42 protein-coding genes and 3 pseudogenes (2 of these 45 running past the window's edge) are annotated in these 57,671 nt (G+C 70.6%); 28 read left to right on the top strand and 17 right to left on the bottom strand.

Annotated elements, in window-relative coordinates; all coding sequences use genetic code 11:
* The 4 genes and pseudogenes from ACWGR4_RS03865 to ACWGR4_RS03850 form a co-directional block, all read right to left on the bottom strand.
* On the bottom strand, positions 1–817 hold the 5' portion of the coding sequence (locus ACWGR4_RS03865; RefSeq protein ID WP_452128217.1) for a protein kinase domain-containing protein. 1,508 nt of this gene lie to the left of the window's left edge; 817 of the gene's 2,325 nt are visible here — the first part of the coding sequence; it begins with the start codon at positions 815–817; the stop codon falls past the left edge of the window.
* 612 nt (positions 818–1,429) lie between these two features.
* Positions 1,430–1,696: pseudogene (locus ACWGR4_RS03860) on the bottom strand (transposase); the annotation flags it as partial.
* Positions 1,697–1,771: 75 nt separating this feature from the next.
* Entirely contained in the window at positions 1,772–2,764 is a 993-nt protein-coding gene (locus ACWGR4_RS03855; protein WP_452128112.1) for a hypothetical protein, read from the bottom strand.
* On the bottom strand, positions 2,761–3,363 hold the full coding sequence (locus ACWGR4_RS03850) for an RNA polymerase sigma factor (RefSeq protein ID WP_380005985.1): 603 nt from the start codon (positions 3,361–3,363) through the stop codon (positions 2,761–2,763). Before ACWGR4_RS03850 ends, ACWGR4_RS03855 begins: the two co-directional genes overlap by 4 nt.
* Positions 3,364–3,597: 234 nt before the next feature.
* On the opposite strand from ACWGR4_RS03850, the gene ACWGR4_RS03845 reads away from it, so the two are divergent.
* Entirely contained in the window at positions 3,598–3,921 is a 324-nt protein-coding gene (locus ACWGR4_RS03845) for a hypothetical protein (RefSeq protein ID WP_452128113.1), read from the top strand.
* Between the two features lie 79 nt (positions 3,922–4,000).
* Positions 4,001–4,408 (top strand): transposase family protein, encoded by a 408-nt coding sequence (locus ACWGR4_RS03840; RefSeq protein ID WP_452128114.1) that lies wholly within the window; start codon positions 4,001–4,003, stop codon positions 4,406–4,408.
* Here ACWGR4_RS03840 and ACWGR4_RS03835 read toward each other — a convergent pair.
* Positions 4,339–5,292 carry a LysR family transcriptional regulator gene (locus ACWGR4_RS03835; RefSeq protein ID WP_452128115.1) on the bottom strand — a complete coding sequence of 318 codons (954 nt, stop codon included), beginning with the start codon at positions 5,290–5,292 and terminating at the stop codon, positions 4,339–4,341. The two genes, ACWGR4_RS03840 and ACWGR4_RS03835, sit on opposite strands and share 70 nt — an antisense overlap.
* A gap of 101 nt (positions 5,293–5,393) precedes the next feature.
* Between ACWGR4_RS03835 and ACWGR4_RS03830 the strand changes: the two genes are divergently transcribed.
* From ACWGR4_RS03830 to ACWGR4_RS03770, 13 genes and pseudogenes are all read left to right on the top strand, one after another.
* Positions 5,394–6,422: a zinc-binding dehydrogenase gene (locus tag ACWGR4_RS03830; RefSeq protein ID WP_452128116.1), complete on the top strand. Its 1,029-nt coding sequence runs from the start codon at positions 5,394–5,396 to the stop codon at positions 6,420–6,422.
* A 506-nt stretch (positions 6,423–6,928) separates the two neighbouring features.
* Positions 6,929–7,837, top strand: a complete 909-nt coding sequence (locus ACWGR4_RS03825; RefSeq protein WP_452128117.1) for a LysR family transcriptional regulator — start codon at positions 6,929–6,931, stop codon at positions 7,835–7,837.
* A gap of 271 nt (positions 7,838–8,108) precedes the next feature.
* Positions 8,109–9,176, top strand: a complete 1,068-nt coding sequence (gene speB / locus ACWGR4_RS03820) for an agmatinase (RefSeq protein ID WP_452128118.1) — start codon at positions 8,109–8,111, stop codon at positions 9,174–9,176.
* Positions 9,177–9,372: 196 nt separating this feature from the next.
* Positions 9,373–9,718 (top strand): annotated as a pseudogene (locus ACWGR4_RS03815) (MFS transporter); the annotation flags it as partial.
* An 893-nt stretch (positions 9,719–10,611) separates the two neighbouring features.
* Positions 10,612–12,015, top strand: coding sequence for a hypothetical protein (locus ACWGR4_RS03810; RefSeq protein WP_452128119.1), 1,404 nt, complete (start codon positions 10,612–10,614; stop codon positions 12,013–12,015).
* Positions 12,016–12,391: 376 nt separating this feature from the next.
* Positions 12,392–12,730, top strand: coding sequence for a hypothetical protein (locus ACWGR4_RS03805; RefSeq protein ID WP_452128120.1), 339 nt, complete (start codon positions 12,392–12,394; stop codon positions 12,728–12,730).
* A gap of 361 nt (positions 12,731–13,091) precedes the next feature.
* Positions 13,092–13,376: pseudogene (locus ACWGR4_RS03800) on the top strand (S16 family serine protease); the annotation flags it as partial.
* Between the two features lie 256 nt (positions 13,377–13,632).
* The gene (locus ACWGR4_RS03795; protein WP_380006115.1) at positions 13,633–14,124 is read left to right on the top strand and encodes an SRPBCC family protein; all 492 of its coding nucleotides are present in this window, start codon (positions 13,633–13,635) and stop codon (positions 14,122–14,124) included.
* Positions 14,121–15,752 (top strand): phytoene desaturase family protein, encoded by a 1,632-nt coding sequence (locus ACWGR4_RS03790; protein ID WP_452128218.1) that lies wholly within the window; start codon positions 14,121–14,123, stop codon positions 15,750–15,752. The genes ACWGR4_RS03795 and ACWGR4_RS03790 overlap by 4 nt, the downstream gene beginning before the upstream one ends.
* Before the next feature lie 607 nt (positions 15,753–16,359).
* Positions 16,360–17,181, top strand: a complete 822-nt coding sequence (locus ACWGR4_RS03785) for an LPXTG cell wall anchor domain-containing protein (protein ID WP_452128121.1) — start codon at positions 16,360–16,362, stop codon at positions 17,179–17,181.
* Positions 17,182–18,195: 1,014 nt separating this feature from the next.
* Complete coding sequence (locus tag ACWGR4_RS03780) at positions 18,196–18,414, top strand: hypothetical protein (RefSeq protein WP_380006005.1); 219 nt, start codon at positions 18,196–18,198, stop codon at positions 18,412–18,414.
* Between the two features lie 575 nt (positions 18,415–18,989).
* Positions 18,990–19,745 carry a ribosome-inactivating family protein gene (locus ACWGR4_RS03775; protein WP_452128122.1) on the top strand — a complete coding sequence of 252 codons (756 nt, stop codon included), beginning with the start codon at positions 18,990–18,992 and terminating at the stop codon, positions 19,743–19,745.
* A gap of 429 nt (positions 19,746–20,174) precedes the next feature.
* The gene (locus ACWGR4_RS03770; RefSeq protein ID WP_452128123.1) at positions 20,175–20,486 is read left to right on the top strand and encodes a hypothetical protein; all 312 of its coding nucleotides are present in this window, start codon (positions 20,175–20,177) and stop codon (positions 20,484–20,486) included.
* Positions 20,487–20,693: 207 nt separating this feature from the next.
* On the opposite strand, the gene ACWGR4_RS03765 is transcribed toward ACWGR4_RS03770, so the two are convergent.
* Positions 20,694–21,620: a helix-turn-helix transcriptional regulator gene (locus tag ACWGR4_RS03765; protein WP_452128124.1), complete on the bottom strand. Its 927-nt coding sequence runs from the start codon at positions 21,618–21,620 to the stop codon at positions 20,694–20,696.
* A gap of 56 nt (positions 21,621–21,676) precedes the next feature.
* On the opposite strand from ACWGR4_RS03765, the gene ACWGR4_RS03760 reads away from it, so the two are divergent.
* Both ACWGR4_RS03760 and ACWGR4_RS03755 read left to right on the top strand, forming a co-directional pair.
* Positions 21,677–22,144 carry a hypothetical protein gene (locus ACWGR4_RS03760; RefSeq protein WP_452128125.1) on the top strand — a complete coding sequence of 156 codons (468 nt, stop codon included), beginning with the start codon at positions 21,677–21,679 and terminating at the stop codon, positions 22,142–22,144.
* Positions 22,141–22,731, top strand: a complete 591-nt coding sequence (locus tag ACWGR4_RS03755; RefSeq protein ID WP_452128126.1) for an NIPSNAP family protein — start codon at positions 22,141–22,143, stop codon at positions 22,729–22,731. Before ACWGR4_RS03760 ends, ACWGR4_RS03755 begins: the two co-directional genes overlap by 4 nt.
* Positions 22,732–22,825: 94 nt before the next feature.
* Here ACWGR4_RS03755 and ACWGR4_RS03750 read toward each other — a convergent pair whose 3' ends face one another.
* Entirely contained in the window at positions 22,826–23,950 is a 1,125-nt protein-coding gene (locus tag ACWGR4_RS03750; RefSeq protein ID WP_380006017.1) for an NHL repeat-containing protein, read from the bottom strand.
* Between the two features lie 589 nt (positions 23,951–24,539).
* Entirely contained in the window at positions 24,540–25,037 is a 498-nt protein-coding gene (locus ACWGR4_RS03745) for a hypothetical protein (protein WP_452128127.1), read from the bottom strand.
* 94 nt (positions 25,038–25,131) lie between these two features.
* Here ACWGR4_RS03745 and ACWGR4_RS03740 point away from each other — a divergent pair, with 94 nt between their 5' ends.
* Positions 25,132–25,623 carry a winged helix-turn-helix transcriptional regulator gene (locus ACWGR4_RS03740; RefSeq protein WP_452128128.1) on the top strand — a complete coding sequence of 164 codons (492 nt, stop codon included), beginning with the start codon at positions 25,132–25,134 and terminating at the stop codon, positions 25,621–25,623.
* Positions 25,624–26,022: 399 nt separating this feature from the next.
* Here the strand turns inward: ACWGR4_RS03740 and ACWGR4_RS03735 are convergent, their stop codons facing one another.
* Complete coding sequence (locus ACWGR4_RS03735) at positions 26,023–27,717, bottom strand: hypothetical protein (RefSeq protein ID WP_452128129.1); 1,695 nt, start codon at positions 27,715–27,717, stop codon at positions 26,023–26,025.
* A 518-nt stretch (positions 27,718–28,235) separates the two neighbouring features.
* Between ACWGR4_RS03735 and ACWGR4_RS03730 the strand changes: the two genes are divergently transcribed.
* From ACWGR4_RS03730 to ACWGR4_RS03715, 4 genes are all read left to right on the top strand, one after another.
* Positions 28,236–28,724: a hypothetical protein gene (locus ACWGR4_RS03730; protein WP_452128130.1), complete on the top strand. Its 489-nt coding sequence runs from the start codon at positions 28,236–28,238 to the stop codon at positions 28,722–28,724.
* A gap of 256 nt (positions 28,725–28,980) precedes the next feature.
* A complete protein-coding gene (locus ACWGR4_RS03725) occupies positions 28,981–29,127 on the top strand; it encodes a hypothetical protein (RefSeq protein WP_452128131.1) in 147 nt (48 codons plus the stop codon).
* A 496-nt stretch (positions 29,128–29,623) separates the two neighbouring features.
* Positions 29,624–30,970, top strand: coding sequence for a VWA domain-containing protein (locus ACWGR4_RS03720; RefSeq protein WP_452128132.1), 1,347 nt, complete (start codon positions 29,624–29,626; stop codon positions 30,968–30,970).
* 533 nt (positions 30,971–31,503) lie between these two features.
* Positions 31,504–32,343, top strand: coding sequence for a barstar family protein (locus tag ACWGR4_RS03715; RefSeq protein ID WP_452128133.1), 840 nt, complete (start codon positions 31,504–31,506; stop codon positions 32,341–32,343).
* A gap of 519 nt (positions 32,344–32,862) precedes the next feature.
* Here the strand turns inward: ACWGR4_RS03715 and ACWGR4_RS03710 are convergent.
* From ACWGR4_RS03710 to ACWGR4_RS03685, 6 genes are all read right to left on the bottom strand, one after another.
* Positions 32,863–33,408: a hypothetical protein gene (locus ACWGR4_RS03710; RefSeq protein ID WP_452128134.1), complete on the bottom strand. Its 546-nt coding sequence runs from the start codon at positions 33,406–33,408 to the stop codon at positions 32,863–32,865.
* A gap of 580 nt (positions 33,409–33,988) precedes the next feature.
* Positions 33,989–34,393 (bottom strand): nuclear transport factor 2 family protein, encoded by a 405-nt coding sequence (locus tag ACWGR4_RS03705; protein WP_380006035.1) that lies wholly within the window; start codon positions 34,391–34,393, stop codon positions 33,989–33,991.
* An 11-nt stretch (positions 34,394–34,404) separates the two neighbouring features.
* Positions 34,405–35,154 carry a LuxR C-terminal-related transcriptional regulator gene (locus tag ACWGR4_RS03700; protein ID WP_452134178.1) on the bottom strand — a complete coding sequence of 250 codons (750 nt, stop codon included), beginning with the start codon at positions 35,152–35,154 and terminating at the stop codon, positions 34,405–34,407.
* A 101-nt stretch (positions 35,155–35,255) separates the two neighbouring features.
* The gene (locus tag ACWGR4_RS03695; protein WP_452128136.1) at positions 35,256–35,831 is read right to left on the bottom strand and encodes a hypothetical protein; all 576 of its coding nucleotides are present in this window, start codon (positions 35,829–35,831) and stop codon (positions 35,256–35,258) included.
* 271 nt (positions 35,832–36,102) lie between these two features.
* Complete coding sequence (locus ACWGR4_RS03690) at positions 36,103–36,309, bottom strand: beta-ketoacyl synthase N-terminal-like domain-containing protein (RefSeq protein ID WP_452128137.1); 207 nt, start codon at positions 36,307–36,309, stop codon at positions 36,103–36,105.
* Positions 36,310–37,259: 950 nt separating this feature from the next.
* Positions 37,260–37,964 (bottom strand): hypothetical protein, encoded by a 705-nt coding sequence (locus tag ACWGR4_RS03685; RefSeq protein WP_452134169.1) that lies wholly within the window; start codon positions 37,962–37,964, stop codon positions 37,260–37,262.
* 392 nt (positions 37,965–38,356) lie between these two features.
* Between ACWGR4_RS03685 and ACWGR4_RS03680 the strand changes: the two genes are divergently transcribed.
* Positions 38,357–39,091, top strand: coding sequence for a helix-turn-helix domain-containing protein (locus tag ACWGR4_RS03680; protein WP_452128139.1), 735 nt, complete (start codon positions 38,357–38,359; stop codon positions 39,089–39,091).
* Here ACWGR4_RS03680 and ACWGR4_RS03675 read toward each other — a convergent pair.
* Both ACWGR4_RS03675 and ACWGR4_RS03670 read right to left on the bottom strand, forming a co-directional pair.
* Positions 39,085–39,624: an N-acetyltransferase family protein gene (locus ACWGR4_RS03675; protein WP_452128140.1), complete on the bottom strand. Its 540-nt coding sequence runs from the start codon at positions 39,622–39,624 to the stop codon at positions 39,085–39,087. The genes ACWGR4_RS03680 and ACWGR4_RS03675 overlap by 7 nt on opposite strands.
* 268 nt (positions 39,625–39,892) lie before the next feature.
* Complete coding sequence (locus tag ACWGR4_RS03670) at positions 39,893–40,915, bottom strand: AraC-like ligand-binding domain-containing protein (protein WP_452128141.1); 1,023 nt, start codon at positions 40,913–40,915, stop codon at positions 39,893–39,895.
* A gap of 746 nt (positions 40,916–41,661) precedes the next feature.
* Here ACWGR4_RS03670 and ACWGR4_RS03665 point away from each other — a divergent pair.
* From ACWGR4_RS03665 to ACWGR4_RS03645, 5 genes are all read left to right on the top strand, one after another.
* Positions 41,662–44,304, top strand: coding sequence for a S8 family serine peptidase (locus ACWGR4_RS03665; RefSeq protein WP_452128142.1), 2,643 nt, complete (start codon positions 41,662–41,664; stop codon positions 44,302–44,304).
* A gap of 1 nt (position 44,305) precedes the next feature.
* A complete protein-coding gene (locus tag ACWGR4_RS03660; RefSeq protein WP_452128143.1) occupies positions 44,306–48,919 on the top strand; it encodes a DUF6603 domain-containing protein in 4,614 nt (1,537 codons plus the stop codon).
* 28 nt (positions 48,920–48,947) lie between these two features.
* Positions 48,948–50,105 carry a Kelch repeat-containing protein gene (locus ACWGR4_RS03655; protein WP_380006065.1) on the top strand — a complete coding sequence of 386 codons (1,158 nt, stop codon included), beginning with the start codon at positions 48,948–48,950 and terminating at the stop codon, positions 50,103–50,105.
* On the top strand, positions 50,102–53,386 hold the full coding sequence (locus ACWGR4_RS03650) for a hypothetical protein (protein WP_452128144.1): 3,285 nt from the start codon (positions 50,102–50,104) through the stop codon (positions 53,384–53,386). The genes ACWGR4_RS03655 and ACWGR4_RS03650 overlap by 4 nt, the downstream gene beginning before the upstream one ends.
* Before the next feature lie 1,269 nt (positions 53,387–54,655).
* Positions 54,656–57,671: the 5' portion of a hypothetical protein gene (locus tag ACWGR4_RS03645; RefSeq protein WP_452128145.1), read on the top strand. 959 nt of this gene lie beyond the right edge of the window; 3,016 of the gene's 3,975 nt are visible here — the first part of the coding sequence; it begins with the start codon at positions 54,656–54,658; its stop codon lies beyond the right edge, outside the window.

Raw genomic sequence — 57,671 nt, 5'->3', positions numbered from 1 at the left:
GGAACGCGATCACATCGTCCGGGGTCGACCGCTGGGCGGGGTCCTTCGCGAGACATCCGAGCAGGATCGGGAGAATCCAATCGGCCGCGCCTTCCAGGTCCGGTTCGCACGTGGTGACGCGGTACCCGACGACGTGAGCGAGTCCGACCCCGAACGGGCGACGGCCGGTCGCGGCGAAAGCGAGTACGGCACCGAGCGCGAACACATCGGCGGGCGGGGCCGAGCCCGCGAGGATCAACTGCTCGGGAGCCATGTAGCCGGGCGTGCCGACCAACACGCCCGTGCCGGTCAGCTTCGTCGCGTCCGCGGCGCGCGCGATGCCCAGGTCGATCACCAACGGTCCCTCGTCGGCGTCCATCAACACATTGGAAGGCTTGAGATCGCGGTGCACGAGCCCTGCGGCGTGGATGTCGCGCAGCGCACCCGCGAGGGCAACTCCGAGGCCCCGTAACGCGTAGTCTCCGAACCCACCCAATTCGTCGACCACTTCGCGCAACGAAGGGCCCTGCACGTAAGCCGTGGCCAGCCACTGCTCCTCCGCCTGCGGGTCGGCCGCCACCAACGGCACGAGGTGCGGGCTCCGCACCGCCCGCGCGGCGGCCACCTCGCGCGCGAATCGCGCGCGAAACGACGGATCCCGAGAAAGATGCGGGTGGATGACCTTGACCGCGACCGGCCTGCCCGCCGCATCATCCGCCGGACGCGCGAGATATACCCGGCCCATGCCTCCCTCACCGAGCGGTCGCTCGACGAGATACGGACCTATCCGACGTCCCACACCATCGCGCCGCCCTGTGGGCGGGCTCCCCGTACCCATCGCAGGGATGCTACAAGAGGGCTTCCGAGAAGGGTCGTTCAGGGATACGAGGCGGCGAGGAACGCCCTCGCGGTCCGGCTCGCGACGACGGCGTCGCGCCGTCGGCCACCGGCCCTCTGGAACCGACCGAGACCCCACGGCGAAATAGCGCACGTCAGAAATACCTACCTTTCACCCATACCTCGATCACGACCGGCTGCGACCAGACCGATAAGCGCCGCCGTGGTCGGCGCGGCCGGCGAAACACGCCGGCCGATCAGGGCCCTGTCAGGAACGTGTTTCGGACGGAGCCGCGAAGCCGGCCTCGACTGAGACCGCACCCACTCGGCGCCAGCTGATCAATGCCCCGCGCCGACAGCCGGACGGAGAGGTGTGCCGCTTCCAGACGAACCGAAAGTGAACGAAGCCACCTGTACGAAGTCCGTCCGGGTCGGAAGGATCGGTTCTTCTGCCCGGAACCAGCGTACGAGAAACGGCCGGAGGGTCCTTGTCGTGGCCTGCACGGTTCTTGTCCGTTCTCGCACGGCTCCGGGAGCGTGAACATTTCGATACTCCCCGGGAGGCATGCCGTACGCAGATCGAAAGGCCCGGCTGAAGTCGGATCACCGGCTGCGCGCGAACGGTCGTGGAGTCCACGCACACCGACGAGTCGATGTCGCCGGCCGCGTCCGCCCGGGCCTGCGCGGCCGTGCCGTCCGCGGCCCACCGGCGGAACCGGGTGTGCAACGTCGCCCACGACCCGTACCGCTCCGGCACGTACCGCCAAGCCGTGCCGGGAAACCTCCACACGATCCCGCTGAGCACCCTTCGGTCGTGCCGCCTGCCTACTTCGCCGCTGCGGACATCGACCCCGCCGGCGGGTTCGATCGATCGAACCATTCCTCGTGTGGCTTCTCGTCGAGGGCGTTCACGGGTACGTGGCCACCGCTCGAAATCAGGTCGGCCGGCTGTCGCTCATCGGTCGCCGGCGGTCCAGGGCAGTGCCGGGCGGCATGTGGCCGGGTCGGGTTCGGCGCGGCCCTTGTAGTTGAGAACCCGGCCGTCGGGGGTGCGGACACATTCCGCCGACCCCGGTTTCGGGATGTCGCGGTCGGAATCCCACACCAGCTTGCCCGCCGCGTCGTAGCCGCGGATCCGGGGAAATCGCCCGGCCTGGAACGTATCGGCGGCCTCGTGCGTGTACCCGACGGTCTCCGCCGCGTACCAGACGCCGCCCGACATGATCGCCGCGCGCTCGCCGGTGCCCCGGTCCATGGTGATCCGCGCCACGGGGGCGTTGTAGCGGCCTGCGGCGTAATCGGTCCAGCCGGCACCGGACTTGGTACCGCCGCTGTTGTCCACCTCAATGGTCCCCGTCAGCAGTTCGACATCCGACTGGACCCACTGAGCCACGGGCGAAGTCGAACCCGAACAGTGCAACGCATGGCGTCCGGCCGGGTCGACCGCGACGGCGTAGATGTGCCCGGGCTCGGCGGCCTGCGGGCTGCGCACCGTGAAGTACGGGCGGTATCCGCTCGCGGCGGTGGGGGCGGGTCGGGAGAGGGCACACGCGGCGACGAATCGCGCAGCCTCGGCGTCGGACACCGCGATCTCGGCGGGTACCGGCACCTGCCCGAGCGGCAGCGGGCGACCCACGACGGAGGGCGCGGGGCCCGCCGCAGAGGGCACTGCCGACGGCGAGCCGGCCGGTCCCGGGTCCCGGGTGGCCCGGTCGTCGCCGGAGATCCCGAGCAGGACGCCGGTGACCAGGCCCGCGACCGTAGCCGCGGCGGCCAGTGGCAGCAGTACCCGGCGCGGCGGTATCAGCCGATCCTGAATTCGCCGTCGGATCGTGGGCAGTTGCGGTGACCGGGAGTCGGTGAGGGGGAGGAGGGCAAGCAGTTCGGCGCGGCGGGCTGCGCTGTGCGGCAGCTCCCGCTCGGCCGGGATCGTGTTCGAGGACTTCACGATGTCTCCTCGGCGATGGCGTGGGTGTTGCGGGAGGACGGTGCGTGTTCACGCAGGTCGTCGCCGAGTCGGCGGCGCGCGCGATGCAGACGCGACTTGATGGTGCCCACGGCCACGCCCAGTGCGGTGGCGGCGGCCTGTTGGTCCAGTCCGCTCCACACACACAGTTCGATCACCTCGCGTTCGTGCGCGGGCAGGCGGGCGACGGATCCGCGCAACGCGACGAGGGCGCGTTCCTCGTCGACACGATCGGCGACGTCCTGGGCATGGTCGGGGACCGGTGACGGCGTGGGAAGGCGCTCCTTGAGCGCCTGATAGCGACGACGAGCCCGCCCGCCATTGGCGGCGGTGTTGCGGGCGATGCCCAGCAGCCACGGCAGCGCGCTGTCCCGGTCCAGGGTGACGGCGCTTCGATGACGCCATGCCTGCAGGAAGACGACAGACGTCAGATCCTCGGCCTCGACCCACGAAGCGGTACGGCGGGACAGGTAGTTGAAGATCGCACGGGAGTGTCGGTCGAAGATGACCCCGAACGCCTCGGGATCACCTGCGCACGCCCTCTCCCACAACTCGCGGTCGGATATCGCGGTGATGGTCACACCCTGTCTTGTCCGACGGGCCACCCCGGGTTCCCGAGGATCGCACAACCGTCCGTACTCGATCCACACCCGTGCTGCGAGGCATCTGGGCCGCTGGTGGGCAAGCCGCTCTTGCAACCCGCCGCTCCGCACCAAGACGGCAGGGGCGCCCCGGACCAGGAGGAGAGGCCTGGCCCCGCTCCTCGTCGAGGTGGTCTCGCCTTACCGGGTCGGCAGGGCGATCACAGGACGAGCATGAGCTTGCCGCCGGGTCGGCGGGACCGACTGAGCTCGGCCGCTTCCCGGATCCGCGTCAGAGTGATCGCCGCCAACCCGGCACTGGCCGAGCGTGATCTGATCAAGCTCGCCGACATCGCCGACGCGCTGGCGCGGGCGCTGGAGCGCCGCGGCGTCGAGCCCGGCAAGGCACGCTTCGTCATCGACGTGGTGCCGGCGATCCACCGGCGCGCCACGGCTCGCCGGCTGACCGACCCGGACGCCTCCCTCTCCCGGCTCATCACCCAGGCCGCCGACGAGCTGCGCGAGGCGGTCGCGCCGCCGGCTCCGACGGCCCGCTGAGTCGGCCCAGGACTCCCGAAGCCGGCCGCAACGGACACGAAGGTGTCCCGTCCCCGGTCGGCCGACCGGGCTGTGACGCGTGGACGGGACCCGGGTCGTCGGTGCCGCGGCGCGGATCGACGCGCACCGTGGGCGCCCGACGGCGCGCTGCCCCGGGTGTGGGTGTGGGGGCGGCAGGGTGCACGACGCCTACACGCGACGGCTTGCGGATCGGCCGCTCGGCGGCCGGTGTGTGTCCGTCCTCCCGCGTGTGCGCCGCTTCGTGTGTGACGAAATCGCTTGTGGGAAAAGGACGCTCGTCGAACAGGAACGGGTCCGCGTCGGCCCGGTTCGATCGAAGCCGCCGTGGGACGTCGCGTCCGCAGGACGAGCGGCACCCCGACCCTCGGGGCGAGGTTCGGGCATACCCGAAGGAGCTCAATCGCGCGGAACCGCCTCCGGCTCGTCCCCGGTGTGCCACGCAGGCGGCGCGACGGCGCCCGTGTGAGCGAGGCGGAGTTCGCGGACGAGCGCCCGCACGGCGGCGGACGCGGCGAGTTCGGGTGTGGTCACGTAGCCCACCGAGCGGGTGGGGCGTCCGGGGCCGAGATCGGTGATCTGCACAGTGGACGGTGCGGCGGCGAGGGAGAGAGCGGGCATGATGGCCATGCCGTGGCCGCCGGCCACCATGGTCAGGACGGCTCCGTCGTCCTCCGCCTCGATCGTGGCCCTGGGGATCCACTCCTGGATCGCCCACCACTCGCGGGTGTACGAGGAACAATTCTCGGTCCAGTCGACCAGCGGCAGCGAGCGGGGCGCGGGGTGTCCGGCCGGGTGCACCAGCGCGTAGGGCTCCTCCAGGAGCACGCCGGCGACCAACCCGGGCGGTGTCGGCGTCGCGGTCCCCAGGGTGGCGATGCCCACGTCCGCGCGTCCCGCGACCACCTCTCCGGCGGTGCCGGAGCCGACTTCGCGCACGATCCGCACCCGTGGTTCGATGCCGGGCCGGCGGGCGGCGAGGCGTTCCAGTACGGGCGGCAGCAGGTGGAGGGCGGCACTGCGGAAGGCGGCGATCTGCAGTGGGCCGTCGGCGGCCTCGTCGGTGCCCGTGCCGCGGGCCGCCGCGCGGGCGTCGACGACCAGGACGTCCAGCATCCGCAGTACGCGTCGTGCGTGCGCCGCGGCCGTCGTGCCCGCCGCGGTGGGCCGGGCACCGGTTCGACCGCGTGCGAACAGGACGGCGCCGACCTTGCGTTCGATGCCGCGCACGGCATGGGAGACGCCCGATTGTGTGGTGCCCAGCGTCGCGGCGGCCGCCGAGAAACTTCCCGAATCGGCGGCTGCGACCAGGATCCGAAGCTCCTGGGGGGAAAGCTCGGCGGGGTTGGTCATCGGGGCTCCCACCTGCGGACATGAGGGCTGCTCATGGATACGGATCGGTCATGAGGGCAACCCCCTGCCCCGCCCCGGCATTCCTGCCTACGGTGCGTGTCATGAACGCGCTCCTGCCGAACACCACGGCGGTCACCGTCCACCAGATCGCCCGCCCCGACGGCTTCCCCACGGCCGCGCACTTCCGGTTTGTCGAGGCGCCGCCTCCCGAGCCGGCGCGAGGCACGGCGTTGGTGGAGAACCTGTACTGGTCGGTGGACCCGTACCATCGCGAGATGATGGACGCCGAGTTCGCCCTCGACGCTCCGCTGGAGGGCCGTACGCTCGGCCGGGTCGTCGCCTCCCGAACTCCGGAACTGCCCGAGGGCACCGTGGTCTTCCACCGCCGAGGATGGCGTACCCATGCCGTGGTCGGTCCCGAGGAGACACACATACTTCCGGACCTGCCGGGTGTACCCCTGTCGACGCACCTGGGCCTGCTCGGCGGTACGGGGCTGACCGCGTACGTGGCCCTCACCCGTATCGCGCCGCTGCGCGGGGGCGAGGACGTGTTCGTCTCGGGCGCGGCGGGCGGTGTCGGTACCGCCGTCGGCCGTTTCGCCCGCCTGATGGGTGCCGGGCGGCTCGTGGGCAGCACGGGATCGCCGGCCAAGGCGGCGTACCTGACCGAACGGGCCGACTACGACGAGGTCTTCGACTATCGGGAGGGCCCGGTGGCCGACCTCCTCGCGCGGGCCGCCCCGAACGGCGTCGACGTGTTCGTCGACAACGTCGGCGGCGACCATCTCGCGGCAGCGGTCGGCGCCCTGCGGGAACGCGGGCGCATCGTGCGGGTCGGCACGATCAGCCAGTACAACCGGCCGGACACCCCGCCCGTGCGCTTCGACCACGCGGACTTCGTGAACAAGAGCCTGCGCATGGAGGGCTTCCTGGTGCGCGACCACACGCACGTACGGGACGAGTTGTACACGTTCGCGGCGCCCCTCCTGCGCGACGGGCGCCTGGTGTCGGACGAGACGATCGTCGTGGGTTTCGAACGCATCGTGGAGGCGTTCGTGTCCATGCTGGGCGGCGCCAACATCGGAAAGATGATCGTCGAGGCCGCGACGCGAGCACAAACGAGAACGTGACGCTCACCGGCCCGGGAAATATCCGGGAACACCCGACCCGACCATCGTCGACCGCGCCGCCCGATACACGGAACTCGACACGGCCGCATGGCGGATGCTCGCCGTCCTGCTGCCCTACGCCGGCGCGATGACGGGCCACGCCACGCGGCCCCCGCCGGGGCGCATCGAGAAGGCGAGCGTGCGCTCCGCCATCCGGTCGACACGATTTCGACCCGCGAGGGAAGTTCCGTCCGAGCTCGGTGCGGTGTACCTGGTCGTCCGTCACCGGCACGGCATGGCGGGCACCCTCGTGGTCGGTGCGAGCCGTCGTCTCCGACGATTTCTCGTCGACCTCACCGGTCTCGGTCAGTCATCACACGTACATGGAAACCGGCATGAACGACGACCGCGCTCTGAGCATCCACGGGCAGGCTGCGTACCGCGCTCGGCCACACCCCGGTAATCGCACCGCACTCGCCGATGGTCCTCGGCGCCGGCTGCTCCACCGGCATACATAGCATGTATGGATGCTCGATCTTCGCCAATTTCAGGTACTCCGGGCCATTGCCTCGAGTGGTTCGTTGGTTGGGGCCGCGCGCGAACTCCACTATGGGCAGCCGACCATCAGCTACCATCTCGGGGCGTTGGAGGCGCACTTGGGGGCCAAGCTGGTGGAGCGCAGTCCCACCGGGGCGGTCCTGACGGACCTCGGCGCGATGGTCCTGGAGCATGCCGGTGCCGTGCTCGACCGGATCGATGCGGTCGAGGCGGATGTCGAGGCCCGGATGAAACACGGTGTGTCGACGCTGCGCATCGGTGCCTTCCGCTCCGCGGCCTCGCGGTTGCTCCCCCGGGCTGTGCGGGATGCCGCGATCGGTTCGGATGTACGGCTCGAGTTGCTCGAGGCCGAGCCACTCGATCTGATCGCACACGTACGAGCCGGGTCCTTGCACTGCGCCGTGATCTACGACATCGGCGGAGGCAGGGCGGGATACGGCGCGGACATGCGGGCCGAAACCCTGTTCGACGATCCGTACCGGGTGCTGCTCCCCGCATCGCATCCTCAAGCGCGGGCAGTGGGTCCCGTCGACATCGAACTGCTCGCCGACGACGGGTGGATCGTCTCTCGCGGCTCGTACGACCCCAGCGACCAGACTCTTTTCGCGACGTGCCAGTCCCTCGGATTCCGACCCCGCACCGTGCTCAGAACCGACGACTACGGTGTGCTCCACGGCTTCGTCGCGGCCGGCACCGCCGTCGCTCTGGTACCCGAGCTCGCGTTGGAAGAGGGGTACGACGTCGTCGTCCGCCCTGCTGTGCAGATGCTCGGCTCTCGCAGTATCCGGTTCCTCGCCCCCCGTGGCACACAACCTGCTCTGGTGGGGCGGTTGCGAGAGGAACTGCACCGCGCGGCAGCAACGCGAAAGACGCCCTGACCGAACCGCATCACCCGGGCAGGTGTCGCTCAGCCTTCCATAGACCATATGGAGTGCCGTCGAAGGCTCGTCCATACCTGTAGTAGCGCAAGGCTGTGAGGATTTGAGCCGGTGCGGCGGCGTCCGCGGCGGGGAGGCAGCCCCGGCGCATGTGTACTCGCTTCCGCGAACGTCTTCGCCCGGCAACGAACCCGTTCGCCGAGTATCCGTATTGCGCTGCACCGCGACAGTTGACCCAGCGGCCGGTTCCGCGTGATGCAAAGGACTCTCGATGACCCGCTTCGGCGCGATGTACGGCCCCGACGTCACTTTCCTGGGCGTCCCGCCGTGCGACCTGGAGGAACCCTCGACGTGGGATGACGCCCAGGTGGTCATTCTCGGCGCGCCCTACGACGGCGGCACCTCGTACCGTTCGGGCGCCCGGTTCGGCCCCAAGGCCATCCGGCAGGCCTGCTACCTCGAACACGAGGGCAGCCGGCCCTCCCTCGCGCTGGGTGTGGACGGACTTCTCGACCTGCGCGTCAAGGACGCCGGCGACGTCATGATGTTCAGCGGCAACGCGCAAGAGGCACATGCCGCGTTGGAGCAGGCGGTGAACACCGTCTCGGCCGCCGGCAGGATTCCCCTCGTACTCGGCGGCGACCACTCCATCGCCCTCCCGAACGTCACCGGCGTGGCACGTGCGGTCGGCTGGGGCCGGGTCTCGGTCGTGCACTTCGACGCCCACGCCGACACCGGCGACATCTGCCACGGGTCCCTCATCGCCCACGGCCAGCCGATGCGCCGACTCCTCGAATCCGGCGCGGCCCGCAGCGACCGTTTCCTGCAGTTGGGCCTGCGAGGCTACTGGCCCGGCCCCGAGACTCTGGAGTGGATGGCCGAACAGGGCATGCGCTCGTACGAGATGACCGAGATCGTCGAACGTGGCCTGGAGACCTGCCTTGCCGAGGCGTCCCGCACGGCACTGGACGACTGCGACGGCGTCTATCTCTCAGTGGACGTCGATGTCGTCGACCCGGGAATGGCCCCCGGAACCGGGACTCCGGAGCCCGGTGGCCTGACCTCCCGCCAACTCCTGGACGCGGTGCGCCGCCTGGCCTACGAACTGCCCATCGTCGGCGCCGAGGTCGTCGAGGTCGCTCCCGGCCACGACCACGCCGACATCACCGCGATGCTCGGCAGCCGCATCGTCCTCGAAGCACTGTCCGGCATCGCCCGCCGACAGGCCGAGAAGGACGGCCACTTGGAATCGTGGGACCGTGGCCGCCCCCTCCTCGAGCAGTACGACACCGTCCACCGCGACTCGAACCGCCGGCACCGCAGGACGACGCGGGGGTGAACCGGTGTGCAAGTCCCTGCGCGGCCGGTCCTGCCTCGGTGTAGGTCCTCAACTGCAGGGCCGCGGACGCCTGGTCGAACAACGGTCGTAGTGTGGCCGAGTCCCAGCCGGGAGAGCCGGCCGCCGCCCACGCCGCACTGCCACAACCCGGGCCCGGACGTCCGCGGCGATCGGATGCGTCCGGAACGCCACGGATCCGACGTGGACGCAACCCTCCGGGCGGGCCGCCTGCGCGGGTGGAGCGCTCGCGAGACCGGCTTCCTCATACACGATGATGTGGCCGCCGTTCGTCGCGCTCGGCCTCGGTACCGGCATGGTCATGGCTGCGTCCTCGGACACGATCGTCGGCAACGCACCCGTCCAGGACGGCGGCGTGGCCGGTGTCCTTGCGGGCCACCGCCCTGCAGGTCGGCGGCGCCCTGGGCACGTCCGTGCTCATGTCGGTCATCGGCAGTGGTGCCGGCTCGACGATGACCGACGAATTCACCTCCGCCGGAATCCCACGACCCACGGGTCCGCGTCCGTGCCGGGCAACCGACGCCGACTGGGGGCGCGTTCCCGAACGATCCGTACAGGGGCGTGCGCGCTCCCGCAGGGCGCGCGAGGGCGGGCACTTGCGGCGTGCCTTCGGATCGTAGTGGGCCGAACGCTTCGATCACGCCACTACTCCGAGCATTCAAACCAACCCGATGGGTAGCCCATAGGTGTGGCGCCATATTCGGCCACACCGAAGTCCTCCCATCGCACGCCCGGTCCGATGACCCACACGATCGGAGCGAACCGGGGGCGCGACACGTGCACCAACCCACCCGCCGAGCAACAGAAAGCGAAGCAAGCCATGCCCACATGGCCTGCCGGCCGGCTGTCCGACACCGGATGTTCCGGCCACACGAAGGAGTTCGACGCCCCGAAACACGTGGTGTCTCACGGGTTATCGGCGCTGCCGCTGCCCTGTCCGAAAGTTTCCCCCGCCGCGTACCTCGACGAGGCGACTCGGACTTCGCGGTCGCGCGCTCGACTCGTCCGTGCAGATCACCTCTGCGACCATCCTCCCACCGCCCGAACGTCCCCGCGCCCCGGCCTGTCGGCAGCCGTCCCGCGTTCGACGACCGCCGACGCCTCATGTCGGCGGCACGCTCCTGATCATAATCGTCGTCGAGCGGGATCCCGGACATCTCCGATTCGTTTCGCCAAGTCCAACGGTGCCGGTGCGCCGGGGCGTTGCCGGGCGGGGCGGGCGGTGACCAAGCTCGCCGCACACGCGCGGACCGGATACCGCTGGGTCACGGCCCGCTGCCGCAGGGTCGACGTCCACCCCGCCGTCGAGCAGCCTCCCGAACGCGTCTGCGACGGTCCGAACGGGGGTCGGGGTCGAGCCCGGCACGCTGCCGCTCACCGACGCCGATCGCGGCAAGGCACCAGCTCTGGGCGTCGGTTGCGGCCCCGAACCGGCGAGCGACCGGCCGCCGGCGAACAGGAATCGCATCCGCGCCGCGAACTCCCCGCCCACGCCTTCGTCGACACGATGCGCGCGGTCGCCGACGTGACCGGGATCGCCGTGGCCGGGATCGATATGAACGCGGTGTACCGCTGCGCCGCGGCGGCCGAGGCACACGGGCACCCCGGGGGGCAGGTCACCGTCGGGAACATGGACTTCGACGTCGCCCGCTCGCGGGACACCTGCGCGTACGCGATGCCCGGCTCCCTTCGCGGCAGCGACCTCGACGAACGCCGAGCCGCCTCCGACCTGCTCGGCTGCGCGATGCTCCACCCGGCCGGGCGGCGGGACGGCGACAACGAGGCCCCGCCCGCCGATCCGCGTCGCCACGTGTACCCGTCCGCCGTAAACAGGGCCCGGGCAAGGAACGGCAATCGGCACACGATCGCCGCCGGCGGTCGAGACCCGCACCGGCAAGCCCGCGTCGCCGACGTCCACTTCCTCGCCCGCCCGTACCGCGAGCCGCCCGGGGACGACGTCCGCGTGCGCCGCAACGCATGGGCGCGTGGCCCCGACGTCCTCGACGGCCACCGGGGCAACATCCCCGCCCGGGACCCGACCCGGGACGTGCGGATCCGGTGGCGCCGTGACGGCGCGGACGGCCCGATCCCGACCCGGGCGTGGATCACCACATCCCGAGGGCCGAGCTGCGACGCCGACCATTCGGCGCGCGCCGTCGCCGCCCGCGCCGACCGGATCGCCCACGTCCGACCCGAGCCCCTCGCGACCCACGAACTCCACGAACGCGCCGAAGCCTCGGCCGGAATGCGCGCCCGACCGCTCGCCGAACCGCTGATCTCGAGAGCGCGGCGGTACGCGGTTCACGCCGACGGGACCGAGCACGACGCATGCGAGCGCGCCATGAAGACGAACGCCCGCCTGCACACCGCCGGCCGCACCCGCGCACGGATCGTCGCCGGGCCCCTGGCCGTGCGCGCCGGGGCCGACCGGGCCGACACCGGCGCAAACCCCGAACTCCCCCACCGGGCCCGTGCGACAGCCGAGACCCACCACCTGCTCCGGGCCGGAATCGACGCCCGCGACGAACCGGCGACGCCGTGGCGGGACCGGCCGCCGGCGCCGGGAGAGGCAGGCCCGGCGCGGACGTGCGAAACGACAGCATCGACACGCACGGCAGCGACCTCGGCGGCGACCGACGCCGGCAGGATCGAAGCGGGCACGCGGCGGGTTCCGCCGGTAGGTGGAGGGCAAAGGGGCCATCGCGCCCGGACGACGCCCCGGAGGGAGAGTCGGCGCCGCCACCCCGCCGGGCGATGCGTTCCTCCTGGTCACATGTTCCGGAGACACGTCGTCCGGCAGCAGGTGAGGCAAGAGGAATGACAACAGTGAGGCCACAGGAAACGCAGTAGGTATGGCAACCGGACAGGCAGCAGAAAAGGCAACCCCGGCGCCCGAGCGCCGGATTGGGGTTGTTCCCCACGGAATCCCGCACGCGCGCCGCGCGTCCGGAGGAATGCACAAAGCCCGCTCACGGGGGATCGGGGCGTCGTCTCCACAGGCGACCGGCCAGGCGACGCCCGAGCCGACGGAGCAGCCCACTCCCCGACGACTACGGGGCCGGGAGGTCGAACTGCGGGCACCTCCCGCACGCCGCTCCGCGACACGCTCCGACAACCGCCATACCCGCCTCCGCGACCGCCGGAAAAGCCGGCCGACCGGATCAATGGTGAAACCGTCCCACCCGAAAGGTCGCGCAGTGCAGGCCCCCAACCCCTTCTCTCCCCTCACCCTCGGAGCCGGCTCTCTGCTCGCCGCGCTCGTCGGCGTGCCCAAGTGGATAGCCATCGGCTTCTTCCTCCTGGCCGTCCTGTGGATCCTGGCCGCCGCCATCCCGGCGTGTACCGCGTGGATCAATACCCGGAGTCGCTGCGCGGATCGCCGTCGCCACTTCACCGCGCTGGAGAACGCCGCCGGTTCCCTGAGCCCCCAGGAGCGCACCGCCGCGATCACCGAGGCCATCCGGATCCAGGACGCCGCCGAGCCCGCGGCCACCGAACCGCCACCACGGCCCCCAGGCAATCCGCCGAACCCCTGATCCCTCGTGGCGATCGAGGTGGCGTTCGCCGGTGGGAGCCGGCCCTTTGAACGACGGCGCCAACGCCTGCCACAACATGCCGGGCCCGGTCGGACCGGCCATCGTGGTCGGCAACGCCGACTCCCGCAATCGGCGACGCAACAGCCCGACTACGGCTCCTGCACGGGCCCTTTCGCACCCGAAACGGATATCGCGTCGGCCTGGTACACCGAACCGGGCGTGGCCCGTCCGACGTTGATCCGCCGGATCGGGCGTGGCTCGTTCCAAGCTTGTTCTCCGGGTGTCCGCGGTTGTGCCGAAGGAGTCGGTCTATCCCGACGGGAAATCGGTCGAGCAGGTCGTCGAAACCAACCTTCGGGGCATGAAGAAGGCACAGGACGATGCCACGGCCGCGGCTCTCACGTACCTCGGTATGTCGACCGAGCAGGCGAAGCCCGCTTTTCACACCGGCAAGGTCGGTGGGCCGAGCGCCGGGTTGTTTCTCGCCCTGGGGATCGTGGACAAACTGTCCGAGCAGGACCTCACCGGCGGACGCACCATCGCCGGCACAGGCTCGATGGACGCCGACGGCCGGGTCGGCAGGATCGGTGGTCTGCCGATGAAGCTCCTGGCCGCGAAACGGGACCACGCAACCGTGTTCGTCCTTCCGAAGGCCGAGTGCGGCGAAGCGGACCGGGCGGGCAGTGGCGGACTGCGACTAGTCCCGGTGGAGACGCCGTCCGGCGCGGTCGACGCGTTGAACGCGCTCAGGACGGGAGGCCACGTCGCGTCGTGCCGAGCAGCCGGCCGGCGCCGGTGCCGCGTCGATCCGGCCATCGGTACGAGGACCGCGGCCCGGCCGGGCGGTGGCGCTCGACCCCGGCCGTCCGGATACGGTCGGCAGGGCCGGGTAGTCGCCGGGTATGGCACGAAGGCAGCAGTTGATCGACGCGGATCCCGCCCGCGTGTGGAGCGTGCTCGCGGATGCCCGGCGGTACGCGGAGTGGGTCGTGGGCACCCGGCACGTCGAAAGGTTCGACGATACGTGGCCGCGTCCCGGCGCTCACCTGGTCTACGCGGTCGGGCTCGGGCCCCTTACGTTCCGGGACGAGTGCATCGTGCGGTTGTGCGTGCCGGGCGAGCGTCTGGAGTTGGAGGCCGTGGCCTCCCCCTTCGGAACCGCCCGCATCGGCATCGAGCTCCTGCCCTGGGACACCGCGACCCTGGTCATGGTGGACGAGCATCCGCTGCGTGGTCCGGCCGCGCGTTTGCACGGCCCGCCGGGCGAGGCCCTGTTGCATCTGCGCAACCGCCGGATGTTGCGCAACCTCGCTCGGGTGGTGGAGAAGGAGCCGCAGGTCGCCTCCGAACGCGGAGCCTCGGCCTCGAAGGCCGCCAACGGGAACAGCGGATGACCCACGACGCCGACGCTGTGGTGATCGGGGCCGGGCCGAACGGCCTCGTGGCCGCCAACATCCTCGCGGACCGGGGATGGCGAGTCGAGGTGTTGGAGGCCCGCGCGGTGCCCGGTGGCGCGCTCCACAGCGACCGCGGGGTGCATCCGGACTTCGTGAGCGACACGTTCAGTTCCTTCCACCCCCTCGCGGCGGCCTCGCCGGCGATCACCGCGCTGGACCTGCACGAGTTCGGGCTGCGCTGGAGCCACGCCCCGGCGGTCCTGGCGCATCCACTCGGTGACGGCCGGTGCGCGGTGCTGCGGCGCGGTGTCGATGCCACCGCCGCGGGACTGGCGGCCGACTTCGCCGGCTCCGACGCCGACGCCTGGCGGCGACTGTCCACGCTGTGGGAACGTCTGGATCCGCATGTGGTGAACGCGCTGCTCACCCCGTTTCCCCCGGTCCGATCCGGTCTGGCGCTCGCGGCGCGGCTGGGTGTGGCGGACGGGTTGCGGTTCGCGCGCATGCTGGCCCTTCCGGTGCGCAGGCTGGGCGAGGAGGAGTTCTCCGATGCCGGCGCCGTCATGTTGTTGGCGGGTTGTGCCCTGCACGCCGATCTGTTGCCGGAGGCGGCCCCGAGCGCGGCGTTCGGGTGGCTCCTGGCCATGCTCGGGCAGCAGTACGGCTGGCCCGCGCCGATGGGCGGCGCCGGCGCGCTGGCCGACGCCCTGGTCCGGCGCCTGACCGCGAAGGGGGGCGTCGTGCGGTGCGGGACGCGGGTGACGACGGTGGTGGTGCGCGGCGGCACCGCGCTGGGCGTGTGCACCGAGGACGGCAGCGCGGTACGGGCGCGCAGGGCCGTGCTCGCCGACGTTCCCGCGCCGACGTTGTACGGCGGCCTCGTCGGCTGGGACGATCTGCCCACCCGGCTGCGCGACGACGTGCGCCGATTCGCCTGGGACCCGGGGACGTTCAAGGTCGACTGGGCACTGAATGGGCCGATCCCGTGGACCGCGGCCGGAGCGGCCGAGGCCGGCACCGTACACGTGGCCGCCGATCTCACGGAACTCTCCGACTACGCCGTGCAGGTGAGCTCCGGGCGACTGCCTTCACGCGCGTTCCTGCTCCTGGGACAGATGACCACCACCGACCCCACCCGCTCCCCCACGGGAACGGAGTCGGCATGGGCGTACACGCACGTTCCCCGACACGTGACCGAGGACCTGGGCGGGCGTCTGACCGGACGCTGGGACACCGCGGAAACGCAGGAGTACGCCGACCGCGTCGAACGGCGGATCGAAACGTTCGCACCGGGATTCCGCGCCCGGATCACCGCACGGCGCATCCATTCCCCGTTCGCTCTGGAAGCGGCGAACGAAAGCCTGGTCGGCGGTGCCCTCAACGGCGGGTCCGCCGCGCCTCACCAGCAGTTCGTCTTCCGCCCCGTCCCCGGCACCGGCCGCGCCCGCACGCCGATCCGCCGGCTGTACCTGGCCTCCTCCTCCGCCCACCCCGGCGGCGGCGTACACGGAGCATGCGGCGCGAACGCCGCCCGAGCCGCCCTGAACGCCGACCGCTGCGCACTCACCCGCATCGTCGGCCGACCGTCGACCGGGGTCGACGATCCCGGCGGGAGAACGCGGTGATCACGCCGCGGAGCCGGGTCGCGCCGAGGAACATCACCTCGTCGACGGCGGACCCGCAGTGGTTGCCCGCACCCTCACCAGGAGAAGCCGCGGCTCCGACCCGAAGGCGAGGTCTCGGAGTCGGTGGGGGGCAGGCGTTGCCCGTCCTCCACGGCCCGATCCGACGCCTTCACGGCGTACCCGGACATCCATTTTGCGCGGACCAACCGCCTTCGGGCGGCCAGGCGTTGCGCTCGACCGGGTGACGGGCGGGCCGGCGCCGGCGATCGAGCGAGGAAAGTTCCCTTCCCGTGTCGAATCCGTCATCCTCCGTCACGGTCGGGGGCGAAGGTGCTCACGTATTGATAATCGGCGATACACGTCGGGTATCGCCGCGTTCCGCGGCAGGTCCACAGGGTGGCATTAATGCCATGACCTTGTAACAACAACTCTCCATATGCATCGAAAGCGAAGCACAGATGATCATTTCGGAGCGCGATCGGGCTTGGTCGAGGTATCCGTTGTCGGCAGTATTTCGCCGCGTAGGCCCTACGACACGACCGTGTCCGTCCGGATCGATCACGTCGGCCCCGGGGCCTCGCTCATTACAATTCGGGGAGCTCAAACCGTGTCACAGTCAGTCAACAAGAAGGTCCGGAGCGCCGCACTCGTCGGCGCGCTCGCCTTCGCGGCGCTTCCACTCGTGGGCGCCGGCACCGCGCACGCGACCGGGGATTCGCAGGCGCCGCAGTGCACCAAGGTCACCGACACCTCGTTCGTCTACACCGTCAACGACGGCGCTCCCGTGAAGTCCGGCATAGGCAGCAAGCAGATGCCCGAGCGGCCCAAGAAGGTCGTGGTCAAGCTCAGCGACGAGTTCGCGTCTCTGCTCGAGCAGGGCTGCAAGTACCCGGTCCAGCTGTCGACGTACTCGACCCAGGGCCCGAACTGGGCGACCTCGGGCACGCAGAAGTTCATCGGTTGGCAGACCGACACGATCACCAAGCAGAACAAGGCGGTGACGTTCGACGCCACCAAGTACCCGGTGCCGTGCTTCGTCCAGTACGACCTGCTCGGGAACCACAAGAAGTACGACGGCGGCCAGTACCCGCTGCCGCACTACGACGACGTCTACATGGACAACCTGCTCGGCGGGTGGAACGGCGGCACGAACGAGAAGTGCACCGGCACGCCGACGCCTTCCACCCCGGCCACCTCCAAGCCGCCGACGACTCCTCCGCCCGCCACGTCCGCGCCGTCGACCGGTTCGGCTCCGACCACCGCCACACCGGTCACCTCGACCGCGGCTCCGGGGACGAAGTTGGCCGAGACGGGCGGCGACAGCAACGGCACGGCCATCATCGGCGCGTCCGCCGGCGGGGTGCTGGTGCTCGGCGGCGGTCTGTTCTACGTCAGCCGCCGCCGTGGCAACCGCGGCACCGCGGCCTGACCCGACGGTGAGTAACGCCCGGCGCCCGACATCGGCGCCGGGTGCAGGCCGTCCGATGGAACGCGCGACACCGATCGACGCTCTCGGTTGACGCGGGTCCGCGTGGCACCGGTCTCCGGAGGCATGTTGCCGGAGACCGGTGCCGTCGGTGATCACCGCGCTCCGCACGCCGGGGGACGCGAGCTCCGGCATCGGCCGGTCTGCGTACCCGCACGCCGACGTGTTGATGGGGCCCGCTGGGCTGCGGGCGAAGTCTCCGAGCCCCACGGAAACCGGGTTCGGAACCCGACCTCTCGCGCCTGCGACGGATCAGGCACCGGCCGAGCCGGGCGTGTCCGGCTCCCCGCCATCGGCGGGGTAGCGGCAACCGTTCGAGCACCGACAGGGTGGTTCCTGGGGAAAGACGAGAATGGGCGGTGCGGTACCGCAGTGGACACGGGAACCGCGTACGAGCCTGGTGCCGTCCGGGCCGACCTGGTACACGGTGACAACCATTCGTGAATTCTCCGCCGGTGAGGCGGCGACATCGGACACGGGTCTCCCCTTTCCGCCGAAGAAGCCATTCCAGAGGTACCACCCACGCGTCGACCGGGCACACGAACGACGCGTCACCACTCGAACGGCGCAGGACGCCGTCCGGCCGGGAAACAGCCGTAAGCCGAAGTGGCTGAAGCCGACGTCGAAGCGTGACGATTCGTGATCGAAATCGCCCGCTCTGTTTGCCCGCATGCGACTCGCCTGTGATCGTTCGGGGACCGGGGCCGGCGGGGGCACCTTCACGGGCACGAGGCACAGCGATCCACGCTCGAACGGCGACGTCGACGCGTTGACGGCGCCGGTCCCCCAGGCACGACTGTGGAGCGACCCGCAGCCGCCCCCGGATCGGGATGGACGTTCCCGGTGACCTTCGCCGACGCGATGGGCAACCGTCTGGCAACGCCCCGCCTCCCGCCTTCGCACACTCCAAACGAGACGGCACCAAACCCGCGACGCGGACCACTCGTTGGACCGTGCATGAGCAACCTCCACGCACGCCCCGAACCCACCCCCGCCCAAGACCGCCAGGACACCCCGGTGTTCGACGCTCTGTCGAACGAATGGATCGCGGCCGGACGCGAACTGCCCTGGGAAACCCCGGCCACACCGGCGAACACCGGCCCCGGGCCCCGCACACGCCCACCCGGAGCCGGCAGGCCCACCCCCGTCCCCGGCCCCCGCGCCGGACACCCCTGAACACCCGCACACGGCTCCCCGGAATCATCGTTTCCACGTTCGTTCTCCGCGTCATTGCCCAGCGGCCGTGCGGCAAGGGCACACCGGTGACGTGCCCGTTCACCGACTTCGAGTCCGTCGACGAGTCGACGACCCACCTCGTGCGGCGCACGAAGGGCCGCCGACGGCATCCGGGTAGTGGCCCCGGGCCCGCTCACTCGTACGCGGCCAGACGACACACTTCGCCCGGCGCTCACGTTGCCTGTCACAAGTAGGCACCCTGCACGGTCACTTGGATAAAGCCGGCACGCAGATTCTCGGTTCGCCCATCGAGGAAGGGTTCGAGCCCGGCTCCGTGAACCGCAGTTGCGCCTCGGAGGCGAATGATGCGACGAACACCTCCCTGTGCTTGCCGGACGCCTTTCCCCGTCGACTGGAGCATGGAGCAAGCAGCGATGACATCGAATACTCGGCCGCGCCGTTACCGGCGCCGCCACGCGGTAGTGCTTTGCCTGGGAGCCCTCGCGCTTTCACTGAGCGCCCCCGTACAGTCCGCCGGCGCGGACACCCCCGACCACACGACCAGGTATGTCGTCATGACACTGGACGACGAACTGCCGGACGCATACAACACAGACAGATATCAGACAGCCGTCACGGAACTACGGAAAGCTGCGGGGCACGTCTATAGGGGTGACGTCTACGAAACAATGGGGAAAGCGAGCACGGCGGGACTCGTCGTCATACAGCTGAACTCCGCTCACGGCGACCCGCTGTGTTGGCTGTATCTGAATCCGCAGAACCTGTACACGGCAGGCTTCCGAGCGAGGAACGGAAACTCCTACGTTTTCTCGGATACCCCCCGAAATGTGGCAGACGAGGTGCGGCGTAACGACGGCGGTGTCGACCCGGCCGTCCTGGGAATGGCGGGAACGTACGCCGACCTCCGCAAGAATGTATCGGCGGAGCCGACCCGGACGGACGTATACGACATGCGTTCCACCGCATACACCCTGGGTGGTGTCGTCGACCGCCAGAGTGCGAATGGAACAATGCGTCAGCAGGTCTCCCTGGCGATGTTCAAATTCATGGCGGCATTCTCCGAAGCCGCTCGCTTCCCCCACTACCGCGACGAGTTTTCCGCAGCACTGGACGGCAGCAGCAACCATCAGTATCTCGACAACGAGGCTCTGCGACTGAGATCGTCCTGGCAGGATGTATCGAACTTCGCCCACGCCGTTACCGAAAACCCGAGCACTTCGCCGCGCTATATCACAGGACTCGACACAACGCTGCACACCTGGCAGGACGTGCGCACGTACGTCAGGACCATCAAGGGCAAAGATGGCTAGGGCGGTACGGTGCCATCCCGGTGGCGCAGGGGAAGCCGCCTCCGGCCGGAAGCGGCTGCCCTCCGTCCCCGTTCACCAGCCGTCCGCCCAGGAATCCCACCAGACCGGATCCGGAGTCTGCACAATAATGATGTCAGGAATCCGCACCAGAAAAACCGTGCTCCGCGCACTCGCCTGCATGATGGCCGCTCTCACCTTTCTGGGGGCCACCATCCAACCGTCCTCTGCGGACGTCCGGCCCGGCACGATAACGTGGATCACCACCCATATCATCACACTGCAGAGCACCGGCCAGGACGGCAGGCAGATATATTACGACACGATAGACGAGATACGTCGCGCAGCGGGTCACCCTATTGCTGGTTCTTTGAGTGAAACCCAGACCCTTACGAACAGAACTCCCGTTTCCGCCGGATCGTCGCGGACGCCATGAACGCCTTGTCCGCCGCCTATAGCGAAGGCGTACGTTACACGAGCCGGCGCAACCGGGCGGGCAACGCCATGGCTCTGCCGCTCGACGGCAGCGAGGCCCGGGTCTACACATCGCAAACCCGGGAACTCCAAGCAAACACGGTGTCCTTCTCTCACTACATGTATGAAGAGCGGGAAATCCTGCGGAACAACAACCCCGATTTTGTTTTGCCGAGGCCGTTCTATTTTGGCCCGCAGAACGGGACCGTCGAGACCCGTCGACAGATCGAGAAATTCGCCCGACTCTTCATCTCGGACACCACCAAATAGCCGCGCGGCACCTCATGACGGTCCGCCGGGCCTTCCGGCGGACCGTCTCGGCCCTCCGGTCGCACTCGGCGACGGTGCCGTCGAGGAGGACAACTCGCGTTCGCGCTCGCGCAGCGTCTCAGGCAGACCGGTGCAGGTTCAGCGGCAGGTCGACGACCCCGCCGGCATGGGGGACGCGCGCGCCGTGCGGATCATGCCGCGCGTGCGTCAGCTCTCGTAGCGGGCGCTCAGGGTCCGTATCGTCGCGGCGATGCGGTCGCGGAGGACGGCAGGGGCGAGGACTTCGATGTCCGTGCCCAGTCGCAGGAACTCTCCGTGGGCCTGGTCGATCGACTCGATGGGCACCCGGCTCTGCGTCCATCCGTTGCCCGTGGGTGTCACGCCCAGGTGGCGCGCGCCTCGTGGGGTGAGCCGTACCAGGGCTTGTCCGGTGTGCAGTCGGGTGCGGAAGTCGGCCAGGTAGCCGTTCCAGTATCCGGCCAGGTCGAACCCGTCAACGGTGAACTCATCCTCCAGCGACTGGAGTTCGAGGATCTGGTCGATCCGATACGTGCGGATCCCGGACGGCCCGGCGGCCACCAGGTACCAGCGGCCGGCCTTGAGGACGAGCCCGTAAGGCTCCACCCGCCGCTCGATCTCCTCCGGTGCTCGCCAGCGCCGGTAACGCAGTATCACCGCCCGCCGCGCCCACACCGCGGTGGCGACCGCGGCCAGGTGCGGCACCCGGTCGACGGGGTCGTACCAGCCGGGGGCGTCGAGCAGGAATCGTTCCTGGATCCGCTCGGCCTGCTCGCGCAACTCCGCGGGGAGGGCGGCCCGCAACTTGAGTCGGGCGGTGGCCAGGGCCGCGCCGAGGCCGAGTTCGGCGGCGGCCCCCGGGAGCGCGGCGAGGAACACGACCTGTGCCTCCTCCGCCGTCAGCCCGGTGAGCCGGGTTCGGTAGCCGCCGATCAACCGGTAGCCGCCCGCGTGTCCGGCGGCGCCGTACAGCGGGATACCGGCGGCGCCGAGCGCTTCGACGTCCCGGTAGATCGTGCGGACGGAAACCTCCAACTCCTCGGCCAGTTGCCCGGCCGTCATCCGGCCGCGGTTTTGCAACAGCAGGAGCAGGGTGACCAACCGACTCGCACGCATGTGGCCCAGTATCCACTGACAGCGGATGTCAGGAGAGCGCCCCTAACCTGCGGTGCATGGACGATTTCGACTTCCTGCACGGTTGTTGGGACGTGAGCAACCGTCGCCTCGCCAACCCGCTCGACCCGGGCCCCGACATCTGGGAGGAGTTCCCCGGTCATGCCACGGCACGGCCGCTGTTCGGGGGCGCCGGCAACATCGACGAGATCACTTTCCCCACCCTCGGTCGACAGGGCATGACCCTGCGACTGTTCGACCGCACGACGGAGCGCTGGTCGATCCACTGGGCCGACAGCCGAACGGGCCGACTGGATCCGCCGGTCGTCGGCGGCTTCAGCGGCGACCGTGGCGACTTCCACGGCGAGGACACCCACGACGGCCGCCCGATCCGCGTGCACTTCACCTGGTGGCGCCTCGGCCCGGATGCCGCCCGCTGGGAGCAGGAGTTCTCCGCGGACGACGGCCGTACCTGGGAGCTCAACTGGATCATGGAATTCACCCGCACCGAGGGGACCGGCGCATGAGCATCGTCGAATTTCGGCAGTACACCCTGCGGCCCGGTGCGAGGGAGACGTTGATCGAACTGTTCGAGCGCGAGTTCGTGACCGGCCAGGAGGCGGTCGGGATCACCGTCGGCGGCCGATTCCGCGACCTGGACGACCCGGACCGCTTCGTCTGGATTCGCGCGTTCCCCGACCTGACCCGCCGGCGACGCTCGCTGGAGGCGTTCTACACGGGCCCGGTGTGGCGACGGCACCGCGACGCGGCCAACGCCACCATGATCGACTCCGACGACGTGCTGCTGTTGCGGGGGCCGGGTTACCTGCCGAAACCCGGTACCCGCGAGGTGGCCACGACCGTCTGCCACCCGCCCGACGCGGCTGCCTTCGACGCGTACGCCGTCCGGCACCTCGGCCCCGAGCACGCGCTGCACCGCACCGAGCACGCCGAGAACGACTACCCCGCGCTGCCGGTCCGCGCCGGAGAAGACGTCCGGGTCTGGTTCGGCCCGGCGGAGCCCCCAGCATGGCCGGCCCGACGTCTACGGCTGGAACCCGTGACCGCCCGGTCGCGGACCCGCACGAGCACGGGCGGCCGATCCGACATGTGAGCGAACTCGTCGAGGAAGTACCGGCCCCGGGTACCTCGCAGTCATGCCTCATGGCCTCCCAGGGCATGCCCGGCCACGCCGATGCCCTTCGCCGTCAAAGGTTCGCGGAACTCGGTGCCTGCGAGTGTGGGCCCGGGGGTGCGGGTGAGCGCCGCCGGTGTGGTGATCGGCCTGGCGGCATCAGGGCGATGGCTCGCACGCCGTGATTGCCGCTGCAGGTGACGAACAGTGTCTGCTCCTCGGACAGTACCGCCGCCAGTGGGTTGCGGAGCTGTGCCGAGGTGGCGGGGCCGCCGTCGCCGGAGTAGCCGCCCGTGCCGGTGCCCGCCACGGTGGAGATCGTGCCGTCGTCGGCGACCTTTCGGATGCGGTGGCTCCAGCACTCCACGATGTAGAGGTTGCCCGCGCGGTCCAGTGCCAGGCCGGTCGGACCGCTCAGTTGTGCGGAGGTGGCGGGTCCTCCGTCACCGGAGTGCCCGTCCTGCCCGGTGCCGGCCACCGTGGAGATCCTGTGGTCGGTGGAGACCTTGCGTACCCGGTGGTTGCGGAGTTCGGCGATGTACAGGTTGCCGGCGTCGTCGAGCGCCACCCCGTGTGGGTCGCTCAGCCGGGCGGATGTGGCGGGACCGCCGTCGCTGGAGTATCCGCCCCTGCCGGTGCCCGCCACGGTGGAGATCCTGTGGTCGGTGGAGACCTTGCGCACCTTGTGGCCGCCGCGGCAGGCGATGTACAGCTCGCCGGCCCCGAGCGCCAGACCCACGGGGCTGTTGAGTCGAGCAGAGGTGGCGGAGCCCTCGTCTCCGCTGTGACCGGCCTGCCCGGTGCCGGCCACCGTGGAGATCCTCCCGTCGGTGGAGACCTTGCGCACCCGGTGACCTCTGTACTCGGCGATGTAGAGGTTGCCCGCGTCATCCGATTCGAGCCCGGAGGGGCTGTTCAGTCGAGCCGACGTGGCATGGCCGCCGTCGCCGGTCGATCCGGCCATACCGGTACCGGCGACCGTGAAGATCGTTCCGTCGGTCGCGATCTTCCGCACCCGGTGGTTCTCGGAGTCACACAGGTACAGGCATCCTTTCTCGCCCCGCACCATGTAGCTCGGGCGGTACAACTTCGCGGAGGTCGCGGGTCCTTGATCACCGGAGAAACCCGATGCTCCCGTGCCCGCGAACGTGGAGATGGTCTGCGGAACAACGTCTGCGGAGCGTTCGAGGACAGTCATCGTCTTCAGCCTTCCGTCTTCCGTGCCGTGGCGTGGCGGTGAGCCGCCGGCCGAAAGCCGGGATCGATCCGCGGATGCCCTGTGGCGAGCGGGCGACGGCGGGGCCGACGACGGGTTCGGACTGGACGCTCGGCAGCGGGGCCCACCCGAGGTGGCCGGGCGCCGGGCGAATGGGGAGGACGGCGCGGGCTTGCGGGCCGACGTCCTCCGCCACGCCCCATACTTCCGGGGAGCGCGCCGGCGCACCCTCCCGACTGCTCCATACGGGTGAACACAGGGTCGACCGGGTTTTGTGTTCGTCGGGCGGTCGTGGACCGCTGTCCGCGTCGGACGAGCGCCATCGGTCGGGAACGGGGCGTCTTCGGACCAGGCCGAAGAAGGTGGCCGAGAGCGCGATCCCATGGACGAGCCGTGGGGACGTGCGCCGGACTTTGTCTGGGAGATCGCCGACGCCGACCCGTTTGCCGCCGGTCTCCTGCCCGTGCACCCTGCGGGCACCGACCGCGGGTACCTAACCTCGACGGCACCGAGCACGCCGCCCACAAAGAGCACGGGCAGCACGATCCGCCGTTGCATCATCCGCCACTCGTCAGGGCAGGCGGGCGTGTTCGGCTCGGGTGGCAGCGATCCGCTCACGCGCGAGCGCACGGGCTCGCTTGGTGTCGTCGCCGGTGAGTCGGGCGAGGATCGTTGCGAGCGGCCTGATCCGGCCCCAGCCGCCCCAGTGGCCCTCGGGGATCTCGGTGGGGAATACCCAGATCCGGCCGGCGTCGCGCGGCCAGGCGCCGTTCTCCGCGTCGAGGATTGCCTCGGTGACCTCGGCGATGACGCTCGCACGCTTGTGCTCGTCGAGCTGGCCCTCGGGGACGGAGGGGACGACCTTGTAGCGAGGTGCGTCCGCGGGTTCTCCGCCGACGTAGACGCCGGCCGGTCGGTGCAGCCAGAGCCAGGAGACGGAACGGCTCACCGGGTCGGCGGGGTCGAATCCCTCGTTGCGGACGAGGATCTCGGTGATGCGCTTCAGCAGGGCCGCCTCGGCGTCCGGCTGGAGCGCGCCGTCGGGAATGTACACGTCGAGCATGGGCATGGTTGCTCTCCTTGGTGAGTTTAGTTTTTGAACTCAGGCCGGAGCCTACGAGAGCTGAGTAAGACTTGTAAACCCAGATGGGTACACTCGTCACATGGAGACGCGGCGAATCGACCCGGTGAACTGCTCGGTGGCGCGTGCCCTCTCGGTGGTGGGCGAGCGTTGGTCCCTGCTGATCGTTCGTGAAGCGCTGGACGGCGCGCGCCGGTTCGGCGAGTTCCACTCCCGCCTCGGGATCGCCCGAAATCTCCTGGCGACTCGGCTCGAGACCTTGGTGATCGCGGGAGTGATGCGCCGCGTGCCCTATCAGGAGCCCGGGGGTCGACAGCGCTTCGCCTACGAACTCACCGAGCAGGGCCGGGCGTTGCGTCCCACGCTCGTGGCGCTCCTGGAATGGGGCGACACGTACCTCGCCGACCCGCAGGGTCCGTCGGTCATCGTCCGGCACCGGCCCCTCGACGATGAAAACTCCTGCGACGAGCCGGTCGAGATCGTCCTCCAGTGCGCTGCGGGGCACAGCCACCTCGCCCCGGAAGACGTCTGCCGCACGCCCGGGCCGGGCGCGCGCTTCGTGGAAAGCTCCTGAGATCCCAGGATCGTTCTGTCCCGGAACACGCCGACACCGGCCCCACCGGGCCTTGTCTTCGATGTCGGGCGGGACGGTGTCCGCAGCCAAACGCGCAGGCCGTCCGGTTCGACGACCTCCCCGTGCGTTCGAGGGGGCTGCGGGTCAGCGGGGACGAGTTCGTCGTGGCGTAGGGGCCCCGACGTTGTTCGCCGTCGCCCGGGTGCCGACGCACCGGCACTTCTTCGGGAGAGTTTTCCGAGATGTTGTGCTGTCGGTATGTCCGGCTGACTCGTGCCGGCCCGGTGATCGAGCTGTCCGCCTCCGCGCTCGGGCAGCTGCCGGTGAGCGTCGAGCGGGACTGTCGGCGTGCCTCGACGGTTCCCGGCCCGCGGCCACGGACGCGCCCGCCGGGTTCGGTCACGGGGTCGGATCCACGGCGTGCAGGACCGCTCGGTCCCCGTCGCCGGTGAGCAGGATCGCGCGGCCGGCGCTGATGCCCCAGGGCACGGCGGCCCGGTCCGGCATCGTGACGACGCCGGCCGACGACACCGCGACGGGGCGGAGGTCGCGCGTGCCGTACACCCGGTCGCCGGCGACGGAGCGGGCGACGACGCCCGGCGTGACCGATGCACGTCCCTGGGCGAGATCGACGACGACCGGTCCCAACGCGGCAAGGGGACTGCCGTCCGCGTGGATCCAGGCGCCCGACAGGGATCCGGCGGGGGCGTCGGCGCCGACGAGTACCCGGCCGGAGGAGGAGTCGTGCACGGCGAGTGTCTCGCTGCCGTCCGCGGGGCCGGACCAAACGGCGGCGACCACTCCGTGCCCGGCGCCGGCCACGCGCAGCATGCGCGCGCCGGGGCGCGGTGGGAGCGGAGCCACCACGTGTGTCCGTCCGTCGAAGCCGACCAACTCCCAGGGTCCGACGGCGCGTCCCGCGAGCACGTGCGCCGTATCGGCGGCCATCGCCACGGTTCCGGGAGACAACCGGACCGGAACGAGGGCATCGCCGCGCAGCACGGCGGCCGATCCATCGGACCCGGTCACCAGGGGGAGAGCACCGGCGTAGCTGACGCGGGCGCCGGGCGCGAACTCGACGGTGGTGGGCGGACGCGACGATTGGGGAGCGCGCAGTGGGGACCACACCAGGAGCCGCCCCTCGGTCTCGGCGACGAGGACCGGCGCGGTCGGGTCACCGGTCGCGTGCAGCGCGACGTTGCCCGCCGGCAGCGGCTCGCCGACCTGAACGACCGCGCCGTCGTGCGGATCGAGCAGCGCGACTCGACGGTCCGGTGTGAGGATGGCGAGCACACCCCCGAGCGTCGCCACGCTCGGCCGACCGGCTCCCGGCGGTGCGATCGACCGCGACCACGCGGACGTCTGTCGCCAGCCGGCCGGAGCGGCGACCGTGGCGGGTTCGGCACGCGAGGTCGTGCTCGTCCGGGATTCGGCGGACTCGCCGTCCGGCCAGACGAGAAACGCGACGACCGTGACCGCCGCGGCGACCGCGAGGCCGATCGCGGCCGGCGCTACGCGGCGGCCGGAACGCGGGGCCCGCCGCCGAGCGCGATCCGGTCGCGCGGGCACGGGCGCGGGTGGGCCCTCGGCCGGCCGCGGGGCGGATCCGGGTAGGTCCGCCATCCCGTGTGGGTCGCGCTCGTGCCCGCCGTGCTCGTCGCCCGTGTGCTCGTCGCCGGTGTGCTCGTCGGGCGCCTGCCCGTGTGCGTCGTCCTCGTCGACACCGGCCCACCACTCGCGGAAGGCATCGTCGCGGTCGTCGGTCGGTGCCGCGTCCTCCTCGCTCGACGGGCTGGGTGTCTCCTCGTCGGGGACGTCCGGGTCGGGATCGGGATGGGGCTCGGCCAAGAACGTGAGCGTCCCGTCCGGGTCGATGAGCAGGGGATAGCGGGTGCCGTCCGGATCGATGTCGATCGCGCGGACGGGCCGGTCGAGGAGGGACGCCGTGAAGCGGACCTCGTCGATGGCGGCGTGACGGGCTTCCGCCCCCTCGGGGACGTAGACCGGCGTGCCGTCCACGGTCGCGACCCCGTCCTCGGGGTACTCGATGACGAACAGGGGGGTGGCCGGGACGGCGGAGGTGTGGTTGGTCAACGGTTCTCCCGAGGTCTCGGACGGTTCGGGTGCCGCGCTCGGACGATTCGGGTGGGCGCGGACATGGTCGGCGACAGGCCCGTGAGGCGCGGCGGTTCGGACCGATCCGCGGCCTCGTGGCGGGGCGTGGAGTGCGACCCGGCAACAGGATGACCCTCTCGGCCGCGGCCGGTCCTCGCTGTCGTTCGATCGGGTGATTCCGGCACCCGGCTTCCGCACCGGCACGTGGCACGCGCCGGTCGCGACATCGGTTCAACGAGCGACCCACGCCCCGGCAACGGATCAGTCGGCGAATTGCGGCGGTGAGGCCACCGGAGAGTTGGCAGACCTGCCCGGGGCGGGTCGCCGAAGCCGACATGTCCGGCACCGAAGGACGCCCCGACCCGAGCATCCCGAACTCGTGAACCACGCGCCGTGAGACGCAACTCGCGCCGCGGGCCGGCACAACACCCGAGTAACCCTTCGGGCACGCGGACGTTAGCCCCGACAGGACAGACCTCGTGTTTTCGGAGGAACGTGTGCGCATCACTCGCCCGGCCGCCGCGGCGGCCCTCGTGCTCCTGCTCGTGACCGCGTGCGACAGCACACCGGCCACCGCCCCCACCCGGGCCCTCGATCCCGCCCTGGCCGCCAACGGCGCGCCGCTTCCCGACGCCGGCGCCGGCTCGTCGGGCGCCGGGCCGTCCTCGACGACTCCGCTCGGCGCGGCCGACCCGGCGACACCCGCGACCCCGGCGGGTACCGTACCGCCCGACCCGCAGAGGGCGAACCCACCCGCCGACACCCGATCGGCCGCATCCTCCCCGTCCTCGCGTGGATCCGGCGCATCGGACCGGGCCGACCATTCCTCCGCGTCCGGTACATCGGCCCGACGCGGTCAACCCGAGCGCGACACCTCCAAGACGGGCGCCGTCAACCCCTGGGCGGCCTGTGACTTCGGGTTTCGGTTCAGCGGCCGGAGCGACGACACCCCCGAAGCCCGCGTCTGCCGCTCCGCCCACGGCTGAACAGCCGAACTCGCATCGCGCCGAGCCGCCGGCGACCTGCCCGGCCCCGGAACCGCGCACCATACTGCCGGTCGTTGGACGGTCGCCCGACCGCGGTCGCCGCCGCCGAGTGCGACGCGGTACGCGTATGGAACCTGGCCACGGGCGAGCAGGCCGGCCCCGGCCCTGGACGGCCCCATCGACGGGATCCGGGGCCGTCGCCGCGGCCGAAGTGGACGGTCGCGCGATCGCGATCACCCGCGGTGACGACGCGGCGGTGCTCTTGTGGGACCTGGCCACCGGCGGCACATCGGCCCTCCCCCGGCGTTCGTTCCTGTCGACGCCCTATGCGTTGACGCTGAGCGCGGACGGGGGGCTCACGGTCGGCTGCGGCGGTGAACTCGCAGCCCTGCCCGACCTGTAGGTCGCTGCCGCATCGGACCGCGGGACGAAGTACTGCGCAGGATCGACGATCTGCGGCGGGGGTGTCCGGGCGCCCACTCGTCTTCGTCCGCCGTGCCGGTATGGGGCGGCAGCGGTTCCCGAAGCGCGGGTGAACCACTCGCCGGCCGTGCCGCCACCGCCTGCGGCCCACACGTCGAAGGCGGCTTCGTCGTCGCCCACGCCCGGGCGTGCCACCACCCACCCGCCGCGGGGACCGGTGTCGCCTGCTCGCCCTGGTCCTCGCCCCGGGCCGATGAGAAGCCACGTGTTCCGTGCACTCCCTCCCGCCCGCGTGGATCGCGCCTGCCCGGCCCCGGGGTGGGGCACGCTCCCGCTCCCGTGGACGTCGCCGTGGGTGTCGTGCCGGTGGTCGAACGCGGCGTACCACTCGACGGTCCGGGCGCTCGAAGCCGGGGAACACCGATCAGGCTGACCCTGGTTGTAGCGCGACGATCGATATTCGGCAGGATTGCGCCATGACATCGCCATCTTTGAGCCAAGGCGCCAACCTGCCTGTCGAGTCCACGCAGGTTCGCGCGGAGCTGTCGTGGTCCGCGCGGGCCGGCGTGCCGGACGTCGACGCGTCGGCGCTGCTGCTCACCGACGTCGGACACGTGCGCGGGGACGCCGACTTCGTCTTCTACAACCAGGCGCGGCACCCGTCCGGCGCGGTGGCGCACCTGGGCAGGGACGTGGACGCCGACGGTGTCGTCGATGCGATCGCCGTGGATCTCGCGCTCGTGGAAGAGGCGGTACACCGGGTCCTGCTGTGCGCGTCGGCCGACGGCGGCACCTTCGGCCAGGTCCCCGACCTGTGCCTGCGGGTGCTGGACGCGGCGACGGCGGCCGAGATCGCCCGCTTCGACATGACCGCCGGGATCGAGACCGCCTTCGTCGGCGGCGAGTTGTACCGACATCGAGGTCGGTGGAAGTTCCGCGCCGTCGGACAGGGGTACGCCTCCGGACTGGCCGGGTTGGCCGCGGATTTCGGCATCGCGGTGCACGACGAACCGGCGGCGGACCCGATCACCGCACAGCCGGTTGCGACGCCGCCGGCCACCGCGCCCGCCGTCGTGCCGGTCGGGGAAGGCGAGGAGGCGCTGCCCGCGGAGATGCGCGAGCGTCTTTCCCTGCGCAAGGAGCAGGTGGCCGTGAGCCTGCGGAAGCAGGGCGCGGACGGGATCGCCGCGCGGGTGATCCTGGTCATGGACTCGTCCGGTTCCATGGATCGGCTCTATTCGCGAGGTGTCGTCGCCGACGTGGTGGAGCGTATGGCGGCCGTGGCGGCGAAGCTCGAGGACGACGGTGTGATGCAGGCATGGACGTTCGCCTCGCACCCGGCGCGCCTGCCGGACCTTCGCGTGGGTGACATGCCCGAATGGCTGCGGCTGCATGTACGTCCGGGCATGGACAAGCCCGAACAGGGGCTGTTGCCGAGCCAGGTCGACATGACGGCGGTCGGCTTCGGCAACGAAGAGCACAAGGTGATCGCCGAGGTCCGCGCCTATCTGCGGGACAATCCCTCGGCGGTCCCCACGTTGGTGCTGTTCTTCTCCGACGGCGGCGTCTACTGCGACGACCAGATCAAGCGTGAACTCAAGGCCGCGTCCAAGGAACCGGCGTTCTGGCAGTTCGTGGGGCTCGGCGACGCGGACTACGGCATCCTGAGGCGCCTCGACACGATGCGCGGGCGCCGGGTCGACAACGTCGGCTTCTTCGCCGTGGACGACATCGGCGAAGTCCCCGACCAGGAGCTGTACGACCGACTGCTTTCCGAGTTCCCGAAGTGGATCACCGCGGCGCGGCGCAAGAACGTGCTCTGAGCGACTGCCGAGCCGCAACGGCCCAAGCGACCGGCGGACTCGTGGGTTGCGGCTGTGACTTCGTGGTGTGGGACGGCGCCCCCGAAGTCGGCCTCACGGTGGGGTCGTTGCTGGTTCGGCAAGGCGGGCGAGATGATCGGACTGCCCATCGCCGTCCGTGACGTCCAGGGGTCGGAGACGTCGTGCGGGAGCGCGATGTGCGGTCGGTCGGGCCGATCCCGGTCGTGGCCGCCCCTCCTCCGCCGTGGCGCCGGTCGTGCGAGCTCGGCGCCGTGACCGGCGCCCCCCGGCGTCCTCGTGCCCGGCGCACCCGGTCGCTGCGAGCAACACACCTGCCGGGAGGCCGCGTTCGCGACCTCGTGCACACCCCCGGGCGATGATCCGGGCAACCCTGTCGCCGGACGGCCGCGGTCACGAACCCGTCGCCTGATGCGACGAACGGACGGCGATGCCACGACGCCCGGCCGGCCGGCTGGGACCTGCAGGACACGGCCGTCCTGGCCCAGTGGCCCACGCCGGGCGATCCCGGGCGCGTGGACATCGTCGTGGGCACCGGCGTCAGGAGGGAGGACGACTTTCGGGGCGGCAGGCGGCTGCCTTCGAATCCGCGGTTCGACCTGTGGTTCCCCTCGATCCGGGGGGACGGCCCCTCAGGCGGATGCCGTTCCATCGACGGCCTGTTCACCCCGCGCCCGCCGCGACCCACCCAGCCCGTGCACCTGATCGGCTGCGAACCCGCCGAACCGCTGCCGGCCCTGCTGCGCCGTCTCGTTCCGCAGAAGGGCGACCCGATCACGCTCCGGTGCCTCGATCGCGACGGTCGGACGATGACCGAGTACCGCCTCGACCCGGACACCGTCGAGGCACGCCCATCCGTCCTGGGCGGAGCCCTGATCGACGTCACCGTCACCGACCCCGGTGACGACCGCCCCACCCGCGCCGCTCGCGCAGTCTGGGAAATCTGGTCCGACGGTGTTCCCACGCGGCCCAACCAGTGGGCACGGTTCGACGCCGAGGGCCGATCCGAGTGGCTGGACCTCACCCGCGTCGGCCCGCACGGGCCGCAGGCCCTCTCCGGCGGGACGTACCACCTGGACGGACAGCACGCCACCGACAGGGCCGGCCTACTCCTGGCGCTCGGCGAAGCCCTGCTCGGCCCCGGCGCCAATTACGGGACATGCCTTGACTCGGTAGTGGACTGCCTGTGCGGCGGACCCTGCGTCGTCCCCCCGTTCACCCTCGTGTGGCACCACGCCGACATCGCCCGCCGCGCCCTCGCCGGACACATCCTGCACCACTGCGGCGGCCTGTCCTACTTCGAGGAGACCGTGAACCTCCTGCGCGAGTACGGCGTCACCGTCGTACTCCGGTGACGGCGCCCGACCAGGAGAACGAACGAAGTGGGCAACGGCCCGTCCGTCAGGGCCCCGCACCCAACTGCCACGGTTGCACCCGCTGCAACATCGTGGCGTTGCATTTCCCATCAGCCCAGGCCGGACACCCCGCCGCCACCTGAACGAAGGACGCGATCAGCCCCATCCGACCAAGTCAAAGCCGTGCCGGTCACGTGCGGAGTCGATGCGTCAGACGCAACTCCGCCTACTTTTCGGATGGACGTGTCCAACGCAGTCCGGTGTCGCGGGCGTAGCAGGCAATGGTGTGCCCACCCGCGGCCCATTGCTGCGTGCCAGGGCGACGCATCTTCGTCTTCGTCCGATCGATTGGTTCCGTCGGCTCGCGGAGGATTCGCGTGAGCCCCGAGGACGCCGTCATGACCCCGTCCGACCAGCAACGCCTGGAACGACTCGGCACCCCGATGGCCACGTTCGCGCACCGCATCAACCGCACCGTATCCGACTGGGCCCGCGACGTCACCGGACTGGCCAGGCGCGTCAGGGCCGGCTCGGGCGCGGCCAGGCGGGTCCGGGGCCGGGCTGGGTTCCTTCGCGCTGCTCGACGAGGAGGGTGTTGAGTGCGGCGCGCAGAATTGCCGTGTCGACGTCGAGCAGAATCGGCAGCTTCACGGATGGCAGCGGGCCGGCGGCGCCGGCGCGTTCGACCAGCACGTAGCTCTGCGGTGCCCGCCCCGCGGCGATCCCGGTCCGGAACTCGGCCACGTCCTCCCACGCCACGACGCGCCGCCCGCGGACGGCAATGCCGTCCGCGTCGACCCGCAGCCGCACACGCGGCACGACCAGCCGGACGATCCACACGACGACGGGCACCAGCAGCACCGCCAGCACCGGGACGAGCACCTTCGGCATGTCGGGATTCGGACTCGCGAACGACCCCGCCATCGCCGCGAGCAACGGCACCGTGCAGCCGGCAATGGCCGCGAGGGCCTTCGTGGAGGTCCGCGCTTCGAACGCGCCGTCGCGCCGAACGCCGTCGACGACACGACGTATTGCTTGCCATTCGTCCAGCGGGCTGCGCTCCATGTGTCCACGCTAGCGGCACCCTCGGCCCTCCCCTCGTCCGTCGAGGCCTGGCGCGGGAAACGGCTCGCGACGTTGCAGACCGCGCTGTTGAAGACCGCGCGAGAACAAGCTGCGCACCGTCATCGCGTTCCACCATCGCGTCGCCGAGGCCAAGGAGTTCGCCCTCGGACCGCCCGACGTCGGCCGGCGGTTGCGGGGCGAACTCCCCAACCGGACATCCACGTACGTGCGGGCCGAGTCGAGTGGCTGCACGGCGAGCATTCCGTCGAGCACCGGCGACGCGTCCTGGGCCGGTTCGCCGAACCGGGGGTCCCGGGCGATCCGTCCGTGGCGACGCACCCGACGACGACACGGACAGCGCGGCCGACAGCGGCGCAGCGGCAGGCGGCGTGGGGGTCGCCGAGGACGTGGACTGGGCTCTGGAAGGATGCGGGCGGGCACGGGATGGAGACCCGGAACCGGGTACTGCGTTCACCACCCCGAGTGGTACAGGTTGCCGATTTCGCGCTGTGGCGGCCCTCCCCCGCAGTTCGCGTCCGCGACGCGCTCGCACGGGGTGGCGAAGGCGCAACAGTCGCTATCAGGAATCGAAGTAGGCCCTCGCGACGGCGTAGGTGTCCTCGTAGAGGTGGTAGCGGGTGATCCGGCCGTCCCGGACCGTGGTGTGCAGGGCGAACGCGGTATCGATGTCCCGGCCGGTCTTCTTGACCTCGGAGACCATGTGCCCGACGAGAATCACGTCGTCGCCCTCCGCGATCACCTGGTGCAGGTCGAACTCCTTGGGCTGTACGTGGGTTTGGAGCAACTCGAAGAACGTCCGCATGCCGTCTGCCGAGTCGACTGCCGGTACCCACGGAATGCCCGGCGGGTGCGGGATCGAAAACGACACCGAATCGGCGAACAACGCCGCCGCCTCGGCGCTCCTCCCCTCTGCGAGCAGGGGAAACAGTCGTTGCACAGTCTGCGCCGGTGATTCTGCGGTCATGCGTCGCGACCCTACCGCCACGACGGGATACGAGCGATCGCAACGTGGAGTGGAAACCCGGTCCCGAATCGAGCTGCGAACGAGCGGAAGCGCCGAATTCGGCTTCGTACCGCCGACGTGCCCGCGTGCGGCACCCAAGCGCACCGTGCCCCAAGGACTTCTAAGCGGCAAGCCACTGCGAGGCATTGTCGCCCAACCCTCGGGGACCGGCCCGACCGCCGTTTCATCCCGCGTCGCGGTTGGTGTCGGTGGGCGAGCAAACCCATGCGGGTGGGCGGGACGGTCAGGCGTACGCGGTTGTTCGTGCCGGTCTTGCTCATCATCGTGGCCGGGTGGGACTTGACCGTCGTCACGCCCATGTACGGGCGGTCGGCGATCTCGCGGTTGGAGAGGCCGTGGCCCACCAGGGTGAGCACCTCGATCTCGCGTTTGGTCAGCCACCTCCCCTCGGCCGGCTCTCGCGCATCCTGCGGGTCGTGCGGGTTCGACGTGGGCTCGGCGGCGACGGCCCGGGCGCGGTGCGGCGCGGGCCCTTCGCCGGCGAGGTGGTCGCGATCAGCGGCGCCACATCGGGCATCGGCCGCGCCGCCGAGGGAACGCGGGTCGGTTTCTGTGGGCGCCGCGTGGAACGGGCATCCGCGTGGAGCGGAAGATCCGGCGGGCGGGCGGGGAAGCGTTCCACCAGCGGGCCGACGTGCGCGTGGCGGAGGATGTGCATGCCCGCGTCGACCAGGTGGCCCCTCGATACAGGGTCTGGACATCGCCTTCAACAACGCGGGGTGCCGACGGTGGTGCCGCGATGCCGGCCGTGGGCCCGCGCGCCGCGGCATCCGCGTACGAGTGGCGCGGTGGGTGTTCGTCGTCAGGGGGCGTACAGGTCGGCGATCAGCGGGGCCAGGTCGGTGTTGATGCCTCGAACCAGGGCGTCGATCGCCTCGCGGGCCCGGCTGTACACACCGGGATCCTCTTTTCGGGGGAGCCTCGGCAGTTCCCAGCCGCCCGCGGGGACGACGACGGTCGCGGTCGCCACCACAACCGGGCTCTTGCGGCTCGGTTCGCCGACCGACCGATACGGCCCGGCTCCGGCGTCGTGCACGTCGACGGCCCAGTCTCCGGCGCGGGGCCTGCGGGCCAGCGCCTGGTGACGGATCGGCAGCACGGCCACGGCGATCGGTCCGCCCTCCTCGTAGTCGACCTCGATGCGGATCTGCGCGATATCGGGGCGGAGCCGGACGTACCCCGGCTCCATGATCGGCTCGGTCGCCACGCGCCATGCCCAGGCGACGAACTCGCCCACGTCGTCGACCGTGTCGTCCAACTCGGGCAGGTTACTCCGCAGGTACGCGTCGTACCCGAATCCGTCGGCGGTCCGGACGCGGTCGTCCTCCGCGTCGATGCGCACGATCGTGTGGTCGTTCCACTCGTGGCTCGTCGTCACGTGCTTCCCTTTCCATCGGATGGGCTGTTTCCGCCTCGGCAGGGTGTGGTGCGGGGCGGATCGTCCGCCGACTCTCGTCGCAAGGCGCCAAGTGTGGTGGAACGGATCGACGAGGAAAAGGAGTTCGGGCGCACAGTCGATTCTTGGCAAAACGTTCGCCGGGGTCGCCGCCGTCTTCCTCACCATCGCGTCCGTGACGCTGGCTTGCCGGAGGTCAGGTCGAACGCGACGACGCCCGGTCCGCCGACGCGGGTGTCGAGGTCCTTCGCGGTTACCGCGTACAGCGTGTCCCCCACGCCAGTTCGGGCGCGTGCAGGGCCGCAAGGCGCGATGCGTCCCACCGGCCGGCCGGCACCGGGCCCACCGCGTGTCGGCCTTGCGCCGCCAAGGCCCACAACCCCGCGGCGCTCTCCACGTGACCGGGGAAACGACAACCGATGCCGATGATCGCGATCGGTTCGGCACTGGAAGCTGACATGGTTGCTCCTGCTCCCCACTCGGCGATCGCCGTGCCGTGGCGTGAGCAACGGACCGGGCGGGGCCCGGTCGTCCCCGGCCTTCCGCTTGCCGGCTTGTGCTATGAGGTCCCGATCCATGCCGGGACGCGCGATACCCTCGGCCTGCCGTCACCGGTCGGGTGGGATCGTCCTCGCGGAAGCCGCGGGCACTTCCTGCCTCTACCGGGTGGCGCGCGGATGTACAGCACCACCACGTTGCCGATGACGAGGCTCGCGCACCGCCAGTAGAAACCCTTCGGCAGGGCGCACGAAAAGGCGCACTTGGGGCGCGGACTCCGATCGCCCATGTGCTTGTGGAAACGGGGTCCTGCCCGGCAGGTCGGAATGGCCGCCCTCTTCCTCGTCCTGGTCACCGGACTCCTCGGCGACGCCGTCGGCGGCCTGACACATGACGCGTCCGCAGATGCCCGCGAACCACGAACATCCCCGCGCCCGGCCGGTTCCGGGTCGGCTGCCCGGATACAGTCGGGCAGGTCTGGGCAAGGACAGCACGGCGCCACCTCCGCCGCCGGGGTCTTGGCCGCCCGAAGGACGCCGTCGCGCTGTCCGCGGCGCCGGCCGCAGCCAGGTGACTTCCCACCGGCCGCACAGGGCGAACTACGCCTTGTGAGCGGCCGAGACGTGGCGGCACCGGGACATGACCTGAGCGGGCGGTACGAACCGGACCGGTCGACCGGGCGGTTCGGGGCCGGCTTCGTCGTTTCCGCGTCGCGGTACAACCGCCCATTCGCTGCCACTCGGACCGGACAGGCGGTCCGCGTCGTGGACTTCGGCCTCCGACCCCGCCCCGCCACTACCCGATCGGCGCCGGGCCGGCGATCGATGCCGCCGGATCGTGGGTGGGCCCGTCGGGGGGCTGGTGGGTTGCCCGGGGTTGCGGTGGGGCGGCGGTGGTGGGCGGGGGCGGCGGCTATCCGAACAGGTTCCAAACGACGTTGCTCCTGGCCTCCCTGATCAGAACGTCGAGCGAGGAGCTCTCGAGGTCGCGGGGGCGTTGTTCGTTTCGTTGCTGTGGTGTCTCCGGTGTGGCGATCCAGAACGGGCTTCCGCCGGGTGCGGCGACGATCAGGTCGAAGCGCAGGTCGCCGGCGCACCACAGGACACCGCGACCGTCGGTCATCGCCGACCACACGCTTCGTGGCATCTTTGTCCGAAACGTCGCCGCCGCGCTGCCATCGGGTGCGAGCAGTGACAGTCGTCGCTCGGTGAGCTTTCCTTCGATGTCATCCACGCGGCATGGCCACACCTGCCAGGCTTGGCTGCGTAGCACGACCGCGCCTGTACCGACCCGATCCGCCCGCCCTTTGAACATCGCCGCTACGAAAGCGACCACCAGGCAGACGGCCATCGCGGTGTAGTGGATCCGCGTGTCGAGGTCGACGGTGAACATCAGCACCATCGTCAACGCGAGGATTACAAGAGGTCCCGCTATCCCCGCGTAGACGATGAGTGTGGTGCGCCGACCGCGGACCAACTCGTCCTGGATGCCCGGGGTGTGGATCGCCGCCTGCGACGACACCTGGTATCCGTATTCTCGCGCCAACATTCGCACTCCCGTGTTCATTCGTATGCGTCCACGGCGACGTGCCGCCGCGACGCACGAGGTCTTGCTCAATGTCCGGACCGCAACCGGGCGGAACCGAACCGTTGTCAGTCGTCTGTGATCACGGCATGATCGATTCATCTCTCCACAACGGTGTTGCGGTTGTTGCCCCTCGAGCGGCCGGGTTCGACGCGGGCGGCATCAAGACTGCTGCGGAGCTTGGGCGGTCGTCGTGAACGAAGGCGCACTCTCGCGCCAAAGTCGTCGACCGACGCGCGCAGCGGCAGGCGTCGCGGGCCGAGTCGATGTTCGTAACGGAGGTTGGAATGTCCACGGATTCGAGGGGTGGGGGCGAATACGCGGAGCGGTGCCCCTCCGGACGGTTACGCGACCATGTGGTGATGTTCAGGGGTCATCGCACCACGGGTCGGGGACCGCTCAGGCTCACTCTTCCCTCGGCCACCGTGACGTTGATCCTGGGGTGGGGAAATCCCCTTCACTTGGTCCATGAGGCCCCGAGAGCGCCGGCGGTGCGAACGACGTGGCATGCGATGCTCGCCGGTCTGCAGCTGTCGTCGATCAGGGGCGGATACGAAGGCGTCGCGGAGGCGATCGAGGTGGAGTTCACTCCGCTCGGCGCGTACATGTGCCTGGGTTTGCCGCTGCACCACCTGGCCCACCATCACGTACACCCGGATGCGGTGCTGGGCGCCGGCTGGTCGGCCGGGCTCACCGAGCAACTCGTCGCGGTGCCGGATTGGGAAGGGCGCTGGGCGGTCCTCGAAAACGCCTTGGCGCGGCGGATGGTGGAGGCGCCGTCGCCGTCGCCGATCGTTGCGGAAGCGTGGAGTCGGCTGCGTGCATCTCATGGACGGTTGTCCGTCCAGGATCTGGCCGCGGTGACAGGCCGGAGTCCGCGGCGGCTTCAGGTGCTTTTTCGCGAGCAGATCGGGCTCCCGCCGCAATCCGTCAGCCGGATCCTGCGGTTCCAACGGGCGCTGACTCTGCCCTCGGACGCGTGCCGGTCACTGGCCGACCGGGCAGCCGCGTGCGGCTATCACGACCAGGCACACATGAACCGCGACTTCCGTGACCTGGCCGGACTCACCCCCGCACGGCTGCGCCTTCTCGCGGACCGTGCCGCCCCTCGTGGCCAAGCTCCCCTCGAGGGACGGTTGGCGGACGTCTTCGATCACTGATACCGCCACCCAGCGGGGCCCGAACTCGCCGAAGGAGTGAAGGTCGGCCGCCCGTCGAGTGTTCTCGCGACAGGCTTGATATACCGATGGCAAGGGACGAGGACGGAACCCGTCACGGCGTCGGCCGGATAATCGAACAGACCTTCGTCCACCCAGCCGTTGCGTGCGTAGAACCTGCGGGCCCGGGCATTGCCGCTCACGACGGCCAACCACGCCCGACGATGGCCGCCGGCGCCGACGAGGCGCTCGGCTTGCGCAAGCAGTAGGTCCCCCACCCCCGTGCCGCGGTGCTGCTTCGATACGTAGACCTGTTCCACCTCGTCGTCGATCACCGTCACGAAACCCCCAACCGCTTCATCGATGTCGACGACCATCGTGGCGTCCATACGTTCGATCGCCCGTGTCCTGAACGACGACGCGCTGCGGACGGCGACGAGAGCCTCGGGAACGTGTCCCAGGTGACCATCGCGCCACCCTCGTTGCCAGATCTCCGCGATCCTTTCCACATCGTTGGGGCTTGCGGGCCGCAGCATCGAGAACTCCTTTGTCGAGCCTCATCATTGGGACCTCTGAAATGCTGTCCGAGGGGTAATTACCGGAGCAGGTGCGGAAGCTCACCGTCTTGAGGGTCACCCCGGGTTGGTTATCCGGGAACGACTTGTCGACGTACCGCCGGCCCGCGGCCTGACCGGCGGTATTCCAGATCGTGCCCTGCCGCACGATCGCTCCGGTCGGGGGGTCGGGATGGAACGAATCTTCATGGATTCCCCGTCTGTCGGGAACCAGCTTGTCGAGACGTAGTCAGGAAGTCCTTGTCGTGGCCTGCACGGTTCTTGTCCGTTCTCGCACGGCCTCGCCGTGATGATGGCTTCGGTACTCTCCGGGGGGCATGCCGTACGCGGATCGAAAGACGCGGCTGAAGTTGGCTCCGTCCTTGAAACCCCACTGGGTCGCGATGGCCAGGACCGGACGGGAACGCAGGGCGGGGTCGGCCAGATCGCGCCTGCAGCGCTCGAGCCGACTCCTGCGGATCCAATCGGCCACCGTGAGGCCCTGATCCTGAAAGAGCTTGTAGAGGTAGCGCGTGGAGATTTGGTGAGCTGCGGCAATGGTGTCCGGCGAGAGGTCGGGGTCGCCGAGGTGTACCCGAATGAACGCGTGAACCTGTGCTTGTATCGCCCTTCGATGTGTCTCCGGCGGCAAGGTGTCCTTGGATTCCAGCTCGTGTGCGCACAGAGCGGCGGACAGGTCGATGGTGATGGCCGCCAGGCGAGCGGCGTCCGCGGGGGTATAGCCGGCAGCGTTCGCGACGAGCTGGTCGAGATGGCCGGCGAGTAGCGCGCCGAGCCCGTCCCGACTCGCCACGGGAGCTGCAAGGAGCGGGCCGAGAGCCTCCGCTCGGACGGGGAACAGCTTTCTGGGTACCTGCAGGATCAGGCAGCCGGCGACCGTCCCGTCTCCGGCGGTCGCCCAGGCGGTAAAGGGTCGCGAGGTGTCGTAGTAGACCAACGTCTTCGAGGTCAGCACTGTCTCACGACCCGCCTGGGCGACTCCTATTTGTCCGAGCCGAGGGAACACGAAGTAATAGATGCCCGGGTCCGACCGTCGGATCAGTTTCGAGGTCCGCGTCACGTGCAGTGGACTGTACGTCAGTGTCGATATCTGCACGGAGCCGAGATCGAGAAGGCGTATCGAGCCCCGGAAGTCGTCCTGATGGTCGGTGTGAATCAACGTCGGCAGATGAGACTTGGTTCCGGTGTCGTACCAACTTGCCCAGCGGTCCTGCCTCGGTAAAACATCGGTCGTGAACGTAACTTCGATCATCACCTCTCCATTCGGTCCGCCGTTTTTCTCGGCGCAACGTCCCTTTCAGGGCGCAACGTTGCTCTCCCGGAGCAGCTTGCGGGCGCCGCGTGCCCATTTTGGAGTGGCCGCTGAGCGGTCGCCTTGTACGAAAGCGCACTCTGCGACCGTGGACGCGCCGGTACAGGGCGGCGGTTGGCGGACCACCCGGTCCACGCCCGCGGGCCGGGCCGAGTTCACCGCGCCGCCGAACACGGCCCGGGTCGCCCGCGTCGTACGTAATGCGCTGGGGGCTTCCGGGCGTGAGGGAACCGGCCCACGCGTACCGGTCGACTGACCATGGTCGGCGATTCGCTCGTGGTGGCACGGTGCGTCCCGACCGCTCGGTCGTGCGTGTACCGGCACGCGGGATGGCGGCGGCCTCCCGGTCGATCGGGGCGGGCCGGTCCCTCGTGTGTCCACGCCTTCGCGCCGTCGCGCATGGTTCCGGGCGCACCGGCTGGTCCGGACGGGTGAGATGTGGTGTCGCGCGGTAGGGGTCCGTTTCCCCTGCGGGGGTGCGAAGTTGGCGGGGTCGGCGCGTCGCGCCGGCGCCACGCCGGGGATTCGGATGGTTGACAGCGGATTTTCCCGCGACTCATGCTGAGGGCCATCCGCCAAGTTGGGATTGTCGCCGGCCGGTTTCGAACCTCTCGTCCAGCAAGCGTGAGTTCGGCATGCCTGCCGCACCGTCACCGCGAACGTCGATGATCGGGTGTGAGGGCCGAATGGTGAGCACGAAGCTGGACGAGCCGCTGTCGGCACGGGTACGCGCGCTGGAGTACGCCGCTTCGCACGGCCGGGAGGGGGCGGACGCGGGCCTGGACCCGGACACGGAATTCGCCCGGCTGGAGCGCATCAAGGTCTCCGTCCGCTTCACCGGGGACCTCGCGACGATCGAGAACGCGGGCCTGTGGACCGAGTTCCGGTCCGAGCGGGTCGCGATCGGCACGATCGCCGCCGGCGATCTGGCGCGGGTGGCCGCGCTCGCCAACGTCGTCGCGATCCAGAGCAATCGGCAGTCGCGACCGCTGAGACCCACGGGCGAATCGATCCCGGGGGACGACCTGGTCGACCCGGCCGACCCGGTGCACGCCTTCGCGCCGACGCTCACCGGCCGGGGTGTGGTCGTCGGCATCATCGACTCGGGCATCGACATCTTTCATCCGGCCTTTCGCCGGCTCGACGGGACCACTCGAATCGCCTCGCTGCTGGACCTGACACTCCATCAAACACTGGCGGCGGAGGGAAACCCGACGGGAGGCACGCTCATCCTGGCGTGGAAGCCGCCGGGCACGGTGCCGGATCAAAAGACTGCGATCCTTTCCCTTCCGCTGACCGCCGCCACCCTGCAGACCGCCTTCAACGGGTTCGCCGGGATCAACCCCGGCGATGTCACCATCACCGGCGGTCCGCTCCCGGCGACCCCGATCGAGATCGACTTCGGCGGGCGGTACGACGGCACGATCTTCGACACCACGCAGATCCAGGCGATCCGCATCGGGACGGCGCTCACCGGAGGAACCAAGCCCAAGCTCGTCGTCCAGCGCGGCCGGATCTTCACCAGGGATCAGATCAACACCGCCTTGGCCGCGACCCCGCCCGCGCCTTTCGTCTCCCGTGACTGGGCGAAGCACGGAACCATCACGGCGGGCATCGCGGCGGGATTCGGCCTGCCCGGCTGTTGCAGTCCGAAACGGACCGTCGGCATCGCGTACGACGCCGACCTCGTCGTTGTCCGTTCACCCTTCGGCGATGCGGAGAACACCCAGGGCATCAACCACATCCTCGAACAGCGGTGGCGTCCCGACGGAGCCCCCCTCAGACCTGTGGTGGTGAACATGAGCTTCGGCACTGGTGACACCGCGCACGACGGCACCGCCAACTTCGACACGGTGCTCGACGACGCGCTCGCCGGCTCGACGAAGAGGTCGTTCGTGGTCGCCGCCGGGAACGACGGAGAACTGCATCTTCCGCCGCCCCCCGGCGCACCACCACCGGTGCCGGCGCCGACGACGTTCGACGGCAGCGGGCTGCACGCGATGGGCTCGGTACCCGCGGGCCCGACGGGTGCCCCGGTGGCACTGACACTCGACATCGAACCCAACGATCGTGTCGCCGACGACCTCCACATCTGGTACTCCGGCCCCGGTCGACTCAGTTTCAACCTGACCGCGTCGCCTCTGGCCGGTGGCGGACCCCAGCCCGGCGTGGGGCAGTCGCTGCCGACACCCGTCAATCCCGGATCCAGCGTGGTGGCAACCCTCGGGACGGGAACGACGGCGCACCGCGTGTCCGTCAACTCCGTTCTGAGAGATGAACTCAGCGGCAAACGGCATATCTCGGTCACCATCAACCCGCCCGCCAACGGGCCGATCACCCAGGGGCCCTGGCTGATCACATTGCGCGAAACCCAGGGCACCGAAACACCGTTCGACTGCTGGATCATCCAGACCATCGCGGACACACCCGCGCGTTTCACCTTCGGGGATCAAAACCCCACCCGAACCATTTTGAGTCCGGGCAGCGCCCGACTTCCCCTCACCGTGGGGGCGTACGACCCCACGGACAACACACTCGCGAAATTCTCGAGCCGCGGACCGACCGCCGATCTCCGGCTCAAGCCGGAAGTGTGCGCTCCCGGAAAGGGCATCATCTCGGCCAACGCCGAAGCCCAGCCGCCGAACCTGCTCAAAGCGGTCGACGGGACGAGCGCCGCCGCACCGTACGTCACCGGCGTCATCGCGCTGATGTTCGAGGCGAACAACAACCTCGACCATCTCACCATCGTCAAACACCTGATCGAGACCCGCGACGAGCCGGTCCCGCCGACGCCTCCCACACAGTTGGACAGCGGTTGGGGCTACGGTCGGGTCAACGCCGAGAAAGCGATCCTGGCCGCGATGCCGACCACGCTCGCGAAGGAGCACGCCGCCGCGGGGGAACCGCTCGTCCTGCCCTCCGCCGCCTATCCCGCCGCGCACGTGCCCGTGGTCACGCGCGTACACGAGGTCCTCGATCGGCTGGCCACCACCCCGACGGGCCGCCGGGTCGCCGAATTGGCCGCCACGCACCACGAGGAGGTGCGACTGCTCGTCGAGGACGACCGGCGTGTCCTCGTGGCCTGGCATCGCATGCACGGTCCGCTGCTGCTGCGCCGGATGCTGCTCAGCGATCTCGCCCACGACGAGCCGGTACCGCGCACCCTCGGCGGGCAGTCGGTGGGCGACGGGTTGGCCCGCCTCCTCGACGAACTCGCCCGGGTCGGGTCGCCCGCGTTGCGCGAGGCGATCACCGAGCACCGCGATTTCCTGCTCGAACTGCCCGGAGCACGGCTGTCCGATCTCGACGAACGAGCGGGGTTGAGCTGACATGGCCGCCGGCACACTGGAGTTGCTCGCCCGGGAGCTCGCCAACGCGTTGCGTCCGCTGGAGCAGTGGCTCGCCGCGGACCGGCGGGAGGCGTTCTTCATCGAGTTGGGTCTGTGGCTGCCGGGCGGTCTGGGTGCCGCCTCGGGGGCGATCGGCACCGTGGCCATCCAGTCCGGCGGCCTGGGATCGATCGTCGCGCGCCTTGACGCGGCGATCGCGGCCGATGTCGGGGCACGGATCACCCTGGAGGGCGTCAGCCTCCTGGGGGCGGTGCGGCAGGTCCTCGACGCGATCACCGCGCTGACGCCCGCCCTGGACACCGCGGTGGTCGGCGGGGTCGGGCTGAGCGACGCACAGCGGGTACGGCTGCGCGCCGAAGTGCGGCAGGTGCCTCGCCGGTTGCTCGACCACGCGCTCCTGACCCACATCCAGGGCCGCAGTCGCAACGCGCTCGACGTGCTCTCGCTGCTCGGAATCGTCACGGACGTGCCGGGGGCCGTCGACCCCCGGGACCCCACCGTGTTGCAGGTCCGACGTCGCACCCTGCGGCTGGACCGCCTGCCCACCCTGTTCACCGCCCCGGGCGATCTCTTCGGCGACGTCTTCGATTTCGGTAAACCGTCGTTCGACGGCAGGGAGTTGTTCCGGCTGATCGCCGAGCATCTCGTCGCCCACGACCGCGACTTCACCTACGAGGCGCCGGCCGGTGGGCCGAAGGCACTGGACGCCTATGTGCTGCGGTTGGCCGTCGACCCGAGCGGTACCCCGCCGGCGCTGACCGCGCGCGTGGACGTGGCGGCGACCGAGGACTACCTCCGGTCGTACACCCCGAGCCCGCTGTGGAAGTTGGCCGTGGAGGCGCGCACCCGTTTCGAGCCGGGGCTCGAAGGGCACATCCGGCCGCCCTTGAGCATCGAACTCCGGCCGGCAACCGGGGGTTTGACCCTCGATGCCGGTCTCGGCACGACAGCGGAGCGCGCCGACGGCAAGCCCATCGTGCTGCTGGGCAAGTCGGGCGGCTCCCGGCTGGAGGTCCGCCGGCTCACCGCGGCGCTCGGCCTGAAGGCACAGGCCGCGCCCGGCGCCGCCACAACCGTCGAACCCACCGCGCACATCGACTTCGTGGACGCTCACGTCCTGATCGACCTCGCCGAGGGTGACGGCTTCATCGGCACGATCACCGGCGGCGGACGCGTCGAATCCGACTTCACGCTGCGCGCCCTGTGGTCGCCTTCGGACGGCCTGCGTCTGGAGGGCAGCGGTTCCCTCGACCTGGCCATCCCCACCCACCTCGAACTGGGCCCGGTCGAGGTCACCACCTTGTACCTGAGCGTGGGCGTGGGTGCCGACGGTTCGCTGCCGCTGGAGATCTCCACCGGGTTCACGGCGGAGCTGGGCCCGATCAAGGCGACGGTCGACCGGGTCGGCGTCATCGTCTCCGCGCGCTTTCGCGACGGCGGCAATCTCGGTCCCCTGGACATCGGCTTCGCGTTCAAGCCGCCCACCGGCATCGGGCTCTCCGTCGACGCGGGGGTCGTCGCCGGTGGGGGTTTCCTGTCCGTCGACTCCGCGCGAGGGGAGTATTCCGGCGCGCTCGAACTGAAGTTCGCCGGTTTCCTCGACCTCAAGGCGATCGGCCTGATCAGCACCCGGATGCCGGACGGCTCCGACGGGTTCTCGATGCTGATCGTGATCACCACCGAGTTCGGTGCCGGCGGCCTGCAACTGGGGTACGGCTTCACCCTGCTCGCCGTCGGCGGCCTGATCGGGCTCAACCGCGGCATGAACCTCACCGCGCTCGCCGAGGGGGTGCGCACCGGCCGGGTCGAATCGGTGATGTTCCCCAAGGACGTGGTGGCCAACGCCCCGCGCATCCTCAGCGATCTGCGCGCCTTCTTCCCGCCGGAGCAGGGCACGTTCCTGATCGGGCCGATGGCGAAGATCGGCTGGGGCACACCGACGCTGGTGAGCGTCTCGCTCGGTGTCGTGATCGAAATCCCGGGCAACCTGGCGGTCCTGGGTGTGCTCGAGTGCGCGCTGCCCACCGAGGAGCTCGCGCTCCTGGTCCTGAAGGTCGCGTTCATCGGCGCGTTCGAGTTCGACAAGTCGCGGTTGTGGTTCTTCGCGCAACTCTTCGAATCACGCATTCTCACCATGACCCTCGACGGCGGCATGGGCCTGCTCGTCGCCTGGGGCGACAACCCCGATCTGGTGTTGACCGTCGGCGGCTTCCACCCCGCGTTCAAGCCGCCGCCACTGCCGTTCCCGGTGCCCAAACGGCTGTCGATCGACATCCTCAACCGGCCCGGCGGCCTGATCCGGGTATCCGGCTACTTCGCCCTCACCAGCAACACCGCCCAGTTCGGTGCCGCCGCCGAACTACGGTTCGGTTTCTCGGACTTCGGGATCGAGGGGCATCTCGCGTTCGACGCGCTGTTCCGGTTCTCGCCGTTCGCGTTCGTCATCGAGATCGGCGCCGGTGTCTCGCTGAAGGCGTTCGGGGTCGGGGTCTTCGGGATCGACCTGCGGTTCCGCCTGGAGGGGCCGTCGCCGTGGCGGGCCCGCGGTCGCGGTTCGATCTCCCTGCTGCTCCTGGAGATCTCGGCCGACTTCGACATCGCCTGGGGCGAGGAACGCAACACGACGCTGCCGCCGATCGCGGTGCTGCCGCTCCTGGCGAGCGAGATCACCAAGGTCGAGGGCTGGCGGACCGTACTGCCCCCGGGCGGCGGCGACAGCCGGGTCACGCTGCGCACCCTGCCCGACACCGACCGGCTCGTGCTGCACCCGCGCGGTACGTTGTTCGTGCAGCAGCGGGCCATCCCGCTGAACGTGCGGATCGACCGCGTGGGTTCGCAGCGGCCGAGCGACGGCAAACGTTTCACGATCGCCCCCGCATCGGACAGTGGGCTCGTGCAACTGTCGGTCCCCGACGACAAGTTCGCGATGGCCCAGTTCCAGGACATGGACGACGCAGCGAAGTTGTCCGCCGCGTCGTATCAGGACCAGGACGCCGGTCTGGAGTTGAGCGCGGAGCGCGCGGCGCTCGCCTCCGCCCGGGTGGTCCGCCGCAGCACCCGCTACGAACTGCACATCTTCGACAGTCGAAAAAGCGGTGCCGCCGCAGTGCGGGCGCAGCGCACCGCCGCCGCGCCGGGATCCACCCGCCGCGAGCGCTTCCACAACGTCGGCAGCGCGATCTACGACCGGCTCCTGGAGGGCAACAGCACCAGTCGCTCGTCGCTGTCCCGGCGCGAGGCCCAGCAGCGCCAACCCTTCGCGGCCGAGGACACGGTCCGCATCACGGGGCAGCGGTACGCCGTCGCCTACCGGCGCGACAACCTCCAGGCGTTCCCGCCGACCTCCGACGTCGACCGGGGGGCGACGAGTTTCCGCAGCCTCGCGAGCGCGTCCGACGCGCTCGCGGAATGGGTCCACGCCGACCCGAGCCTGGCGAACACGCTGCATGTGATCCCGGTGTCCGAGGTGGCCGCGCCGCTGTCCACTCCCGGTACCTGGACGGAGGCGACCGCGCTGCCGGTGGCGGCATCGGGCCTGGAGGCGGTGCGTCCGGGCGGCGGCGCCGTGTTCGTGGCCGGCGGCGCCGACGGCGGCGGTAAGGCGATCAAGGCAGCGGCCCTGTTCGATCCGGCCCACAAGAGCTGGAAAGCCGCCGCGGATCTGGCCGAGGCCCGCCGGGGGCACTCGACCACCGTGCTCGACGACGGCCGGGTCCTGGTGGTCGGCGGATGGGGTGCGGACGGGGCGCTGCTCGCGTCGGCCGAGATCTTCGATCCGATCGCCGGCACCTGGAGCCCGGCCGGAACGGGCCCCAAGACCGCCCGGGCGCGGCACTCGGCGACGCTGCTGAGCACCGGCTCGGTGCTCGTGGCCGGCGGCACCGGGGCCCGGGGCACCGAAAGCCGCGCGTTGTACTCGGCGGAGCTGTTCGACCCGCGCACCGGCGGGTGGTCCCCGGCGAAGCCGATGACCGACGCCCGTTCCGGCCACCGGGCCGCGGTGCTGTCCGGTGGCCGGGTCCTGGTCGTCGGCGGCGCGACGGCCACCGGCGGCCGGCCGAGGGGACTCGCGTTCTGCGAGCTGTACGATCCGGTCGCGGGCACCTGGTCGGTGGCCGCGAGCCTGAACACCCCGCGCAAGGGGCACCAGGCCACGGCCCTGGCCGACGGGTCCGTGCTGGTGACCGGGGGCGATGCGACCGAGGTCCCCGCGGCCGGCCGGTTCACGCTCGCCCCGCTCGCGTCGGCGGAGCGCTATGACCCGGGCACCAACACCTGGGCTCCGGCGGCGAACATGCCCGGGGGTGGGCGCAGCGGTCATCGAGCGCTGCTGCTGCGTTCGGGCCGGGTCCTGGTGTCGGGCGGCAGCGCCGGGCCGACCGTCGCCGCGGGTCTGCGCAACACGATCCTGTACGACCCCGTCAATCGCACCTGGACCTCCACCGGGGGGTTGGGCGGCGGCCGTACCGACTTCGCGGCGATCGAACTGGCGGACGGGCGGGTGCTGGCCGCGGGCGGTGTGGTGCTGGCCGGGCCGGCCGCACCCGCCGAAACCGCCGTCGTCACCGCCGGCACCGAGATCCTCACGCCATGACCCCGGCCACCACGAAGGGTTCGACCCCATGACCAGTCCCGCAGCCGCGGCCGTCGGAACGTGGACGAAGACCGGCGATCTGCCGGTGTCGGCCGCCTGGTACGGACAGTACGACAACGCCGTGCTGTTGAAGAACGACAAGGTGTTGCTGGTCGGCGGCATCGACGCCGCGTCGGTCGTGCTCACCAGGACCGCGGTCTACGAACCGACGGCCGCGACCTGGACGGCCGCGGTCCCGCTGCGCTTCCCGCGCCGGCAGCACACCGTGACCCGGCTCGACGACGGCAACGTCCTGGTCGCCGGCGGCACCAGCGGATCCTCGCGGCTGTCCCCCGGCCTGGCCGCCGCCGAGATCTACAACGTCGGCGACGGCACCTGGAAGGCCGTCGCCGACATGCGCGAGGCCCGCTGGGGACACAGCGCCGTTTTGTTGGCGGACAAGACGGTGCTGGTGGCGGGTGGTGTGGCGATCCGCTCCGGGGACTCGCTCAAGGCTGTGCGCTCGGCGGAGATCTACGATCCGCACGCCGACACATGGACCGACGCCGGGCCGATGGCCGACGCCCGATCCGGCCACTCGGCGGTGCTGCTCAAGGGTGGTCAGGTGCTGGTCTGCGGCGGCACCGCGCCGATCTCCGGAGCCGACGACGCGTCGTTGGCGTTCTGCGAGTTGTTCACCCCCGCCCAGGGCTGGGCGCCCACCGGGAGCATGCTCCGGCCGAGGAGCCGCCATCAGGCCGTCGCGGCGACCGACACGACCGTGCTGGCCTTCGGCGGCGCCACTCCGGGCATCCCCGGCGACGGCACGTTCGATCCGTTCCCCACCCTGACCACCGAGCGCTTCGACCTGGCGACGGGGAAGTGGACGGCCATGCCCGACACACCCGGCGGTCGCGGCTTCCACCGCGTGGTGCCGCTGGGTTCGCGCAAATTCCTGCTCGTCGGCGGCACCGCCGAGGTGCGCGACGGCGTCGGCTATCGCAGCGCGTTGATCTTCGACGACGCGGCCCGGACCTGGAGCGCCGCGACCGGACCGGCGATCGGCCGCTGGGCGTTCGCCGCCACCGCGCTGTCCGACGGCCGGGTCCTGATCACCGGTGGGACCGTGCGCGCCGGACTGGCCGCCGCCGACCCGAGTGTCGGCGAACTCACCGCGACCACCGAGGTGTTCGGGAGCGGTTCGTGACGGCGAACGCGTATTCCTTCCTGCCGTGGCTGCGCGGCGGGATCGCCACCCGGATCGCCGCCGATCCCACCGGCCCGGTCACCCGCGCCGAGATCCCGGTCAAGCTGCACCTGACCGCCGAGCCGATCGGCGGGCAACCGCCCGAGCGCTTCGTCGAGCAGAAGGTCCAGCTGTACGGGCCCGGTGACATCGTCGGCATCGATCCACGGGTCGTCTCGCGGACCGAGCCGCGCGCGTGGGTCACCAACGCCGAACCCAACTACCTGGCGCACATCGAGTTCTACGACGAGGACTTCCCCTGGCAGTACAGCCCGCTGGCCCCCGAGGCGGACACCGGACGGCTGCGGCCGTGGCTCGCGCTGATCGTGCTGGCCGGACCGACGGACTCGGGTGAGGCGGGCGAGTTCACCGAGGGCGCGCTCCCCGGCCGGCCGCTGCCGTTCGTCACGGTCGCCGACCCGGCCGGCACCCTGCCGCCGCCCGAGCAACTCGGGGCGTGGGCACACGTGCACGTCGACGGCGAGCTCGACGCTCCGATCGTCTCGGAGAACATGTCCGCGGCGCTGTCCGCGCTACGCGGGGTGCTCGGCACCCGGCCGGACCGGGCCTGCTCCCGCCTGATCTGTCCACGCCACCTGCTGCCGAACACCGGATACCACGCCTTCCTGGTGCCCGCGTTCGAGACCGGACGCCTGGCCGGACTGGGCCTGGACCCGTCGGCCGCGCCGACGGCGGCCCACCCCGCCTGGGGAACGGACTATCCCCACCGCCAGTCACCCGGACAACTGCCCTATTACCACCGGTGGTTCTTCGGCACCGGCAGCGCGGGCGACTTCGAGTACCTGGTCCGCCTGCTGCAACCCGGGCACGCCGACGAGCGTGTGGGGCGGCGCGACGTCGACGTGCGGCGCCCGCCGGGTCCCGGGCTGCCCGGGATCACCACGCCCGCCGAACTCGGCGGCGTCCTCAAACTCGGTGGGGCGCTGCGCGTCCCCGACCGCAAGCAGGACCTGTGGGACAACTGGGACGGTCGGTTTCCCCCTCCACCGCCCCCGCCTCCACCGCTGCCCCCGCCACCGGTTCCCCTGCCCTATCCGCACCCGTTCCAGCAGGCGCTCGCCAAGCTGGTCAACCTGGCCGACGACTACCTCGAACACGCGCCCGCGCTCGCGCACGCCCGGTCGGCCATCGCACCGGGCCCGCCGACCGCGGTCGCCATCGCCGAGGTCGACCCGGTGATCACACCTCCGCTGTACGGGCGTTGGCACGCGCGCACCACGCGGCTGTTGACCGGGCGCGACGGCACGCCGATCGCCGCGCCGGAGAACCGCAACTGGGTACACCGGCTCAACCTCGATCCGCGCTTTCGGATCGCCGCGAACTTCGGCACCCGGGTGGTGCAGACGCGGCAGGAGGAGTTCATGGCCGCGGCCTGGGCACAGGTGGGCGACGTACTCGCGGCCAACGACCGCATCCGGGCCGCGCAACTGGCCCGCGAGGTCGGCCGCGTGTTGCACGAAAAGCACCTGTCGTCGCCGAGCGCGCCGACCGAGCGGTCGGCCGCCGACTCGCTCCCCGTCCCCAGCGGCCGGGCATTGCGGCTGACCACGCCGACCGGCTCGCGGGTGACGACGCCCGAAACCACGGGAGCCGACGCGGCCGACGCGGGCCCGCTGGTCGCCGTCGAGTACAAGGTGGCGGGCAGCCGGATCTCGGCCGCGCCGGTTTCGCCGGCGATGCGGCGGATCACCCGCCTGGGATCGCGGTTGATGCGCACGCTGCCGTTCGACGGCGAGCGACCACCGCCGGACGCACTGTTGCCCAGGATGGACGACCCGGCCTCCGGGATCGTCGCGGCCGCACCGAAGAGCACGCCGGTCGCGGTTGTCACCCCGGCGAAACTGGCCGCCGTACTGCCCCCGCCGAGCCCTCCCCCGGCCGCGTCCACCCGGTCGTACCCGCCGGACCTTCTCGCATCGTCGGACCCCCTGGACAACCTGCCCACCAGCGCCGATTTCCTGATCAGCCTGCCCGGCGAAGGCGTGGTCCCGCACTCGGGCGGCACGGACAGCAAGGAGGCGGAGCGGTTCAAGATCGGAATCGGGGACCTGCATCGAGGCTTCGACACGGCCGCCGTCGGCGGGCGCGCACCCTCCCGCGATCCGCTGGGCGTGGTCCCGGTCGGCAATCGGGTGCTCGGCGCACTGCGCTCCGACGAGACCGTGCCCAGGCAGCTGTTGAGCGAGGTGAGCCTGCCGACGCGGCTGCGGCCGTTCGCCGAACGATTCATCGAGGCGATGGCGTATCCCGTCGTCGACCTGCCGATGTACCGAACGCTCCTGGACATGTCCGTCGACACGTTCGTGCCGAACCTGGGTCTGATCCCGCCGAACACGATCACCCTCCTGGCGACCGACCAGGAGTTCATCGAGGCCTTCATGGCCGGCCTCAACCACGAGATGGCCCGCGAGCTGCTGTGGCGCGAATACCCGACCGATCAACGCGGCACGCCCTTTCGCCAGTTCTGGGACCCGCGCGCGGAACTGCCCCGACCGGGCGAGACACCCGACGAGCGACGCGAACGCCTCTACGACATCACCCGCATGGACTCCTGGACGCCGGCGACGGTACTGGGCGGGCACGACAATCGTGATCTGGTCCAGGAGGAGGAGCTGGTCCTGGTCATCCGCGGCGAGTTGCTCAAGAAGTACCCGACGGCGGCCGTGTACGCGCACCGCGCGACCTGGGGGACGAACGACGACGGCGTCGTCGACCCGACCGTGGAACGTGTGCTCGCGCCGGTTCCGGACGACGAACACCCCTCCCCCGACCTGGTCAAGCTGCCGATCTACGAGGCCAAGGTCGAACCGGACATCACGCTGCTCGGCTTCGATCTGACGGCCGCTCAGGCCCGGGGGAACCCGCCCGGGGACGCGGGCTGGTTCTTCGTGATCAAGGAACGCCCGGGCGATCCCCGATTCGGCGCCGACGACGGCCCGGGCACCCCGATCGAGGTGTGGAACGACGTGTCCTGGCGGGACGTCGACCCGCACGACCGCGGCTTCGTCACCCTCGATCCGGCCGTGCAGTTCCCGCTCGTGACCTTCGACGGCTCCGAGGACGACCGGGAAAAGCGCGAACAGCGCCGCGAGGACGCGGCGTTGCCGCTGTGGCACTCGCGGCTGAGTTCCGCGGACGTCGCCTACATGCTCTTTCAGGCACCGGTACTGATCGCCGTACACGCACAGGAGATGCTGCTCGATGCTCGACCGGCTCAGTGACGACCTTCCGGTACTCCTCGGTCCCGTCCGACTGGAGACCTGCTTCACCTCCACCGAGCTGCTGATCCGGGTGTTCCCGGACGAATGGGCCGTCGATACCTTCGAACCCCTGCCCAGTGCGGCCGAGTTCGCCGCGTTGAGCGCCTATTGGACCGCGGTGTGGCGGGCCGCCGGCGACGCCGGCGGCGAAGGAGTGGCGTGGCACGAGTTCGTCGCCCGGGTCGCTCCCGGTCGCGCGACGTGGCTGCGCGGCGAACACCCGCCCACCAACCAGGCCGACAAACCCGCGAACGTGCCCGCCGACACCGTCGTGCTGGTGCTCATCGGCCCGACCGCCCCGGCCGCGGCCGACCGGCAACCCACGATCGCCTACTGGACCGCCGTGTGGCGGGCACACGGCGACCGCACCCGACTGCGCTCCGCCGACGCCGCGTTGCTGACCGCCGTCGGCCCCGTACGCGCCCAGGAGATCCGCAAAAGGCCCCCACCCGGAATCGACGCCGCGCCCACCGACCCCCGTGACAACGTCGTGCTGGCCTTCCCGGTGCTGCCGCGCCCCGCCCAAATCGCCGCCGACTCGTGGACCCGACCCGCCAAGGCACGCCTGCTGCCCGACCGGTTCGTCGCCCTCGGATACGTCGGCGAGACCCGGGTGTTCTCGGTCCCCGGCAAGCCGGTCCCCGACGAGTTGACGGTCGGCCCGGACCCGGGCACGAATACGGGCGAACAGCTCAGGGTGGACGAACGCACCGGCGTGCTGCGCGTACCACCGGCCCTGCGCTGGCTGACCGACTTCACCGCGGCCGTCGACGTGGGTATGGGCATCCGCGTCCCGCTCGACGAGCACAACCGCAACGGTGTCGACCGGCTGATCGTGCTGGGCCTGCGCGAACGCACCGACCCCCAGCAATCCGCCCGCGAACTGGGCGAGTTGATCACCCGGCAACTGCGCAGCCCGGCGGGCTACACCCTGCTGCCCCAGGGCACGCCCACGAACAACACCGGGCAGGCCCCCGCCGGCCAGGACACCCGCGAGGAGATCGACGCCGCCCTGCGCACGACCCTCGGGTACGCGGCCACGGCCGCGCCCGACGACTGGACCTCACGCACCGACGGCCAGTGCTTCGCCGAACTCCTGGGCATCGACCCCGCGATCCTGACCGGGATGCCCAACGCCGACCGTACCGACCAGCGCGACGCACGCGCCGCGAACACCGCGCTGTGGCCCGCGACCTGGGGCAACTTCCTGCGCACCACCTGCATCCGATCGTGCCGGAGCAGACCGTGGCCCGAACCCGCGACTTCTTCGTCCGCAACGTCAGCGGACGCGGACCCATCCCCTCGGTTCGCATCGGTCGACAGCCGTACGGAATCCTGCCGACCACCGCGTTCAGCCGGATGACCTGGCCGGCCGCATCCACCCACCGCATCGCCCTGAACACCCTGCTGCGTGCCGCGCTGGCGGACTGGCGGGCCGCCGCGAAGACCAAGGTCGCCACCGTCGACACCGGAAACCCCGATCCGCACCAGCGGCTGCTGGACATCCTGGCGCTGCACCCCACCTCCGCCGAGTACCACCAGCGGCACGCGCAGAGCGTCGAGGACATCTTCAACCGGGAAAACCTTCGCGGCTTCGGCACCAAGGTCACCGAGGCACTGGACACCATCCTGCACATGCCGGACCCCATCCGCGAACTCCTGAAGCGGCTCGGCTACGACGCACATCCCCCGGAGCGCCCCGACCCGGCGCTGCTGCACCGCCTGTTCGTCGACACCCAACACCCCCTGCTCGCCCCGCTCGTCGACGACCGTCCGCTGTCCGAGACCGACCCGGTTCGGGCCTACACCGCGCCGCCCGACGCGCGCAACTACCTGCACTGGCTCGTCGACAACGGCCGCACCGACCTGGACACGATCCGCCTCGAGAAGGGCTTCGCCCGCGATCGGCCACCCGCCGCGCTGCTGTACCTGCTGCTGCGCCACGCGGTCCTGCTCGGCTGGGAGGACACCGGGCGCCGACTCGCGGTCTCCGCCCACCGACCCCCCGACTCGCTCGCCGACCCGCCGTTCGTCCACGTAAGGACCCAGCGGCAGGGCGAGACGCAGCCGCCGGTGAGCGAGAGCCGATACCGCCGGCTGTACACACCCGACTCCGAGATCACCCACAGCACCGACCCGAACTTCGTGGTGCACCGGTTCATCCCCGGCGCGCTCGCCGCCGGCAATCCGGACACCGCGCCGCTCGCCGAACAACTCGGCGCCATCGCACTCCTCGCCGACCTGCCCACGGCCCGACTGGAGCGGGTGTTCGCCGAACACCTCGACTGCGCGACCTACCGGCTCGACGCCTGGCTGCTCGCACTGGCCAACGAACGCCTGTCCGAACTGCGGTTCGGCCCCGACGGCGGCGGAACCCCCCGGCGCGGGCTGCACCTGGGCTGCTACGGACGCCTCGAAAAGGTGCGCCCGCGCGATACCGAAGGGCTCACCTCGGTAGCGCTGACCGGAGAACTCGCGACCGTGTTCGGAACCACGTCGATCACCCACGATCGCCGCAACGGCGGCTACACGCACACCCCTTCGCCGAGCCACGCGGTGACCGCCGCCGTGCTGCGAGCCGGCTACCTGGCCAACGGCTCGCCGACCCACCCCGGTTCGTTCGCGGTGAACCTGAGTTCCGAACGGGTACGGATCGCGCTCGGTCTCCTCGACGGGCTGCGCGCGGGCCGGTCACTCGGGGCGCTGCTCGGGCAGCGGTTCGAACGCGGGCTGCACGACGGTCACCCGGGCATCGAACTGGACCGCTTCCTGCCCGCGTTGCGTCGCGCGTTCCCGCTGCGCGCGGGCCGGCTGTCCGAGGTCGCGGAGCGGGAGCGCAACGAGATCGACGTGATCGAGGCGCGCAACGTCGTCGACGGGCTCGAACTCGTCCTGCGCGCCACCCGCCCGCCGGCCGAGCCGAAGTACCCCTTCGGGGCCCAGGACATGCCCGACGCCTCCGCCGACGAACAGGCCGCGATGAACACCGAGGTACGACACCTGCTCGACATCCACGACGCGCTGGCCGACCTCGCGGTGGCCGAGAGCACCCATCAGGTCATGCTCGGCAACACCGAACGCGCCTCCGCAACCCTGGACGCCTACGCCAAGGAGGGCTTCCCGCCCGAACCGGCGGTGGTGCAGACCCCTCGCAGCGGCACCACCCTCACCCACCGCTTCGCCGTGCAACTCACCGCGGGACTGGCCCCGAACAACGGTGCGAGCCGTTTCCGCGGCGACGGCCCGCGCGCCAAGGCCGAACCCGCCGTCAACGACTGGCTGCCGACCCTGCTGCCGGCGCAGTCCGACGTCGCCGTCCTGGTCACCTGGACCGATCCGCTCGACGGCACACCCCGCAGCAGTGTGGTCACCCAGGCCGACCTCGAACTGCAACCCATCGACCTGCTGTGGACGATCCGGCCGACCGACGACGCCGCGATGACCGACCTGGACGACCGGATCATCGGCGTCGTGGTCACCCGCGACAAGCCGCGCCCCGACGTAGCGCCGGCCATCCGATACGCCACGCGGGTGGCCGGCAAGGTCACCGTGTTCGAGATGTCGCAATTGGTGGAGACACTGCGCTCGCTGGTGACCACCTCCCGGTCGCTGCGTCCCACCGACCTGATGCCCGCCTCGGGGGCCGGCACCGTCGATCGTTCGGCCGACGACGCGGTCGTGGTGCCGAGAGAACGGCCCGCGGCCGTGCGCACGGGCCTGGACGCACTGCGCGCCGGCGTGGCCGGCCACCTCGCCGCGCTGGTGTCGCTGTACCCGCCCGACCCCGCTCCACCGCAGCGCACGGACATCCTCGCCCGCATCGACGCGCTCCTCACCACGCACTGCCAACTCGCCTCGACGGCAGGCGGGTTCGGTCTCCTGCGCAGCGGCTGGGCGGAGCTGATCGAGTGGCGCCGGGGGCTGTTCCACGACGTGTTGGACACCGTCGACGTGGCGGCGGACCGGATGACGCTCTCGCTCGCCGAGGCCGACACGCTCATCGCCCGCTACGACGCGCTGCCGGCTTCCACCCCCACCGAGGATCGGTACCGGTTGCTGGAGGCGGCCGAGCGCCTGCTCACCACGACGCCGACCAGCCCGCGCCCGTCGACCCCCGCGAAGTTGCGGACCACCGTCGGCACCAGGAGGTCGGCGTTCGACTCCCGGTTGCAGGGGCTCAAGCGGATCGCCCGCACCACCAGGACCACGCTGAGCGCGCTGCTCACCGACGTCCGCGCGCTGCTGC

Source organism: Embleya sp. NPDC055664 (assembly GCF_053618075.1).
The sequence above is the reverse complement of the archived record's forward strand: the minus strand, read 5'-3'. Positions and strand labels throughout refer to the sequence as shown.

Bases quoted from the DNA above. Each gene is read 5' to 3' on its own strand.
- ACWGR4_RS03675 (WP_452128140.1), bottom strand. From the start codon at position 39,624: ATGCTGCGGCCCGCAAGCCCCAACGATGTGGAAAGGATCGCGGAGATC.
- ACWGR4_RS03690 (WP_452128137.1), bottom strand. From the start codon at position 36,309: ATGTCAGCTTCCAGTGCCGAACCGATCGCGATCATCGGCATCGGTTGT.
- ACWGR4_RS03830 (WP_452128116.1), top strand. From the start codon at position 5,394: ATGAACGCGCTCCTGCCGAACACCACGGCGGTCACCGTCCACCAGATC.
- ACWGR4_RS03770 (WP_452128123.1), top strand. From the start codon at position 20,175: ATGAACGCCTTGTCCGCCGCCTATAGCGAAGGCGTACGTTACACGAGC.
- ACWGR4_RS03710 (WP_452128134.1), bottom strand. From the start codon at position 33,408: ATGGAGCGCAGCCCGCTGGACGAATGGCAAGCAATACGTCGTGTCGTC.
- ACWGR4_RS03775 (WP_452128122.1), top strand. From the start codon at position 18,990: ATGACACTGGACGACGAACTGCCGGACGCATACAACACAGACAGATAT.
- ACWGR4_RS03780 (WP_380006005.1), top strand. From the start codon at position 18,196: ATGAGCAACCTCCACGCACGCCCCGAACCCACCCCCGCCCAAGACCGC.
- ACWGR4_RS03660 (WP_452128143.1), top strand. From the start codon at position 44,306: ATGGCCGCCGGCACACTGGAGTTGCTCGCCCGGGAGCTCGCCAACGCG.
- ACWGR4_RS03825 (WP_452128117.1), top strand. From the start codon at position 6,929: ATGCTCGATCTTCGCCAATTTCAGGTACTCCGGGCCATTGCCTCGAGT.
- ACWGR4_RS03720 (WP_452128132.1), top strand. From the start codon at position 29,624: ATGACATCGCCATCTTTGAGCCAAGGCGCCAACCTGCCTGTCGAGTCC.
- speB (WP_452128118.1), top strand. From the start codon at position 8,109: ATGACCCGCTTCGGCGCGATGTACGGCCCCGACGTCACTTTCCTGGGC.
- ACWGR4_RS03740 (WP_452128128.1), top strand. From the start codon at position 25,132: ATGGAGACGCGGCGAATCGACCCGGTGAACTGCTCGGTGGCGCGTGCC.
- ACWGR4_RS03705 (WP_380006035.1), bottom strand. From the start codon at position 34,393: ATGACCGCAGAATCACCGGCGCAGACTGTGCAACGACTGTTTCCCCTG.
- ACWGR4_RS03835 (WP_452128115.1), bottom strand. From the start codon at position 5,292: ATGACCAACCCCGCCGAGCTTTCCCCCCAGGAGCTTCGGATCCTGGTC.
- ACWGR4_RS03750 (WP_380006017.1), bottom strand. From the start codon at position 23,950: ATGACTGTCCTCGAACGCTCCGCAGACGTTGTTCCGCAGACCATCTCC.
- ACWGR4_RS03670 (WP_452128141.1), bottom strand. From the start codon at position 40,915: ATGATCGAAGTTACGTTCACGACCGATGTTTTACCGAGGCAGGACCGC.
- ACWGR4_RS03790 (WP_452128218.1), top strand. From the start codon at position 14,121: ATGACCCACGACGCCGACGCTGTGGTGATCGGGGCCGGGCCGAACGGC.
- ACWGR4_RS03765 (WP_452128124.1), bottom strand. From the start codon at position 21,620: ATGCGTGCGAGTCGGTTGGTCACCCTGCTCCTGCTGTTGCAAAACCGC.
- ACWGR4_RS03755 (WP_452128126.1), top strand. From the start codon at position 22,141: ATGAGCATCGTCGAATTTCGGCAGTACACCCTGCGGCCCGGTGCGAGG.
- ACWGR4_RS03655 (WP_380006065.1), top strand. From the start codon at position 48,948: ATGACCAGTCCCGCAGCCGCGGCCGTCGGAACGTGGACGAAGACCGGC.
- ACWGR4_RS03665 (WP_452128142.1), top strand. From the start codon at position 41,662: ATGGTGAGCACGAAGCTGGACGAGCCGCTGTCGGCACGGGTACGCGCG.
- ACWGR4_RS03745 (WP_452128127.1), bottom strand. From the start codon at position 25,037: ATGCCCATGCTCGACGTGTACATTCCCGACGGCGCGCTCCAGCCGGAC.
- ACWGR4_RS03795 (WP_380006115.1), top strand. From the start codon at position 13,633: ATGGCACGAAGGCAGCAGTTGATCGACGCGGATCCCGCCCGCGTGTGG.
- ACWGR4_RS03845 (WP_452128113.1), top strand. From the start codon at position 3,598: ATGAGCTTGCCGCCGGGTCGGCGGGACCGACTGAGCTCGGCCGCTTCC.
- ACWGR4_RS03760 (WP_452128125.1), top strand. From the start codon at position 21,677: ATGGACGATTTCGACTTCCTGCACGGTTGTTGGGACGTGAGCAACCGT.
- ACWGR4_RS03700 (WP_452134178.1), bottom strand. From the start codon at position 35,154: ATGTCCAGACCCTGTATCGAGGGGCCACCTGGTCGACGCGGGCATGCA.